Genomic DNA, 57671 nt, shown 5'->3' with positions numbered 1-57671 from the left:
CTGATGGTGCCAGATACTTGGCAAGACAAACGTTTATTGTTACATTTCGGCGCTGTCGATTACCATTGCTGGGTCTACATCAACCATCAGTTAGTAGGGGAACACATTGGCGGACACACCTCATTTTCTTTTGATGTGACTCACTATTTGACCTTTGACAAAGATCTGCTCACACTAAAGGTCTTTGATCCATCAACAGATGAAGAAATACCAAGAGGCAAGCAATATTGGCAGGAACATTCTGCTGCTATCTGGTATACCCGAACAACGGGTATCTGGCAGACGGTGTGGTTGGAGGCAGTTGACAAAAACGGTTATTTAGAAAAGGTCTTTTATACCAGTGAGTTTGATCGAGGATCCGTAGAGATCGCCTATCATTATGCTGGTGATTTGACGGATAAAGAATTGTGTACCAGAATTTATTACGGCGAAGAGCTGATCGTTTCTGATCGCCAGCAGTTGACAGAGCACCAGTTCACACGCTCTTACAGTCTATTCAATCAAAAGATCGACCGCAGTGACTTTCACGGTCGCGGATGGACTTGGACTCCAGAGACCCCGAATCTCTTTGATGTCGTCTTTGATGTTTGGTCACAAGGAAAGTGTATCGATACCGTTAAAAGCTATTTTGGCATGCGAAAAATTCATATTCAAGATGGCATGGTCCACTTAAATAACCGCCCGTATTATCAGAAACTAGTGTTGGATCAGGGCTACTGGCCCACAAGTCTCATGACAGCTCCTACAGATGAAGATTACAAGAAAGATATCGAATTAGCCAAAGCAATGGGCTTCAACGGCTGTCGCAAACATCAAAAAGTAGAGGACCCCCGTTTTTTGTTTTGGGCAGATCAGTTAGGATTCATTGTTTGGGGAGAATGTGCCTCACCGAGTGTTTATACACGAACTAGCGGGGGGAAAGTGATGGCTGAATGGCAAGAGATCATCGACCGTGACTACAATCATCCTTGTATCACAACTTGGGTACCGATCAATGAAAGCTGGGGGGTACCGAACATTAGTGTCGATCGTCAGCAACAGCATTTTTCGCAGGCGATTTATCACTTGATCCATTCTTTAGATCCTACTCGATTGGTTATCTCAAATGATGGCTGGGAGATGACAGAAAGTGATATTTGTGGGATTCACAGCTATGTTCATGGAACGAAAGAAGAACTGGAGAAATACGACCATTTTGTGGCGAGTTTGCGAACAAAAGATACGATTTTAACTTCTGAACCCAATCGCAGAAAAATTTATTGTCCAGGATTTCAACATCAAGATGTTCCTATCTTGTTAACAGAATTTGGCGGGATCGGCTATGATACAGGGGCTCAAGGCTGGGGATATACCAATGCAGCTAATGAAGCAGAGTTTATTCAGGACTATCAGCGGGTGATTGATGCTGTCTATCAGTCAGAAATTCTTCACGGCTTTTGTTATACGCAGTTGACGGATGTGGAACAGGAAAAAAACGGTTTGTTAACAGCTGATCGACAACCAAAGTGTCCGCTTGATACAATCAAACAAATCAATGTTCGTTGGCATCCGACGATTATTAATAAAATACAATTATCTGATTAAAAGAGCAAATTTTTGCTCTTTTTTTGTTATTAAATTTACTGCTCAAAGGAGATAAGTTGGTAGAGTTATGCATAATCTGTATAAAAATAAAATTCAGAAAATTCAGAAAAAGTGTTGAAAAGAAAAAAACGGAATGATATAGTCAGTTTTAAGTTAGAGGGGGGAATGAAGATGAAAATTGAACGTGTGGAAATTGCTGCAAATAAAATGATGCTGCGCAAGCCATTTAAAATTGCATTAGGCGTTATTACTGAGGTCAGCAATTTGACCATTAAAGTGATCACTGACACAGGGGACTTTGGGATCGGTGAGGCAACACCTGAACCCTTAGTGACAGGGGAGACACTTGAAGGCTGTGAAGCTGCTCTAAAGTTATTGGCTGATGCATTAACTGGAGAAGATCCACGGCAATTAAGCCGGATCCATAGCATCATGAACCAGTGCATGAAAGGCAATGGGTCTGCCAAAGCAGCTCTCGATATGGCTTGCTATGATCTATTGGGAAAAAGTACAGGACTTCCTTTGTATCAGCTTTTAGGCGGTCAGGATAACCAAGTAGAGACAGATATGACGATTTCCATCGATACTCCAGAAGTGATGGCAGAGAATGCTCAATTGTTTGTGGAACAAGGATTTACTGCACTGAAGATCAAAGTCGGATTGGATGAGAAAGACGATATTGAACGAGTAAAACAAATTCGGGCAGCTGTCGGTCCAGCCATCGAATTGAGAATTGATGCCAACCAAGGTTGGCGGGCAAAGCAGGCAATAAAAATGATTGAACAGTTGCAGAAATATGATATCGCTTTTTTTGAGCAACCAACACCTGCTAGTGACATTGATGGATTAGCCTTTATCAGAACTCAAGTCAACCAACAGATCATGGCAGATGAAGCGGCATTTGTACCTCAAGATGCGTTATCATTGATCAAAAAAGATGCAGTAGATGCTGTCAATATCAAATTGATGAAATGTGGCGGCATCTATCCAGCGTTACAGATCAATAGTATTTGCGAAGCTGCGAATATCCCTTGTATGGTAGGTTGTATGGCAGGGGAGACCAATATTAGTATCGCAGCGGCAGCTCACTTTGTTGCTGCACAAAAAAATGTTCGTTTCGCTGACCTCGACGCGACGTTTGATTTAGCAGTTCTTGCGTATGAAGGGGTTGTTGGTACAGAAAAAACACCGGTGATTCAACTTAATGAAGCGGCTGGATTAGGCGTTAAACAAAAAGAGGAGGTGGCGCAGTGAGTATGGATCCTAATGATCTATCCAATCTAGTGGTTCCTTTGCCAGAAGACATTCAACGAGCCAAAGATTTTGGTGATTTTTCTTTAACACGTAGACTCATTCATCAGAAGTTGAACAATGCCCGTATCAGTGAAGTCTTAAAAGATCGTTTGCACACGGAATTAAAGGTTTTGACTGTTTTTGAAGCAAAGCAATATCCCTATGAAGAAACCAAAGCTCTGGAGATGATGCAACAGTCCTTTGTCGATTTTCAGCGAGAAGAACTGGATCGCTTAGTGGAAGCAGGAGAGGTTGAATGGATCTACTTGAACGGCAAAAAAGTTTTCCATGAACGCTTTATTGCTAATCTCGTTAAGACGCGCTCAGACTATTATACGCGCTATTTATTTGAGGAAGAAAACGGAATTGACAGTGCCCGACAAGTAGAACTGGATGAGAATGTAGAAAAAATGAAACAACTCGGACAAAGGACTGCTCGAATCGTTTTGAAACAATCACTTAGACCACTAACAACGCTTAATAAAGAAGACGGTCCTTTCTTGACGCACATTCCTTTGCCTCGAGACACTGGAAAGGTAGCAAATGCCAAGATTCTTCAGACAAAAGGAGAGGTCAAGCAGATTGATCCCTTCGCTGCACCACAGCGAACGATCGCATTTGAAACCAACGACCCTTCCTCAATTGAAGCGACTGTGGAACACAGCTATGAATTGACGGCTGTTTATACGGATTTATTCCAGTTGTTGGATGAGCAAACCATGATTCGTGAGTTGACTGAGTCGGAAAAAACCGCATTTGCATCAGCGCTCAATGAATTCGCTCCCCATATTCAATTTACGCCTTTTCTACAGCAATTATTGCAGGAAATTTTGCCGGAAGCAAAAAATCCCTTGGAACGTGCGTATGCGATTTATCATTTTGTGACCACCAAAGTGATCTATTCATTTATGCGAGAATATTATGCGATTCCGAATATCAGTGAGTACTGTGCAGTCAATCAGAAAGGAGACTGCGGGGTTCAAGCACTTTTATTTATCACTTTGTGTCGTATGGCGAATATCCCAGCTGAATGGGAGTCGGGTTTATATGTTTCAGAATTTTTTGTGGGCCCTCATGACTGGGCGCGCTTCTATCTACCAGAGTACGGTTGGCTTTATGTAGATGTTTCGTTTGGGGGCAGCGCATTTCGAGGGGGAAATGAAGAGCGCTGGCGTTATTATTTTGGAAACCTAGATATTTTTCGCTTACCTGCTAATAACTGTATTCAAGGGGGATTTACCGTAGCGAAGCAATTCTTACGAGCAGACCCCATCGACAATCAGCGGGGAGAATTTGAGTCTGCTAAGAAAGGCTACCGATATGATGAGCTGGATTGGCAAGCTGAATTGATTGAGATGACGATTTTAGAAAAAGCGCTTCGATAAGTGTTGGGACGCATGTAAAAAGGAGGACGTAAATGAGGAATAAAGGAAAAAAAAGAATGATGTTTTTGTTGGTTGTTGCTAGCGTCATTGGTTTTTCAGGTTGTAGTTATCAGAAAGAATCTAAAGCGACTGCCCAAGCGAGCAGTGTGGTCAATTTGATGGAACAAAGCGAAATCGGATCAATGGATACACTCTCTACACAAGATACGGCAAGTATCAATGCCCAAGTCAATGTCTTTGATGGATTGTATCAAATCGATGACACCAATAAGGTCGCACCGGCTATCGCCAAAGATTTCCCCAACATATCCGACGATGGTCTGACTTACACGATCACGTTGAGAGAAGATGCTACTTGGAGTAACGGGGAGCCAGTGACGGCTAAAGATTTTATTTATGCTTGGCAACGGCTAGCCACGCCAGCCAATCAAGCAAACTACATGTTTTTATTGGACGGTACATTTAAAAATGGCACCGAAATCATCAATGGGGAAAAAGACCCTTCTGAACTAGGTGCGAAAGCTACGGATGAGTACACGATCGAGATCCAATTGGAACAGCCAGTTCCTTATTTGACTTCGATATTGGCCTTTACTCCATTTTTTCCACAAAATGAAGCTTTTGTCACCGAAAAAGGGGATGCTTATGGCACATCAAGTGAAAATATTTTAACTAATGGCCCCTTTTTGATGAAAAATTGGGATCAAGCTTCCTCTACATGGGATCTGGAAAAAAATGAAGACTACTACAATCGTGATGCCATCAAACTGGAGAATATCCATTATGAAGTGATCAAAGAAGCTGTTACAGGATATAATCTTTTCAACGAAGGACAGTTGGATATGGCGGATATTTATGGGGAATACGTGAAGCAAAATGCCGCTAACGAAGAACTACAGACGGTGCTGACCTCTTATATCCACTATTTCAAGATGAATCAGAAAAGAGATGGTAAAGATACGATCTTTGCCAATGAAAATGTCCGAAAAGCCGTTTATTATGCGATTGATAAAGAAGCTTTAGTCAAAGATGTCTTATCGGATGGATCAGAAGCAATCAATGGGTTTATTCCGAATAACTTTGTCTTCAATCCGGAAACTGGCAAAGATTTTCGAGAAGATGCGCCTCTCGAAGGACCGGATAAAGCCACTGCACTCGCTTACTGGCAAAAAGCCACTGCTGATATTGGGGATAAGATCTCCATCGAGATGTTAACCAAAGACACTGATGCAGATAAAAAAGTGGCTGAATTCATCCAGGATCAGTTACAGACAGTCTTACCGGGCTTGACCGTTGAAATCAAGTCTGTCCCATTGAATAATTCGATTGAATTGACACGAAAAAGCGATTACGAGTTAGCTATCGGAACATGGGGACCAGATTATCAAGACCCGATGACGTACCTTTACAATCTCGTTTCACCGAATAACACGAATTATGAAAATAAAGACTATGACCAGTTGATTGCTGATAGCAATACGACCTATGCCAATGATTTAGCGACACGTTGGGATACGATGATCAAAGCAGAAAAACTATTAGTAGAAGAAACCGCCGGGATTGTCCCAATCTACCAAAGAGCTCGTAGTATTATGGTCAATCCTTCCCTGAAAGGTGTGTACTATCCAACTTTCGGACCGTCAACGATCATCAAGTATGCATATATGGAAGAATAAGCCGTTCAGAGCAATGAATGACTGGTTTTTAAACTTTAAAAGACCTGGAAGCGATCCTTCCAGGTCTTTTTTAGGCAGCTGCCTCATGGGTCTCTTTGTACTTTTCAAAAAGAATCATAATTTGCGTGCGTTTTTTTATCTCAAGTTTGATAAAAATGTTATGAACATGGGTTTTGACCGTTCCCAATGAAAGAAAGAGCTGATCGGCGATTTCCTGATTGGTTTGATGGGACAACAGCAACGCAAAGATTTCCGTTTCTCGTTGGGTAAACTGATGAATACGGCAAAAGTTTTGAATCAAGAGAGAGGCGTCTTGCTCTTGCGGTTTTTCTTCCTGTGGTTGGCGTTCTTTGATAAAGAAGTGCAGTAATAATATACAAACAACAATCGAAAAGATATCCTCTGAAATACTGCGATTATAAATCTTTGTCGCTAACGAGCTGTACTGGTCGACATTGAAAATCACGAAGCTATCTTCAATTATGATCAAAATACTAAAGAAGAGATTGATGATCATCAACTGTTTTAAATAGTGTTTGTTCAGTAGAGGGAGCTTCTTTTTGGTCCCTTGCCAACAATAAATTCCTAGATAAAAAAGGAAGAGTTGATTACCAAGATAATAGAGCCAAACTTTAAATGCTGAGTTTTCCATCAGTGGGGTCGTAATCATCCAAATGGCCAAAACGATCAATAGCGTATAATGGAGGGGAGAGAGTTTTTCTTTGCGTAGTTCGGCAAGAATAGAAATGGAGAAAAAGGCATTTCCCATAAATATAATAGTTTTAACTGCTGGTGCACTCATAAATGCCTGATCATAACTTTGGGCAAAGGAATTGAGAAATTCCGTCATATAAATAATTGTATTGTCAAAAATAAAGAATGCCAGATACAAACTAATCCAAAGAAATAATTTGTTTTTTTCTTTTAAGTAAGAATAAATAGCAAAAGTCATCGTGATTGAATATAGAATGATCAATAAAATATTGTATATAAAAATAGCTATCATATTGAATCCCCTTTCAATTTTTCTTACACCAATTTTCTTATCCTAATTATAACACCATTTGTTTTTTCTTTACTTTTAATTCCGCTAAACTTTCCTCTAAACTTTTGTAAACCCTTGGAAAATAACTGGTTTATATCCAAAAATAAACTTGTCCTCAGCAAGTATAGAATAAGTGTGATAACGTTTACAACTAATAGCTTATCGTAAACTCCGCCTTTTTTACCTAAAGTGAAGATGCAAAAGCAAACAAATCACTTAGGAGGTTTCATTATGGGAAAAAGAGATTTTATTACAACGGAAAATTACACGAAGGAGGAGATCCAACAAATCGTTGACCTGTCATTGAAAATCAAAGCGGCCATCAAAAATGGTTATTACCCCCCTTTACTAAAGAACAAAGTATTAGGGATGATTTTCCAACAATCATCTACCAGAACGCGGGTTTCTTTTGAAACAGCAATGACACAATTAGGAGGGCATGCAGAATATCTCGCACCAGGACAAATTCAATTGGGTGGTCATGAAACGATAGAAGACACAAGCCGTGTTCTTTCTCGTTTAGTTGACATTTTGATGGCTCGCGTGGAACGGCATCATAGTGTGTATGACTTAGCAACGAATGCCACGATCCCAGTTATTAATGGTATGTCTGACTTCAACCATCCAACGCAGGAACTTGGCGATCTTTGCACCATGATCGAACATCTTCCAGCAGGCAAAAAAATCGAAGACTGCAAGATTTCCTTTATTGGTGATGCCACACAAGTCTGTTTCTCTTTAGGATTGATTGCAACAAAAATGGGGATGGAATTCGTTCAATTTGGTCCAGAAGGGTTCCAGTTAAACGAAGACCATCGCGCACGATTAGACGCGATTTGTAAAGATTCTGGCGGTTCCTATACGATATCAGATCAAATCGATGTGATCGAAGGTTCGGATTTTGTTTATACAGATGTTTGGTATGGACTGTATGAAGCAGAATTATCAGAAGAGGAACGCATGCGTATTTTTTACCCTAAATACCAAGTGAACGCTGACTTGATGAAACGCGCTGGTGAACAAGCGAAATTTATGCACTGCTTACCTGCCACTCGTGGAGAAGAAGTCACGGATGAGGTCATGGATGGACCAAACTCGATCTGTTTTGATGAAGCAGAAAACCGGTTAACGTCGATTCGCGGTCTCTTAGTGTACTTGATGCGGGATTATGCGGATAAAAATCCAATCGACGAGACCAAAAAAGCAGCGGCTGAAAAAGACTTGGAAGTTTTGTTAGATGAAACTAGACGCAAGAGATGAGGAAAGGAAATAGTCTGCGTATCAAGGGGATGCGTGAAGACTGTTTTGGTTCTTGAGGAGGGGCCAACGAACTGCGAATAGATTCTTTTGAGCGGAAGCTCGTTCTAATAATGTCGCAGCTTATGTGCTGAACTGGGATTCACAAGAGAGAAATCCGCTAGTTGCAAGAATCCTTCAATCGTTGGTCAACCCTTATTCCCTTGTACCGGAAAGGAAGAAAACAATGGGAGAAAAGAAAAAATTTAGTTTGATGAGTGCCATCTTATCGGTTATTTGTGTTGTATTTGTGGCAGAAGCGGCTGCACCGGTAGCAGCAATCGGAAATTCACAGTTTTTTTGGTGGATCTTTCTATTGGTTGCGTTCCTTTTGCCCTATGGGTTAATCTCATCAGAATTAGGAACAACGTATATTGGTGATGGCGGTATTTATGATTGGGTGACACAAGCTTTCGGTCATCGCTGGGGTTCTCGGGTTTCTTGGTACTACTGGATCAATTATCCATTATGGTTAGCCTCTCTAGCCGTAGTCTGTCCTGACTTGTTGACGACTATCACAGGTCGTGAATTTTCCACGGTGGCTGCTATCGTGATCGAACTGATTTTTATATGGGTCATCGTTTGGATCAGTTTTTATCCGGTCAGTGACAGTGTGTGGATTTTGAATGGGGCAGCAGTGATCAAGATGCTGTTAGCAATCTTGATTGGTGGCTTAGGTCTCTATACGGCCCTTACCAAAGGTGTTGCGAATGAGTTCACTCTTTCTTCGATGCTGCCAAGCTTCAATTTGAATAGTTTGTCTTTTATCTCGGTAATCATTTTTAACTTATTAGGATTCGAAGTGATTTGTACATTTGCAAGTGACATGGAAAACCCTAAGAAGCAAATTCCTCAATCGATCATTGCCGGTGGACTGGTGATTGCCGCCATTTACATTTTTTCTGCTTTCGGGATCGGTGTAGCGATTCCTACGGATCAAATCAGTACCGGCAGTGGATTGATGGATAGTTTTAAATTATTGACAGGATCAACAGGCGGCTGGTTCATTATTTCGATGGCCTTTTTGTTCTTGCTGACATTGTTTGGCAACATGATTTCTTGGTCGTTAGGGGTCAATAATACTGCTTGCTATGCGGCCGAAAATGGCGATATGCCGAAAGTATTTGCCAAACGCAGCAAAAAAAATGGCATGCCTACTGGTGCGGCAATTATGAATGGTATCGTTGCTTCTATCGTCGTCGTCATCGCCCCAATTTTACCAAATCAAGATTTATTCTGGGCATTTTTCTCACTGAACCTAGTAATGTTCCTACTATCGTATGTCCCTGTGTTTCCTGCGTTTTATAAATTACGTAAAATTGATCCAGACACACCTCGACCTTTCAAGGTGAGCGGCAGCGATTTGTTCTTGAAGGTATTAGTCGCACTACCGATGATCATGATCGTGATCTCATTGATTTTCACAGCGCTTCCTTTGCAATTTGACGCTGAGTCACTGAGTCAGCAATTACCAATCACGATTGGAGCAATTGTATTTGCCCTCGTTGGTGAAGCCATTATCTGGATCAAAAAAATCAAAAAAGAAGGAGTGCTGTATCATGGCGAAACGAATCGAAAAGACCACACCGAAACAAGACGGGTTTAGAATGCCCGGAGAGTTTGAACCACAAGAGAAAGTATGGATGATTTGGCCAGAGCGCCCGGATAACTGGCGTGATGGGGGCAAACCAGCTCAAGAAGCATTTGCTGAAGTCGCAAAAGCGATCAGCAAATTCACGCCAATGAATGTGGTCGTGTCGCAACAACAATATCAAAATTGCCGTCGTCAATTGCCTGCAGACATCACTGTCTATGAAATGTCCAATAACGATGCATGGATTCGTGACTGTGGTCCTAGCTTTGTCATCAACGACAAAGGCGAATTACGAGGCAATGACTGGGGATTTAATGCTTGGGGCGGATTAGTCGATGGCTTGTATTTTCCTTGGGATCAAGATGATTTAGTTGCTCAAAAGATCTGTGAGATCGAGCATGTGGATTCTTATCGGACGGAAGGGTTTATTTTAGAAGGGGGATCCTTCCATGTCGATGGGGAAGGCACTGTGTTAACGACGGAGATGTGTTTGTTGAGTGATGGCCGGAACCCCCATATGACAAAAGCAGAAATCGAACAAAAATTATGCGACTACTTGAACTGTGAGAAGGTCCTTTGGTTAGCTGACGGGATCGATCCGGAAGAAACCAATGGACATGTGGATGACGTGGCATGTTTTGTACGTCCTGGAGAAGTGGCTTGTATCTATACTGAAGATAAAAACAGCCCATTTTATGAAGCGGCTCAAGCTGCATACAAGCGTTTGAATGAAATGACCGATGCCAAAGGCCGCAAATTAAAAGTTCATAAGCTTTGCTGCCCAGTAGAAAATGTCACGATCAATGGGGATTTCAAGATTGATTACGTAGAAGGAACCATGCCGCGAGAAGATGGCGACATTTGTATTGCTTCTTATATGAACTTTCTAATTACAAACAATGGTGTGATCGTTCCTCAATACGGAGACGAAAATGATGCGCGGGCACTTGAAGAAATAGCAGAGATTTTCCCAGATAAAGAAGTTGTGGGCGTAAATACAGTTGAGATCGTATACGGTGGCGGGAATATTCACTGTATCACGCAACAACAACCGCAAAGATAGGAGGAGACGTATGTCAAAAATTGTCATCGCTTTAGGCGGAAATGCTTTAGGCGACTCTGCGCACGAACAATTGACCAAAGCCCAAGTGGCAGCAAAATCGATTGCTGATCTAATCAGTGACGGCCATCACGTGGTGATTGCTCACGGGAATGGTCCTCAAGTTGGCAAAATTCGCTTAGCATTTGAGGAAACCAGCAAAACGCAAGAAGACGTCATGCCATTTCCTGAATGCACAGCTATGAGTCAAGGGTACATCGGTTACCATTTGCAACAAGCGATTGATGAAGAGCTTGTTTCTCGCGGGTTGGAAAATATTCCGGTCGTTTCCATGTTGACGCAAGTGGTGGTCGATCCAGCTGATCCAGCTTTTACGAATCCAACGAAACCAATCGGTGGCTACTATAGTGAAGCTAAGGCTCAGCAATTAATGACTGAAAGCGGCGACACTTATATAGAAGATGCAGGCCGAGGTTGGCGTCGGGTCGTTCCTTCTCCTAAACCAGTGGACATTTATGAAAAAATCAGTCTAAAAACATTAGTAGATGCAGGTCAAGTGGTGATTGCATGTGGCGGAGGCGGCATACCAGTGGTTTATGAAGGCACTCGCTATAAAGGAGTTGACGCGGTGATTGACAAAGACTTTGCTGCAGCCAAGATGGCGGCACTGATCGATGCGGATATCTTTATTATCTTAACCGCTGTTGACCAAGTCTTTGTCAACTATGGTCAACCAGATCAACGAGGATTGACAACAGCCACTGTCGCTGAAATGCAAACGTACATTGACCAAAATCAATTTGCACCTGGTAGTATGTTGCCAAAAGTGGAAGCAGCGATCGCATTTGCTGCTTCCAAGGATGGGCGTCAAGCAGTGATCGCTTCATTGGAAAAAGCGGCGGAAACTTTAGCTGGCAATAGTGGTACGACAATTCAGCTTTAAGTGAAGGAAAGACATTTGGTGAACACACCAAATGTCTTTTTTTGCCTTAAAAACGAACATTAGATTCTTTTTGTCAGGATTAATGTACGGTTTTTATTGAAAAAAATCCGAATGAATGTAAAATAAAACCATTGATGCTTATTTTAATGAAAACTGCTAATGTCAAAGCAGCAGTCTGATGCAGTTTGTTAAAGGAGAAAACTTATGTCAATAACAAAATATTTTAAAGGTTCTGTATTTCATACACCCACAGATGGCGTGCTGGAATACTTAGAGGATGTCCTCATTTGCGTGGATGCTGAAGGGATGATCGAAAGGGTGGTCACAACAGAACAATCAGACTATCCAGAAATGCTGGCAGCTGCCAAACAAGGAATGCTAGTTGAATTGCAGAAGGGACAGTATTTTTTACCGGGATTCGTCGACTTGCACGTTCATGCACCCCAATGGCCGCAAGCAGGAGTTGCATTGGATGAGCCGTTGAATGTATGGCTAGATGAGTGTACCTTCCCGTTGGAAGCAAAATACGCGGACTCAAGTTTTGCTTCAGAAGTGTACCAAGATTTAGTTGCGCAACTACTGGCTCGAGGAACAACGACGGTTCTTTATTTTGCGACCGTTCATTTGGAAGCAAGTTTACAATTAGCCAAGATTTGTGCTGAGAAGGGTCAACGAGGGCTAGTGGGGAAAGTAGTCATGGATGATCCCGACGCGAACCCAGATTTTTATCGAGATGCCTCAACTGCTACGGCACTAGCAGAGACCGAAACCTTCATTAAAGAAGTCCAAAAGTTGGCAAAAACGACACGTCAAGGAGTCTATCCAGTAGTGACACCACGATTCGTCCCAAGCTGCACGGATGAAGGTCTGGCTGGGTTAGGACAACTCGCACAAAAATACGATGTCCATGTACAATCCCATTGCAGTGAAGGCCAATGGGAACACGATCACGTCTTGGAACGATTTGGTAAAACCGACACAGAAGTCTTGCGGGATTTTGGCTTACTGGGAGAAAAAGCTGTGATGGCTCATTGTAATTTTATCGATGAAAAAGATGGTGAGATCTTTGTGGAAACAGGGACTGCTGTTGCTCACTGCCCGATTTCCAATGCGTACTTTGCCAATGGTGTGATCCCTATCAATCGGCTTAAAGAACAAGGCGTAACGATTGGACTAGGCACAGATATCTCTGGCGGCTTTTCTCCAAGTTTGTATGACAATATCAAGCAAGCTGTTATGTCTTCCCGCATGTTAGAAGACGGTGTGGATGTTACATTGCCCCAAACGAATCGAGGTGTTGCGAATGCGCGTATCTCAGTCATCGACGCTTTTTCATTGGCGACAAAAGGAGGGGGCGAAGCGCTACGACTACCGATTGGTCTTATCAAGGAAGGCTACGCTTGCGACCTTCAAGTGATCGATACTTGTTATTCTGGTAATCCATTGCCAGCTTTTGGTGTACTGAACCAACCGAAAGAACAATTACAAAAGATTTTGTATCTAGCAACGGCTGAAAACATTCGTCAGGTCTGGGTGCAAGGAAAAAAAGTACATGAAAAATGAGGAGATTGATACTGTGGAAACCAGAAGTAATCGTTTAACGATCGGAATGAATGAAGATATACCTTTAGGACAAGCCATTGTTCTTGGCTTACAACACGTGTTGGCAATGGATGTGTATGTCCCACCCTTTATTATTGCAACTGCTGTTGCCATGAGCTCGTCGGATGCAGCCGGGCTGATCCAATCCACCTTTTTAGGTGCTGGGATTGCTTCGCTGATCCAAGTTCTCTTTTTCTTGAAATTGCCCGTCTGTCAAGGGCCGTCCTTTGTACCAGTAGGCGCAATCATTGGTATCTATTTTGGAGCGCAAGGTATGGATACTGTCTTAGGAGCTAGTATTGTCGGGGCATTGGCTGTTATTCTTTTAGGGATGACAGGGATCTATAAGTATATTGTCCGCAACTTTATTCCCACGATCGTCAGTGGCACGATCATCATGATCGTTGGACTGACATTGTTACCTACAGCTTTTACCAGCAACATTTATCCAGCTACTGAGACATTATCGGCTAATCAGAACATGTTTTTGGCTGCAGTGACAGCAGCAATTTTGATTTTATTCTCGATGTTAGGTGATTACTTCCCTCGTTTAGGTAAATATTTCCGGATTAGCTCGGTGATTATTGCCTTAATGATCGGGACGCTGATTGCTTGGTTCATGGGCGGCGTAGACTTCCAGTCTGTTGCGGATGCTTCATTTTTCAGTTTGCCAAAACTTATTTTCGTCAATTATGGTCTTCATTTTGATGTTTCAGCTATTTTGACGATGCTGGTGATTTATATGGTATTACTAGCAGAAACAACAGGAACTTGGTATGCCGTCAGCTCTGTCACTGAGGAAGCTGTGACAGATGAACAAATCAATAAAGGAGTCATTGGTGAAGGAATCGGTTGCCTGGTGGCTGCTTTAGTAGGAACGACACCAGTGACGGGGTATTCAACAAATGCCGGTATCATTTCCATTACTGGGGTTGCCAGTAAAAAAGTCTTTGTGATGGCTTCCTGCTGGTTCATCCTCTTGTCATTTGTCGGCAAGTTATCAGCATTGATCCATGCCGTACCTTCAGCGGTAATCGGTGGTGTCTTCGCAGTTGTCTGTGTGATCATTTTGCTTAGCGGCTTTCGAGTGATCAAGAATGAAGAGTTTTCTGAACGTGAACTCTATATTATTGGTGTTCCGCTAATCTTAGCGATCGGTCTTTTGTTCATGCCGGCTGAGATCAAACAAGAAACTCCGCAATTTCTACAATACTTATTGGATTCACCGATTGCGTTAAGTGCGATTGCTGCTATTGTGATGAATAAGTTGATTCCAGTGAAAAAAACGGTTAGATAAAGTGTCAGCGAAAGATGCTGCAGCAAGTGAGCGCCTGCTTCCAGTCGATGCAACAAGCATTCATGGAAACGCGCTGTTCAGCTGCAGCTTTTTTTGTTACGACTGTGTGTAAATTCATCCAATTTGTAACAATTCATAAATAAAAAAGAGGGGATTCACTTTTATTGAAATAAAATAACTAATTTATATTTTTATGTTGATAATCGTTGTTGATTCAAAAGGAATTACGCGACGCTTACGAAACGTAAGGAACTCGACGCATTCGTAATCATCTGTAACGAGATTTTCACCTATGAAATATTCTCTGGTGTTAGACTAGTCTATGCGTTGGAGATTTCTCCTGCGACAGACTATAAACGCTACAAGATGAGGAGAATTATTTTATGAAGTCATTGAAAACTGTTTTGCTTAGTACAGCTGTCCTTGCAGGTCTGGGTGTGTTTCTAGGTGGACAAGATGCGTTTGCTGATGAAGAATACACGGTGCAATCTGGGGATACACTATCTACGATTGCCTATAACTATTTTGGCACCTCAGAAGCCGTTGATAAAATTGTTGAAGCAAACGGCATTACGAACAAAAATTTGATCTATGTTGGTGAAACACTGGTCTTACCAACAGACGATGCCAGCTATACAAATGAACGTTCTTCAGCAGCTGCAGAATCATCAGTCACTTATGAAGAACCAGCTTCACAACCTGCCAGCAGCCAACAAACAAGCCCGAGCTCATCTGCATCAAGCAGTTCTGCAGCAACAAGTTCAGAAGCTTCAGCTAAAGAATGGATCGCGAACAAAGAATCTGGCGGTTCTTATACAGCAACAAATGGCCAATACTATGGACGTTATCAGGTGACTAACTCTTACTTGAATGGGGACTATTCAGCGGCCAATCAAGAAAAAGTAGCCGATAATTATGTTGCTTCACGTTATGGTTCATGGTCTGCAGCAAAAGCATTCTGGGAAGCTAACGGTTGGTATTAATCAAGCCAAACATTCATACGTATCACAGACTCGCTTAGCGGGTCTGTTTTTTTATCTAAATCAACAGTTTGCTTATGAAAGAAACCCTCTAAGATATGGTACACTAAAGAAAAAATCAGTTTCAAACCGGAGGGATGGCAATGAATAATCAGATCCAACAACGAATCGATCGCCTGAAAAGTTACGGTCAGTCATTGGCAGGTGCTAATGTGGCCTATCGTGAGGATTGGGGGACGATTTATTTTGGTCTAATCGGCAAACAGTTTGGTATGATGAGTCCTGAAGCGAATGATGATGCGATCATTACGTTGAAAAATAAACCGGAAGTCAATGAAGAATTACGTGAACAATACCCTAAGGCGATTATTCCCGGATACTATGCCAATAAAACCCACTGGAATTCTATTCGTCTAGCAGCGGATGAGGTAACAGACGAACAAATTGAACAGTTGATTTTGACCTCTTATGAACTGGTTTATCAGAAATTGACGAAAAAACAAAAAGAAGAACTAACAACGCTTTAAAAAACGCAACAAAAACACCAACGAGCCTCGTGCCTTGAAATCGGAAAGCGATTTAAGGAAACTTAGTGAGATTTGTTGGCGTTTTTTTATTTTAGAGAGGTATTTCGCTTGTGTAAGCCAGCCAGATAAATCGCGATACTCTCCAGAAAAACTTGACGTTCGTCGATTTGTTTGCGTTGTTGGATGCCTTCTGCCATCCCTTTTAAATGATTCTCAACAACATAGCTGCGCATAGCAGAGACATGTGCCCGCAATTTTTCATCGCCAGTTACAATTTTTGCTCGTAATTGTTCTTCTTTTTGACGATCGAGTAAGTGTCCCAATAAGAGATGATGCAATGCCTGAACGGTTTGACGGCTTTGGGCAGGAGTGAAGCCGGCTTCGATCAATATAGTGATCATTTGCTCTAAATGCAGCAGTCGGCTAGGATAGGAAGGAATCGTATGAATCTCTAGTTCTGCACCACAGGGATATTGGAGATAGAGATCGTAGTAATTGGCCATAAAGGTTTGCAACTGTTCTTGCCAGCTACCCGCAGGGACATCCGGCAGATCATTTTCCATCGTTTCAGCCATCGCTTGCAACAGCTCTTGTTTGTTCGTGAAATACCAATACAATGCCGGTGCTTGAACAGAAAGTACTTTTGCCAATTTGCGCATGGTTAACTGAGAAAGGTCAGATGTTTCCTTTAGGTAGGCAAAAGCCGCATGAATAATTGATTCTTTTGATAACTTCTGTTCCATAAAAAAATCATCCTTTGTTCGCTTGCAACATTTTTCTAAAAATGGTAAATTATTGTCCGGCTTTATTTTACAGTGTTAAATAATGCCTGTCAAACTGTAAAGGAGTGTGTTTTAAGATGGATCTTGTTTTACGCCATGTAAAGAAATACAAAGGCGCTGTCTTCATTGCGCTGGTTTCTGTAGCTGTCATGGTACTGGCTACGTTATGGCAGCCGAAGCTGCTGCAACAAGTATTGGAAGCAATTATTAAAGAAGACGATAATGAAATGAAATCGATTGGGGTCCAATTGATCGGTCTAGCCGTGTTTGGGCTGGTGGCTGGGGTCATCAATACTATTTTCTCTGCCAAAGTAGCGCAAGGAGTCAGTGCGGATATTCGTGAAGAAGCCTTTCGTAAAATCCAAACTTTCTCGTTTGGTAATATCGAGAAATTCTCAGCAGGAAATCTGGTGGTTCGACTGACCAATGACATCACCCAAATCCAAAATTTAGTGATGATCTCCTTGCAGTCGTTGTTTCGGATTCCTTTCTTATTTATTGGTGCCTTTATCTTAGCCATGACCACGATGCCTCAACTTTGGTGGGTAATCGTCGCATTGATCGTTGCAGTAGTGATCATTACTGGTCTTTCTTTTACACAGATGGGCAAACATTTCATGATCATTCAAAATTTGATCGACAAAATCAATAGTGCAGCAAAAGAAAATCTTTTAGGGATTCGTGTGGTGAAATCATTTGTTCAAGAAAAAAATCAATTGAACAGTTTCACGAAAGTCAGCGACGAACTAACAAAACACAACATCATCGTTGGTACGCTTTTCTCTGTGATGATTCCGTCCTTTATGCTGGCAGCCAACTTAGCGGTCGTAGGCGCGATCTTCTTTGTCAGCGACCTTGCAAAAGACGATCCGACATTGATCGGGGGAATCGCTTCTTTCATGAATTATTTGATGCAGATCATGATGGCGATCATTATCGGCGGTATGATGATGATGATGACTTCTCGGGCAGCGGTCTCTCTCAAACGATTGAAAGAAATTCTGGTTACCGAACCAGACTTGTCCTACAAAGATGTTCCACAGCAAGAATTAGCAGGCAGTGTGGCATTCGAGCACGTTTCTTTCCGTTATCCTGGGGATGAGAAAAATGCTTTGACAGACATCAGTTTTTCAATCGCTCCTGGAGAAATGATTGGGATCGTCGGGGCAACTGGTGCAGGGAAATCGACATTAGCTCAATTGATTCCGCGCTTGTTTGATCCAACAGAAGGAACCGTGCGAGTTGGAGGCGTCGATTTACGAGAAGTAAATGAGCAAAGCTTACGTCAAACCGTTTCCTTTGTTCTACAAAAAGCGATTCTTTTCTCCGGAACCATTGCCCAAAATCTGCGCCACGGCAAAAAGAACGCCACTGTCCCTGAAATGACCCATGCAACAGAAATCGCGCAGGCAAGTGAATTCATTCAAAAATTGACGAACCGTTTTGAAGCACCCGTAGCGGAACGAAGCAGTAATTTTTCTGGTGGTCAAAAGCAACGGCTGTCTATTTCACGAGGTGTCATCGGGGAACCAAAAATCTTGATTCTAGATGATAGTACGAGTGCATTGGATGCTCGTTCGGAAAAACTGGTTCGTGAAGCCTTTGAAAAAGAACTGCAAGCTACCACCACGATCATCATTGCACAGAAAATTGCTTCTGTTGTGAATGCGGACCGCATCCTGGTGTTGGATAAAGGTCGTCTGGTTGGAGTAGGTACCCATCAAGAGTTAGCTGCCAACAATCCAATTTATCAGGAAATTTTTGAGACTCAGAAAGGAGCTGAATAACTATGACGGATTTGATCAAAGCAAGCAAGTTTTTTTATCACTATTTAAAACGATACAAACTCTCTTTCTTTTTCATTTTCATTACCGTGATTGCAGCCACTTATCTGCAAGTCCAAGCACCGGTCTATGTGGGGCAAGCCTTTCAGGAATTAGCGAATTATGTTGGTGGATTGATGCAAGGCGTAGATGACAAGTCAAAATTCGTATCTGTCATCTGGAAGTTACTGCTGTTTTACGTATTGGCAAGTGGAGCAAACTTTATTTATAGTATCTTGTTCACGCAAGTGGTGGGGAAATCCACCAATCGAATGCGAATCGGGTTATTCAATAAATTGGAAAAATTGACGATCAAATTTTTTGATTCCCATCAAGATGGTGAAATTTTGAGTCGTTTTACCAGCGATTTGGATAACATTCAAAACAGCTTGAATCAAGCATTGCTGCAAGTATTGACCAATGTGGTATTGATGATCGGGATTTTGATCATGATGTTCCGACAAAATGTCACATTAGCTTGGGCGACGATTGCGTCTACACCAATTGCCATCCTGATTGCAGTCATTGTGATCCAAAAAGCTCGCAAATATGTCGATCTGCAGCAAGATGAAGTAGGAAAACTAAACGGGTACATTGATGAAAAAATCAGCGGCCAACGGATCATCATCACCAACGGTCTTCAAGAAGAAACGATTGATGGATTTTTGCAGCACAACCAAAGTGTTCGGGAAGCCACTTACAAAGGACAAGTTTACTCAGGATTGCTTTTCCCAATGATGCAAGGAATGTCGCTGGTCAACACGGCGATCGTGATTTTCTTTGGTGGTTGGTTAGCATTGAATGGGGATTTGGAACGTTCAGTTGCTCTAGGCCTTGTGGTGACTTTCGTTCAATATTCTCAACAATACTATCAACCGTTGATGCAGATTTCTTCTGGTTACAGTATGATTCAATTGGCAATCACTGGCGCCCGTCGTTTGAATGAGATGTTTGATGAACCGGATGAAGAAAAACCGGCAAATGGTGAAAAAATCACTGGTATCAAGCAAGAAGTGGCATTGAATCATGTTGATTTCGGTTATGATAGTGATCGTTTAATCCTTAAAGATGTCACCATCCATGTCAAAAAGGGTGAAATGGTGGCATTGGTAGGACCAACTGGTTCTGGAAAGACAACCATCATGAATCTTTTGAATCGCTTCTATGATGTGACGAATGGCTCAGTAACATTTGATGGTCAGGACATTCGACAGTTAGATTTAGATGCATTGCGGGAGCATGTGGGGATCGTGTTGCAAGATTCGGTACTGTTTTCTGGGACGATTCGGGAAAATATTGCTTTTGGTAAGCCGGATGCCAGTGAGGAAGCGATTATTGCAGCAGCAAAACAGGCCAACATCCATGAATTTATCATGACGTTAGAACAAGGGTATGATACACCAATCACGGAAGAAAACAATCTATTCAGTACCGGGCAAAAGCAGTTGATGAGTATCGCTCGCACGATTTTGACCAATCCATCTTTATTGATTTTGGATGAAGCTACCAGTAATGTTGATACGGTGACGGAAGCGAAGATTCAGCAAGCAATGGATGAAGCCATCAAAGGACGGACCAGTTTTGTCATCGCCCATCGTCTAAAGACGATTTTGAATGCCGATCGAATCGTTGTCTTGCGGGAGGGGCAAGTCATCGAAGAAGGTAGCCATCAAGAATTATTGGCAGAAAACGGGTTTTATGCCGAACTTTACCACAATCAATTTGTTTTTGAATAGTTAGCTGACGAGTTTAAACCAAAACCCAATGACTGCTACTTGGATCAAAGTAGCGGTCATTGGGTTTTATTTGGTGTAACGTGTTTTAAACGAGTTCACCTGGCCAAGCAGAAGTGCCGCCTAATACATTGATCGCCTTGAACCCTTGCTGGTCCATATAGTGACAGGCTTGCTCTGACCGAGCACCTGAGTGACAAATCACGTAGTAGTCAAGGTCTTTCTCCAAATTGGCAGTAGTGAAGTGAGATAACGGATTATTTTGCGCATTTGGTACATGGCCGCTGATAAATTCATCGACTTCTCTGACATCAATCAGGTGGAACTTCTGTTGTTTGCTTGCTTGATAAAATTCAGGCATTGTGATCGAGCGATACATGAATGATTTCCTCCGGTCTGACGGTTTGATAAAGCGCAAAAGCCCCGTCTAGATTTTTTGCCTCGTAGCCAGATTGTTTGAGAATCCGTTCGGCTAAATAGCTTCGCAGTCCGCTATGACAGCTGACGATATAAGAAGCAGTCGGATCAAGTTCAGTCAGTCGGTCTCGTAATTCATTCAGCGGAATATGCAGGGCGTTTTTGAAGCGGCCAGTCATTTCCGCTGTATTGCGGACATCTAGTAATTGTTTGCCGGCAGCTAATTCTGCAGAAAGTTCATGCCACTGGATTGATTCACTGATCCCTTCGATTAGATTCAATGCCGCATAGCCGATCAGGTTCACTGGATCTTTGGCGGAACCAAAAGGCGGTGCATAACTCAGTTCCAGTTCTGTTAAATCTGCCGCCGTCAATCCACTTTTGATGGCTGTGGCTAATACATCCATTCGTTTATCGACGCCACTCTGTCCAACGGCCTGAGCACCATAGAGAGTACCTGTCTCTTTATTAAAAATCAATTTCAATAGCAGATCTTTAGCACCAGGGTAATAGCCAGCATGATCTTTTCCGCTGACATGAATCACAGCTGGCTGCAAGCCCGCAGATACTGCTGCTTTCTCGCTTAATCCGGTCATGGCTGCTGTAAGCCCAAAGACTCGCAGGATAGCAGTTCCAATATTGCCACGGTTTTTTCTTGGCAGACCAGCGATCACGTCTGCGACTTGTCGACCTTGCCGGTTAGCTGGTGAGGCTAAAGAAATCAGCGCATCTTCTCCAGTTAATTGTTGTTTCGTGACAATAGCATCTCCGACAGCGTAAATGTCTTTTTGCGACGTTTGGTAGTTTTCGTCTACAAGGATTCCTCCTCGAATACCAGTAGTGATCCCAGCTTCCGCTGCTAATCTTGATTCTGGTTGGACCCCGATAGACAATAATGTCAGGTCTGAGTCCAGTACAGTGTCATCTTCTAACCGAATTTTTTTCCCTTCTTCTTCAAAAGAAACTGCGGATTGGCCCGTAATGACCTTGATTCCCTTCGCTATCAATTCATTTTTGACATAGGCAGCCATTTCTTCATCCATCGAAGGTAAAACCTGCGATGCTTTCTCAACGACGGCGACCTCTAAGCCACGGTTTTTCAGACTTTCTGCCATTTCCAATCCAATAAAGCCGGCACCGACTACGACGGCTTGGCGGGTATGTTGATCGATTTTCTGCAAAATAGCATCCATATCCGGCACGTTTCGTAACTGACGGCAGTTTGTGGCACGGTCTAATCCTGGGATTTTTGGTATGATTGCTTTTGCTCCCGGAGCAAGAATCAACTTGTCATATGATTCTTCATAAGTCTCAGAATCTCGATGGATAGTCACGGTCTTTTGTTCTGGGTGAATAGCCAGTACTTCTTGATTTGGACGAACATCCAAACCAAAACGTGCCTTTAAGGACTCTGGTGTTTGCAGTAGTAATTGATCGCGAGTAGTAATTTCACCTGCGATAAAGTAAGGAAGGCCGCAGTTCGCAAAGGACACATAAGGACCTTTCTCTAGAACAATGATTTCAGCATCTTCCATTAAGCGGCGTAATCGAGTTGCAGCAGACATGCCTCCGGCGACCCCACCGACAATCAGTACTTTCATTTTATTTTCCTCCTTGAATTGGTCCTTGCCATTGATTCATGCCACCGCGAATCGTTGTGGCATCATATCCCATTTTAATCAATAATTTGGCAGCTTGTTTGCTGCGGACGCCTGATTGACAGATCACATATAACGGTTCTTTTTTTCCTGAATAGTGGGCGATTTTATTTAATGGGATATTGGCGGCATTTCGAATATGCCCACCCCGGTATTCAGAGGGCGTCCGGACATCAATAACTTTCGTTTTTGCAGTCAGTGCTGCGGAAAAATCACGAATAGAGATGGAAGGGACAGAACGAAACAATGAAAACATAGACATTCTCCTTTATATACGGTATGGGGTATATTAAACCCCGTTTTTCTATATTTGTCAATGATTTGATTTGATTAACATTGCGGATACGAAAAGAATGTTTGACCGTTATACCATTGTAGGGTATATTCTAATGGGAAAGGAGTGAGACGATGGATAAGACAAGAAGTGATCAAAAAAATGTGCTGAATCGTTTAAAACGTGCCGAAGGGCAGATTCGTGGGGTTCAAAAAATGATCGAAGAAGAGAAGGAATGTATCGATATCATCACTCAGTTAAGTGCGGTACGTTCAAGTATCGATCGTGTGATGGGCATGATTGTTGCAGAGAACTTGAAAGATTGTTTCGAGAATCCAGAAAAAGATCCTCAAGAACAAGCACAGAAGCTGGAACAAGCGATTCAGATGATCATCAAGAAATAGTAGCTCTATTCTTTAGGAAGAGACTGTTTTCATAGGGGACTGACTGATGTAACCAGTAAGCTGAATCATTAAATCTGGAACGCTATCATGACGATCAAAGAAATGATTTGATCTGTGAAGAGTAGTATTGAAAGGAAAATGCTGTTGTATGCAAGAATTACCCTCAAAAAATTAGGACATCAGCTGTAAGCAGTTCGATCTAAAGTCTCAGCTACGGTCGAAGAGTCGTAGCTAAGGTTAGTTGAATGCTTGGACTGATGTCCTAATCTATGAATTGCTTAGTAGTATTCGCCGTGGCGATAGTCCCAGGAATTGAAGTGATCGGACAAAAACAGTTGGATTTTATCTACAGCTAAACCCTTCCGAATCAATACAGGCGCCGGGGTGATCGATCGCTGAGAGCCTTGATGAGGAATCAATTTGCCAGCAGAATCTACGAAAGAAACCATGACTCCTTGTTCGTAGCGGGTCTCTATCGTTTTATCTGGTTGGATCGAAGCGACATAGTCATTGCTTTCAATGATGAGGTCTGCTTCGTTAGCGATTTGTTCACCAATTCCTTCCACCAGACCACGATTGCCTTTACCAGAAGGATTTGCTGAGCTGGCAAACAATAGCTGTTGCTTTTCCTCCCAAAGAGCTTTAGCGATTTGTTCTCCAGGAACGCCGAATTTGATGACGAAACAACTCGTTTCCCTGGTATCCATCATCAATTCTTGCGATCCGTCAGGAATATATGCTTTTCCAGACTCTTTCCATGGTAAGATCGCGCCAAAAAGAACATCGTTGTCCCAACATTTTTGGTAAACTGCCGCAATTTCATCGTTCCATTCCGCTAATTCTTGTAATTGTTCCAATGAGCTGCATAATACAACTCCTGGCTTATTACGTTTGCGATTTTTGGCAGAAAACTTGCGTTCTAGTCCTTTCTTGTCAGAGACGGCAATAATATAGCCTACTTTAGTGGGGCAAACGATGACTTTGCCTTCTTGCTGGAGCAGTTGGATTGCTGCTTCGTTGGGTTCGCCAGACCAAGTGGTTTGTTTGTTTGTCTTCAAATGGTTCATCCTTCCTCATTTTGTTTATTTCGCCTAAAAATTCAGAAAATTCTGATTTAAAATCGTTAACCTTGATAATAAGGGAATCCCTAAAGAGAGTCAAGTGCAAAAAGATGGAAATGCAGCAGCATTCTAGATGATCATTTTCAGAGAAGGCTGAAAAAAATGCTTCTCTTTTCCAACGATTCTGTGAGAAAATGAACGTCAGAACGCAAGTCAAAAGGTTCCTAAACAACCAAGCTTTGAGCAAATTTTTCTTACCTGTACTTGATCCTATAAGAAAAAAAGTTTCAGTCTTCTGAACAGAAATTTTGTCTCAACTCAGAGATGAGGGTATAGTAAAAGCACAAGTTCTCGGAAAAAATGACAGCTTCTATTCGGATGATCAAAGAAAAGAGGAAGACAATGAAGCAATTGATAACTTATAGTAAAATACTCTCTGCACTGGTGATTCTAGCGGTGAGCATCAACATGTTTTTAGGTCCTCATCATATTGCAGCTGGAGGGGTCAGTGGCATTGGAATCTTGATGGAATCTGCTTTGGGCTGGGACCGTGCGCTTGTGATCATGGTTCTGAACAGTGTGATGTTGGTTCTGGCCTATGTTTTTTTGGGGAAAGCGCCTTTCTTCAAGGTGCTGTTCGGCAGCATAGTTTTTCCGTTAGCAATTGCCGTAGTGCCTGAATATATGTTGGCCAGTGATCGTCTGCTGTCTGTTATTTTTGGGAGTGCGATTTTTGCTGCTGGGGTTGCTATTTTATATAAAAATAATTCTTCTAGTGGCGGAACTACGATTCCGCCGCTGATCTTCCAGAAATATTTCCATATCAATCCTTCCATCGGGCTTTTAGCCACAGATGCGGTTGTGGTAACAATGAGTTTACTGGTTTTTGGGTTTGAAGAATTTTTGTTTGCGATTCTTTCGATTGTGATTACTTCGATCGTGATGAATTATATCGAAACCGGGATGGACCGCAAGAAGTCTGTGATGATCATGAGTGAGGAACATCTTGACGAGATTCAAGCGGCCATTGCAACGGCAATTTCTAGAGGGGCAACCTTGTTAGAAGCACAAGGTGTTCATCGAAGAAGTGAGAAACAAGTTTTATTGATCGTTGTCAACGATCAAGAATTTGCTGATATCAAACAATTGATTGAAAGCATTGATCCGCAGGCATTTGTAATTGCCAGCAATGTAGCTGAAGTTTTAGGACGAGGGTTTAGTTACCACCCGATTGAATGAGGCCTGTCCGCATCCGTTTGAAGCGCTGCACGATGTTGTAGGCTGGTTCTACTCTTTCATTTTTAACTGGCTTTTTAGTTACAAAGGCGTTAAACTGCTAATGGATCATTTTATCAAGAGTTTTTTAAGAGACGCTGAAACGAAATCTGCTGTTAACTTGTTTTGTCACTGCTGATTAAAATCACGTTTTAGAAGCAGCTTTGGTAAAATGAACTGGAAATTGTGCCTGAGAGATTTTTCGACGGCTTAGTAAGGATAGAAATAATGAAAGAAAGATACCCTAAAAGAACCATTGGTATGTTTGTGAGTGCTGTGCTGTTATTCATTGTTAGTGCCAGCCTATCACATAACGTAGCCGCTGGTCAGACGAACCAGTCTACAGAACAGACCAAACAGACCATTCCTAAAAAAGCAACGATCCCTACGAAAAAAAATGCAATTACTAAAAAGGAGAGATCAGGAACGTCTAAATCCTCAGAGGATTCTTCTTCGACAGAAGTAGCCGTCGCAGATTGGCGTCATCCATCTGAGAAGAAAGCCTATCCTGTTTTACAAGAAGGTGATTGGGTCGATGTCTCATTGGCAAACCAGCGGGTGAAGATCATGCGGAAGAATCGAGTGCTTTATACGATGGTTTGCTCTACCGGATCAGGAGGAGACCGAAGAACGCCTACAGGAACTTATTCCATTCAAGCTGAAAGAGGAGAAACTTTTTTTAATGAATCTTCTGGCGAGGGAGCGAACTATTGGGTATCTTGGAAAGATCATGGCGTCTACTTGTTTCATTCGGTGCCGATTGACGCTTCGGGAGATTACATTGAAGAAGAAGCAGAAGAACTAGGACAAAAAGCCAATTCTCATGGGTGTATCCGTTTGACTGTTGCAGATGCAAAATGGTTTTATGAACATGCCCTTTATGGCATGCAAGTTATCGTGCATTGAGCGAACAAGCAAATTCGCTAACGATTGAAAGGAGCTGCTTGATAGGTATGAATCCATTTTATGAAGAGGTGTATCGTTTCGTAAAGAAGATTCCGTATGGCAAAGTGGCTTCTTACAGCCAAATAGCTTGGGCTTTAGGTCGCTTGAATGGTGCACGAGCTGTAGGACGCGCCATGAAATATTGCCCAGAGTCATTACCAGCCCATCGGGTAGTACGAGCAGACGGCGAGATTGTGGGCTTTACCGCCGTAGAACGAAAGCAGCGGCTGCTAGCAGAAGGGATCGTCTTTAAAACAAACGGAAAAATCGATATGAAACAATGCAGCTGGCATGGAGAAAAGGAGTCATCCTGAAAAATGCCGCTGCATTTTTTGTGAAAATAGCTTCAAATTGATTGTTTTGTATATCTGGATCGGCCCTTTATAATAAAGGAGCAATGACATGTCGCTCGGGTTTGTCAAAGGAGGAAACAGCATGGGAAAGATGGTTTTTATCAATTTGCCTGTTCAAGATATCAAGCGAGCTACTAGTTTTTATGAAGCGTTGGGCTTTAGCAAGAATGAAGAATTTTCGAATGAAACATCAAGTGGAATGATGTGGAATGAGACGATTTGGGTGATGCTGTCAGAATATGCGTTTTATGAACAGTTTTTAAATGGTAGAAAGATTGCGGATACGCAAAAGACGAATGCTGCCTTGATCGCATTTAGCTTTGATACACCTGAAGGAGCTCGAGACTTTGCTAAAGCGGCTGAAGCCAATGGGGGACAGTCGTTTCAAGTAGAGATGGGGATTCCAGAGGAAGAAATGCTTGGTTTTGAAGTGCTTGATCCGGACGGAAATCAATTAGAATCTGTCTGGATGAAAGGGTACTAAAAAGCAAGATTCGTGGGTGTTCAAAAAAATGGACTTGCCTGATAACTTTTGAAATTGTTGTTAGCGGTTTTCTTTTTAGGAAGTCGAATTAAAAGAATAGGATCACAAGGAAACTGGCGCAAGCTAGTTTCTTTTTCTTTCGAATCGATTCAACTAAAATGTAGGTATACTCGCTTAGACCTAGTCCTACAAGAGGACAAATATAGCTTTTATTGATTAAGTGTTTTTGTGACCGCTACCAGGGTTGATGCTTCTTTTTAGTAATAAGCGATGTATAGATGGAGAAGAGAGTTACAGCCAAAAGGAGGATGTGGGATGAAAAAAAGAATCACCAGAGAAGAAGTCAGTCAACAGCTGGTTTCAGATTTGTTTTTTGAAAAAGGACATTTAAAGTTAACGTTGTGGCAATCATTTTTGACACTGCTTGCGTGGATTGCTGTGATCGTACCATTCGTTTGGGTCGCTTTCCCGGTTTTCTTTCCGCAAACAGCCGCTCAAATACGATTTAGGACCTATGTGGAGGAAGCCACTATTTTTAGATTGTTAGCATTGTTTTTAGGAATTTCCTTCGTTCTTTTAGTTATTCTTTTTGTTCTGTTGACCGTGAGGAACAATCGGCGTTTTCGCCATACATTGCGGAAAGAAGTCTTGCATGATGAAAGAAAACTTGAACAGCGCAAAGAAGTGTTGGAAGAATTTTTTGATGACCGTTTTGGTCCTGAAGAGATGCGGCATTCTGTTTGTTATTATGAAGTGAAACCGGAACAAAATCTAACGGAAACAGAAATAGTAAAGTTGTATAAAGATAAGGGGGTCTCTCTATGATTGAACAAATCGATACGGGATACCCGATAGTGGATTTCTTCCTTTTTCTATTAGTGGCCATTTTATTTACTTATCCAATCTTAGGCGGCTTTGCTTGGTTCATTGGCGTCCTTTGTCATACGTATTTGTTTAAGCATCAACAGATTGAATGGATCCCCATTCCCGAAGCAGTAGAGCCAATGATCACGATCATGGTCCCTGCCCATAATGAAGAAGTGGTCATTGAAGATACCATTCATTACTTAATGAATAAACTGAATTATACCCGTTACGAAGTGTTAGTCACAGATGATGGCTCAACGGATCAAACACCAGAAATCCTTAAGCGGTTGCAGCAAACCTACCCTAATCTACGAGTGGTACGCATCCAAAAAAACCAAGGAAAAGCCCATGCCTTTAATATCGGGATCGGTTTTGCTAATGGAGAACTGATTTTGAGTAACGATGCAGATACTGTACCGGAACCCGATGCACTCTGGAAATATGTCAATTACTTTATTCGCCAAGATGCGGTAAATATTTCAGCGATCACTGCAAACATGGACGTTCAGAATCGGACGACGATTGTCAGTAAGTCACAAACTGTTGAATTTTCAAGTATCGTAGGTATTATCAAGCGGACGCAACAAGGCGTGCTAGGTGTTATCTATGCATACAGCGGTGCCAACACGATGTATCGAAAAAATGCTTTGATCGATGTGGGACTCTTCCGCCAAAATCGTGCCACCGAGGATATCAGTATTGCCTGGGATCACCAATTCCAAGGCTGGTTGTCCTTGTTTGCTCCGCGGATCATGTTTTTCATGGAAGTTCCTGAGACCATGAAGATGCTTTATCGCCAACGGAAACGTTGGGCAAAAGGCGGTACAGAAGTCTGGCTGACAAATTTCAAAAAAGTATTCACTCATCCATTTCAAAATATTGGTCGGTCCGTCATGTTTGTGGATCAAACATTCAGTATTATTTGGTCGATCTTCTTTTGGATCTCTTCAGCACTGTTCATCTTTTCTTTTCTTCGTTTTGCATTCGAAGGAAACATTGAACGAATGTATCATATGGTGACAATGGCCTTCCTATTCGTTTGTTTTGAAATGGTTGCTGGGATCATGCAGTTGTTGACTAGTTTATTGGTGGACGATGCTGGCAGAAAAATCAAGTATTTCATTTTTGCACCATTTTATATGCTGATTTATTGGATGGTCAATGCTTTAACGATCGTAACGACCTTCATACCAGCGGTCAAAACAATTTTGGGACACGGCAGCGGTGTTTGGGTCAGTCCCGAAAGACAAGGCAAAAAGAATTAGAAAAAGGCTGTGCCAAGAACTAAGAGAGTTCTTGGCACAGCCTTCCTGTTTTTATTGAAAGATAGCCGTCAGTTTCTTAGCTGCGTAGACCGCGGCCTTTTTCAATTAATTTCCAACAGATACCGTACAAAACAATTATGAATAAAACTAGAATCAGAACAGAGACTAAAATCGGCACATCAGTTGTGCCCAAAAAGCCATAACGGAATCCAGAGATCATATAGACGATTGGATTCACTTTAGAAATAGCTTGCCAAATTGGTGGCAGCATCGAAATGGAATAGAAGACGCCTCCTAAATAAGTCAGTGGCTGTAGGACAAACGTTGGCACGATCGATACATCGTCAAATGATTGGGCAAAGATACCATTTAGCAAACCAGCTAGTGAGAAAAGAATTGCGGTCATCACTAATGTCAGAATAACCATTACCCAAGAAAAAACATGCAAAGGAACAAAAAAGAGAGAAATCACTGTGACCAGCATACCAACTAAAATACTTCTGCCCAAACCACCGAAAACAAATCCCCAAATAATCACATGAGTAGGTACGGGTGCAACTAAAAGTTCCTCAATATTCTTTTGAAACTTCTGAGAAAAGAAAGAAGACGAAACGTTCGCGTAAGAACTGGTGATCGTTGACATCATGATCAGCCCGGGAACGATAAATTCCATGTAGGAGAAGCCGCCCATTTCGCCAATACGGCCGCCAATCATTTTCCCAAAAATAATAAAGTACAACGAAGTCGTTATCACTGGTGGTACGAGTGTTTGGACCCAAATCCGTAAATAGCGGTTGGTTTCTTTGACCGCTAGACTTTTTAATGCTGTAAAATAAAGACTAAACATTTTTTTCCCCCGCTTCATGCTTTTCTTCGGTTAATTTCAAAAAGAGTTCCTCTAAACGATTCGATTTGTTGCGCATGGAAAGAACTTTGATTCCTTGCTTAGTAAATTGCTCAAACAAATCATTAACGCCTTGATTGCGCTCAATCTCGACTGCTAACGTTTGATCATCTTCAAAAGCACTTTTATAGCCGGAGATCACAGGTGGTTTCACATAGGTATCTAAGTCAAAGAGGAATGTCTCAAACTGTAATTTGGACAAAAGGGTCTTCATGCTGGTATCTTCGATCAATTCACCGGATTGAATGATTCCGATGTTGCGGCAGAGCATTTCTGCTTCCTCTAAATAGTGAGTGGTTAGAATAATCGTCGTACCATTTTTATTTAATTTTTGCAAGAAGGCCCACATTTCTCGGCGCAGTTCGATATCTACGCCAGCTGTTGGTTCATCGAGGATTAAGAGTCGCGGCTCGTGCATCAGAGCCCGTGCAATCATCAAACGGCGCTTCATTCCTCCCGAAAGCATTCTGGCCCGAACATCGCGTTTCTCCCATAAATTGGATTGCTTTAGGTATTTTTCGCTACGAGCGATCGCTTCTTTGCGAGGAACGCCGTAGTAGCCCGCTTGATTGACGACGATTTGCTGTACTGTTTCGAAAGGATTGAAATTGAATTCTTGTGGAACTAAGCCGATTTGTTGCTTGACTTGAACCAATTCTTTGTCCAAATCATAACCGAAAACTTTGACACTGCCAGAAGATTTGTTTACTAGTGAAGTAATGATCCCGATGGTTGTTGATTTGCCAGCACCGTTCGGCCCTAAAAGCGCATAGAAGTCACCTTCTTCAACTGTCAAGTTGATACCGCGTAATGCTTCGACGCCGGTCGCATAGACTTTTTTTAGATCTTTTATTTCAAGTGCATAGGTCATTGATTTGTTTTCTCCTTATCAATTGATGATTTGTTGTGGGGATTGGCAGCAGCTGCTGCCTATATGAATAAAACACGCTCGATTAGACATGCTTCTCTGAATAGAGGTTATGACACTTTCATGATACCCAAGAAACAAGTAGTCATTATACCACGGGAGAGACTCTCGTTTAAAGGGGGTATCGTTGGATCGGTCATGTGAGCTTTTCTGTTAGAAAGAAGTTGATTTCTTGTGCTTCCGTTAAGAATTATAACACCTGAAGCGCGGCTTTAGGTGATTTTTGTTTGTTAGTGTATGATGAAAATAAGAGGTTGAGAAAGCAACTAAATCTATGACAACTAATCATTAAAGGTGGTTTTTATGAAATTAAAGAGAAACACTCCCAAAAATAAAAAATCTCAAAAAGAGATTTTGCTGCAACAAGTGGATGAACCTGTGAAAGAATCGGCAGAACAAGAAGAGTTTCAGTCATTCTTTGCAGAAGTTTTAACCAAACTACCAAACAAAACGGCAGGGATCATTCGTCGATCTTTTGAGAAGTCAAAACATACGGCAGAAAAGATCCAAGCAAAAAGCCGTACCCAATTTGATGCCGTCTTCTCTGAATTTTTAATGGGTGTGGATGATGCGACGAAGAAGAAAGCGCATCGAATCATCCATGCCGCTTCTCTGACGGCGGCCATCATTGGCTGTTCACCTATTCCGTTTTCAGATGCGATACTCCTTGTACCTGTTCAAATGACGATGATGGCTAGACTACACAAGTTGTTTGGTCAATCGTGGGTCGAGGGAATCGCAAAAAGCATTTCTAAAGAATTAGTTGTTGTTAGTTTAGGTAGAAGCGCTGTGGGGAATATTATCAAGTTCGTACCGGGGGTCGGTACGATCGCCGGCGCGTCCATTAACGCGGGGGTAGCCAGTGCTATTACTGAATCTTTAGGTTGGGTTACTGTTAAGATGCTGAATGACGGTGAAGATATTTTTGAACAAGCCATGTCCTTTAAAGGCCAATATCACACCTTATTTAAAGCATTAAAAAAAACACGAAGCAAATCATCTTAAAACATATACCGCTCGCTAGAACGTTCGTATAGGATGAGTCCAGAAACATCAACAATAATTTTTTCAAGAGACCTTTGTCTATTCTCGAAGGTCTCTTTTGCTTGTGTAAGATAAAATAGGGGGATTTGTTTTTCCTGAAAAAGTATAAAAGCATTACATGGATAATTATCGTCAGTAAATGGCTAACCGAAAGCAGCGATAAAAAGGTCTTTATTAACAATAATTTTCCTGCATTTATAGGAGTTCCTGCCAAAACATTTCTAGTGACAATGTAAAAAAAAGTGAGTTCATTTTCCCGAATTGGGTTTCTCAAGATACAGATTAACTTTATAATTTTTAGTTAGTGGAGTTAAATTCTCATTAAAAATTGATGGCTGAAAGGAAGCACTTAAGTAGTAGGGAGGATCAATTACAGAATTAAGGTCAGAGAAGGCAGTCAGATGCCTTTTTTTATAACAGTAAAAAGTTGAGCGTTCTTCCTTTGTTGAGGCGCACTACATAGAACAGATGAAGAATGAGCGACTTATTCGACAAATGTTTAAAATTAGCTTAAAAATTAATATATATATTTAATCGTTTTATCAGTTTATATGAGTATGAAAGAAAGCAACTTATGAACGAACTTCTATTTAATGCAGGAGGAAGACATGATTATTCAGGATCTTTTTGAAAAGCGAACCCAATTAATGGTCAATTGCTTGCGTTATATTTATCAGTCAAATAGTTTTGTAACAATCGTTAATTTATCAGAAAGACTGAATGTGAATCGAAAAACAACGGATAGTATTCTTAATGAATTGCAAAAAATCAATCCGCAAGCAATCAAAATCAAAAAAGCGTTAGGGTGCTCTTTTAGTGGCAATAAAAACATTTATTTTGATGTACAACATGAAATTTATAATCAGTCAGTCATATATCAAGTGATCGAGAACTGTCTATTGTCAAAAAGAATTAAGATTGAAGAGTTTTGTGAATTGAATTACATAAGCCTTTCAAACCTAAGAAAAAAATTTCATTGCATCAACCGTAGTCTGCAACGCTTTGAATTAAAGATAGGCACCAAAAATAGACGGATCGTGATTGAAGGGTCCGAAAGCCAAATTCGTTACTTTGGTCATTCCTTTTTTTGGACGATTTGTAAAGGCGGTCAGTGGCCCTACCCCGAATTGAATTATGCTCATATCAGAGAATTATTCGTTCAGCGAATCTTACCTAATTTTGATTTTCAACTGAAGCAATCGATCGTGGATAAATGGTGCTACTTGATTGCGATCAACATCCTCAGAGATAAAAAAGGCAACCGCTTGAAAATGGAGGAAATGCCTCAATGGTCGATCAATATGACTCAAGATCTATTTGAAAAAGAGTTTCAAAATATCAAAGATTCTTTCTTTCAGTATAGCTTTTTTAGAGATGAAAGCATTTATTTTCTATTTTTGATGATGCAAACTTCCACGCAGTTTTACGCTAAAAAGGCGACCTATAAGCAAATCATCGATTTTTGGGAAAGAGAAAAAGCAGAGGTGTATTTAGAAGCAGTCAGTCTCTCAGAAAAATTGACATTGCCGTTAAATGGCGGAAATGAGAAAAATGTCTTCGGCATTTTATTGGCGGCGCATTCTTTTTATGACGCTTTTGAAGGATTCCTGGAAGTAGGTTCCGATTCAGATATCATCCGCTATTACAGACACTACTACCCAGTGCTTGTGAATAAAATACGTACCATTTGTTTTGGCAGCACAACAGGGCAACTTACAGAAAAACAGGAGTTTCTGCTCTTACGATATGTTCTTGCCTACACGTCTCTGATCACACCTACTTTATTTGAGAAAAAGATTGTTGTTTCGGTAGAAACAGATTTTCCTTTCTCATTTGAACAGTTCTTCATTATGCAGCTGAAAAAGATCTTCTCCGCTCTTTATAATATTGATTTTATTGCTGCGGAATCACTAGTTGAAGAGCCAGACATCATTATCTCAAACACCTACCAGAATCGTTCGGCAATCTACATGAGTGGAGCGATCGACAGTTTAGAGATTGAACGTCTGACAAAGAAAATCGAATCCATCAGAAGAGAACACATCTTGCAGGAGAATGTGATTGTTTTTTCTCAACAAGTAGTCAGTGCCGTTTTCGAAAATCATGAAAGCGCTAAGGATATTTCTGTGTAATAAAGATGTAGAAAATTATCGTTCCAAAAAAGCAACTAGCAGTTGGCAAGTAAAGAATAGAAGCAATCAAATAAATTTTGACCAGAAGCAATCAAAGAAAAATTCCTAAGGTTTTGCCTGCGGTGTGTATATATTTCTATGTATGCACCGCTGATCAATGGGGACATATACACAGTAAATGAAATTTCGATTAGAACAACTAATGAAAAATTACACAAAATATAAGCGTGATTTTATTATTTTCTATTTTTATTATGTTTATATAAATATGTTGGGTTTGTTTTTTAGATGATAACGCTGATTTTAAAGCAATTGAAATTGTTAATAGTCAAAATATTTTTTTATTCTTGTTTGTTAATAAAGTAACAATCAATAGTGCTAGAGCGCTGCTTTTTCAGTGGAAGAATCAAAGAACAATCAAACAAAAGAAAGAAAGTTGGGGGAAAAAAGTGAAAACAAGTGGATTAAAGAAATTGGTCATTGGCGCTGCAAGTTTATTATTGCTCAGTGCTTGTGGTAGTAATGGGGCGACAAAAGATAGTGAAACAGCAAAAAGTTCAGCATCATCAAGCGAAACAGAAGTGGCTTCAGGTGCATCTGAACAAGAATATACCGATCCTTCTGAACTAAAAGATCAATATGACATTGTCATTGTTGGTGCTGGTGGTGCCGGAATGGCAGCTGCTTTATCTGCCAAAGAAGCTGGGATGAATCCAGTCATCTTGGAAAAAATGCCGATCGCAGGCGGAAACACATTGAAATCTTCTGGTGGGATGAATGCTTCTGAAACAAAATTCCAAAAAGAACAAGGAATCGAAGACAGCAACCAACAGTTCTTTGATGACACACTAAAAGGTGGTAAAGGTACGAATGACCAAGAACTTTTACACTACTTAGTCGATAACTCAGCTTCAGCCATTGACTGGTTAGACGGCATGGGAATCACATTAGACAACATCAGCTACAGTGGTGGTGCAAGTGTCAAACGTATCCACCGTCCACATGACGGCTCTGCTGTCGGAACCTACTTGGTAGATGGACTATTGAGAAATATCCATGAAAAGGAAATTCCTTTGTTTGTGAATGCTGATGTGAAGAAAATCAACGAAAAAGACGGAAAAGTCACTGGCGTTTCTGTAAAAATCGGTGATGAAGAAAAAACGATCAATGGGAATGCAGTTGTCGTTACCACTGGTGGCTTTGGCTCAAACAAAGAAATGATTGAAAAATATCGTCCGGATTTAAAAGGCTATGTCAGCACAACATCTGAAGGCAGTACAGGTGACGGCATCAAGATGATTGAATCTCTTGGCGGTGCAACAGTCGATATGGATCAAATTCAAGTTCACCCAACAGTTGTTCAAGATACAGGGATGTTAGTCAGTGAAACAGTCCGTGGAGAAGGTGCGATTTTAGTCAACCAACAAGGTGAACGTTTCTACAACGAATTAGAAACCCGCGACAATGTTTCTGCGGCGATTACCGCTCTTCCAGAAAGCTATGCTTACTTGATCTTTGACGATGCATTAGCAGGTCGAGCAAAACAAGTTGATTTCTACAAAGAACAAGGTGTAGTCGTTGAAGCAGATACGATCGAAGCCTTAGCGAAGAAAATCGACATGGACGCTGATACATTGGCAAAAACACTAGATACATGGAATCAATCTGTTAAAGATAAAAAAGACGAAGCATTTGGTCGAGAAACAGCAATGGATTATGACTTAACAACTGGTCCTTACTATGCAATCAAAATCGCACCAGGAATCCACCACACAATGGGTGGTGTAAAAATCAATACCAATACACAAGTCTTGAAAAAAGACGGTTCTGTTATTGATGGTTTATACGCTGCTGGAGAAGTAACTGGTGGTATTCACGGACAAAACCGTATCGGCGGAAATGCAGTTGCTGATATCATGGTCTTTGGTCGTCAAGCAGGGGTCCAAGCTTCAGAATACGCTAAAAAATAAATAAACATCACTATTCATAATAGATAGTACGCAAAAAACGTCCAGCTGTAATAAGAGCTGGACGTTTTTTTGATACTCCTGTTGCTAAAATTTAGCTGGATTGATGAGAAACAGTGAAAAAGCCTTTTGGATTCGGTTCGTAATAAGTGCTGCGCCAGACAATCAGTGTTTCCTCTATAGATGAAAACAAAGCGAGCAGGAATGTCACGACCCAAATATATCCTGATACGTCACCAAAAGTAAATGCCACGAAACACAGGAGAAACAAGGCAAGACCTGTTATCTTGTTGCTCAATGTGTGCAGCATCCCCCACTGAGCAAACTTAACTTTAGTCAAAATCAAATTAAGAAATCGAATGCTAGCGACTAAGACAATGCCATAAATGATCCAATCTGGATAGATCTTAGTTTTAATGTAAAGAAATAGGACAATGGACCAAAAAACAAAATCACCTAAACTATCTAGTTTTGAGCCCAAGGTCGTTTGCAATCGATAGGTTCGTGCAATAAATCCGTCTAAAACATCCGTCAATCCGCAAATGATGTAGCAGACTGAAAACAAAGGCTGCTGATTGATCAATAGAAGACCAGCTAACGCGATCCGTGCAATGGACAAGAGATTGGGCAGGTAGTTGATGGTGATCCCTTCTTTCTTTTTTTGGCCCAAGAATAATCAAAAAACGACAAGCTTGCTAGAGGGGGAAAAGCAATCCCGAGAGCTCAACTAAATCAGCGAAAGAGATTAAGAGAAGATCGTGGGTGAATAAAGTACTACTAGGATTGTCGTAAGACAATCTAGCCCACTCATACCTTACGACAGGTTTTCACTGATTGGTTTACATTACCTGTTTTTTTCTGCCCCCGATAGCTTGAGAAACACTTGCTTATGATTGCGTATCAGCTTGTTAACCTACCACTGGAAACAAGCCAATGATGATTCCCATAATGACTAACTCGATTGCACCATTCAATAAATGCAGACCAATCAGTTTTTTGCTTTGTCCAGCATAGGCTGCATTTACGAAAGTTGCCACAGCAAATACGCCCAGCCATAGCAAAAAGGCCACTTGCAAGCTCGTCATCATCCAACCGTCATGGTCAAACTTATTGAACCAATAGGTGACTTGTCCTAGTGTAAATGCCAATAATAGTCCGCCAACAGCTGTCCCGCCAAAAGTAAAAACGACATCGCCGGCAGACATATGATGCCTTTCTTTATTTAGCATGCCAGATTCTTTTGCCCAAAAGCGCCCCCAAGCATGGATTGGATTATAAAGTAAGCTCCCGCTGATCATAAAAGCAAGTGTTGCCAAAAGAATAGCAATAAGATTGAAATGTGTAAGCATATAGGTACTCCTTTTTTAATTATTGTAATCTTTTTTGCCTTTGTTGCCTAGCTGGATAAGCAGTATTAAGCAAATATCAATAAGTTGTAGAAGTTTTCTTACGGCAACCTTTCAATTTTGTTATTTTGGATTGGGACCTAAGGCCGATTTCCCCTGTTTTTATTTTGCTAAGATAGAAAGAGAGACGAAAGGAGAATATGATGAAAAAAATCGTACGAGCAATCTTATCCATTGGTTTGTTTTTCTTACTTCTGTGCGGGGGAATCATGTTGTACACTAACCGAGCATCGGGAGAGGTGGCAGGAATTTTAGATCAATTGAATCCACTTGTTCCAAAAAGCGAAATGTATGTAAAAACGCAAGCGCCTGAATCGGTCAACGGCTATGGCACTGCTCATTACAAACAAGTAGCTGCCACGGCAGATGGCCAGACTCGAATGATAGAATTTGAAGGCTTACAAGTGTTGAAGACAGAGCGCTTTTTGAAATTGACGAATAAAGGGGCACATGTTGAGACGTATGAAGAAATTGCCAAAGAAGACGTGCCGTCAGCAGCACTGAAAGAGATCGATGGATAGCACGAGAATGACGAATAACAGAAATAAGTTTAGCAGCAAGGCAAAAAATTTTTTGCGAAGGTCTGCTGGAAAATGAGGATGAGTTAAGATACCAGCCCAACATTTATCTGTGAAAAGGATACTTGTTGGGCCGTTTTATTCGTAAAACAGCGTGTCAAAGACCGAGTTATGCACATATTAACAGTTTTATCCACAATATATAGGGGGAACTTGTTTTCGCCTACGACATCTTGAGGTTGTATTGTCTTTGTGGATTGAGAAAGGGTTTATCCTCTTAACGAAAACATTCTTTTTATTTATAATAGTCCGCTTTGCACATGCTTATGCAGCCATTGTGAGAGTTGCTCGAACAAAAATCGGGAAACGAGATAAGTCAGCAGCACTGCAAGAAAGTAGCCAAGTAAATCAACTTGCAAGTGAGCGATCTTTTCAAAGGAAAAGAGTGCCCAATGACTTTCAAGAGGTTCATTGATACTCCTATACCAGATGAATCTTAGCGGGAAGCCAAAAGCATATTCGTACAAGGGACCAAATTGTTGGCTAGATACTGGACCGAAAAAAACACTAAAAAGCGGCAGACTAAAACTGAATAATAGGATTTTATTTTGCCTTTTCATTCTGACACCTCCCCACAGATCGTACTTTTCCATTATTACAGTAATTGTTATAGAAAAGAAGCAACCTTTTGTTTACAATGAAAGGGAAATGAAGGATGTAAACCAATGGTTTCCCCCTGTAAACCTATAGTTTCTCCTTATATTTCAAGAAAAGCGATAAAGTGAAGACAAATAAGAGAGGAGTGTTTTTATGAAGAAATTAGTTATTTTAGTAGCCTGTTTTTTAGGTTTTTTGGGGGTGTCTGTCACAGCTGCAGCGGATGAAAAGAATACAGATGAGCTTGTTTATGAAATGACCGCTGGCGTCGGTTCTCAAGAGATATCTTATATTGATGAAGCGGGTGATGAAGTCGTACTATCTGTTGAATATATTCAACCCTTTGCACGAATTGCTCAAGGAACTTATAAAGTGTCTAAGACAGTCAAAGGAAGTTGGACTGCTTCTTATAATGTAAAGATCAACTCAAAAGAACAGATCACAGCGGCGACAAATTTGAGCATCAAAGCATTGAAAGGAAGTATTCTTTCGAGTTCATTAACCCATACGACGACTAAGGCTACTTGCAGCTTTAAACAAAAAGCTGGAACGATTACAACAAATGCAAGCGTGACCGCAACCATTTCTAATGGTAAACTAGTTGTAAAGTAATAGGTGTAGGAGATGAAATTAGTGGCCTTAGCGGAACAACTAAAATTATATCGTGAGAAAAGCGGATTGTCGCAAGCTTCCGTAGCAGAAGAATTAAAGATTTCTCGTCAGTCGATCTCTAAGTGGGAGAATGGGCGTGGCTATCCAGATATTGATAATTTAGTTTTACTAAGCAAACTTTATCAAGTATCGATTGATGAATTGCTGCAGGAAAATGAACAATTGAAAGAACAAATTCAAAAGAATAATGTGGAAATTGAAGATAAAAAGAAGAAGTTGAGTTTTATCACCCAACAAATGTCTTCTGATAAAGATGAAGGATTGATTTTGCTGCTTTTAGCCGGCGTATCCTCATTCATCTTTCCTTTAGGCATCCTCCTAAGCGGTTTTGCCATTTGGCGTAACAAGAAGACAAATTCTTTTTATCGACTTGTTTATATTGTCTGTGCAATCGCTTTGCTGTTAAATCTTTATGATGGGTATGTCCATGTTGCAAATGTCATGAACTGGGGGACAACGACTATCGAACAAGTGGACTAGTTGCCTGCAATTATAGCAATAGCTAAGGCCCTAGTGAAAAAATTGAGTTCTGCTTTGTATGAGAAGATTCAAGCGAAAAAAGATATCCCGCCTGAGAGTAGCTAGCCAATACTCGCGATAAAATCGTGAAGACGGGCTAACTATTTCTCAGTGTTGGGATATCTTTTATTTGAGTGAGTATTCGTTCACTTATTTAATCTTAGTAAAAATAAAAAACATCTGATTGATCGTTGAATCATCGCTCTTTTGTTACAAGATTCGACTGGAGTACAACGGGACATCGTCACCGATGGGATATCCGTTTGTCGAAGATCTTATGGCATAGACTCTATTTCTTTTTGCTTTGAAAAAGCAAATAAAGGATGATAGCAATCGTTGAAAGAGCTAGTCCTAAAAGATTGTACATCAAATCAGACGTGGGTTCATAATGATGATGATCAAAAACATTTAGTAAAAAAAACAAAAATGGTATCAAAAGAAAGAGTAGTACAACGACATTCTTTCGCCATGTAATAAATATCGATCCGATAATAAGAAACAATAAAACAGGAATCCAAAAAATCAATCCACCAATTACCTCTATATCCCTTCACCTCCATCTAATTCAGTAGAATACTTCTTTCATCTGAAAAAATTCCAAGAAAACAAAGAAATCTCTATGAAGAGGCAGTGAGGAAAAAATAACGTTTTTAAAGTAAGCCTTTTTTGCTCATGCTGATTGCTAAGTGATTACTCGTCGAAAATAGTTGTTGATGGACGGTATCTTCCTGATGGTATCTTCCTGATGGCATCTTCCTAAAGAGGAAAAGTATCTTAAAATCGAATGATTGTTTTAGCCATCGATTCGGTAGCGAGCCTGGATCGTCTCTGCCTTGGTGATGATATAAAACCCATTGTCTTGGGACCACTCTACATAAATAAGATTTTTGAAAGAAGAATAGCCTTGTTTCTGTAATTCTTCTCGTAGCCAAGTTTCGCTCAAATGATGGGATTGCAGTACAGGATATTGAATATTTCCTTGGTCAACCAGCATGATTGCCAATGTTTGCTCATCCTCTGAATGTGTTAAAACACTGATTTGCCCCGCGTTTTCCAGTACAACATACTTGGCATTTGCAAGGGAGAAACATTGTTGTTGCCGTAACATGGTTCGCAACTGCTCCATTTCGATATGATTGCGGGTAATCTCTTGTATATTGAGCTGACCATTGTGAATCAAGACTGCCGGTTCGCCTTTCAACCAGCGATTGATTGTCTCATTTTTTTGAACAAATTCTTCAATAAAGTAAATCAACAGTGCCCACAAAGCGATAGCGAAAAGGACATGGAAGACCGAAACGTTGTCATCGTAGATCGACTCTTCTAAGATTCCGCCTAAAACGAGAGTATAAATCAAGTCGAAAGGTGTGATTTCCGACAGTGTCTTTTTCCCTAACAGTCTTGCCACCAACAATAAGCCAAATAACCCAAAGAATAATTTTAGAATAATCGTAAAAACCATCTGCTCACCTCCTGTATGTTAGCACTACTATATCATTTTCTCATTTTAATCTCATTGTTCTGCACTTCTTTCATATTTTGTTTCCATTCATCATGGCTCAAATTTATTCATTTTTATCAACAGAAATTCAATTATTTGGTTTTTTTTCATCTGATATCTATAATAAAAGCAAGGTGCAATCGCTTTCTATTGCACCTTTGCTGGGATTTTAGGAAAAGCAAATAGGAGGAGAGAAAAATGAAAAAAAGGTTGATTTTTCTATATAGTATATTGAGCTTTGCGTTGCTTGTTGGTTGTTCCAGTAATAATGAGAGTAGTGAATCAGGAGATTTTGCTAGTTCAGATGAGCAGACATTGACTGTCTGGGCTTGGGATACGAATTTCAATATTCCAATTATGGAAAAAGCAGGGGAGTACTACCGTAAGGATGGGCATGATGAGATTAAAGTGAATGTCATCGAAATGTCGAATGAGGACACAAAGCAAAAAATGGTTTCTGGATTCACGTCGGGGGTATCAGAAGGATTGCCTGATATCGTTTTGATGGATGATTATGATGTACAAAGTTATCTTACGAATTATGAAGGGAAATTTGCGGAGTTATCTGATACCATCGACTTTGCTGATTTTGCCGAATACAAAGTAGAGAATGCTACCTATAAGGAGGGAATCTATGCAGTCCCATTTGATTCTGGTTCTGCCGGATTATATTATCGCACCGATTATTTAAGTGAGGCAGGCTACAGTGAAGAAGATATGAAAGATTTGACTTGGTCCCAATTTGTCACTATCGGTGAAGATGTGAAAGAAAAGACCGGTAAATGGTTTGTCGCATTCATTCCCAACCGTGGGACCCATTATCTGCAGATGGCGATGCAGTCTGCCGGACTGTGGTATTTCGATGAAGAGGGCAAAATTTTCTTGAAAGACAATCCAGCGATCCGCGAAATGATGCCGATCCTAAAAGAGATTGACCAGAAAGAGTTAGCAAAACCGGTAGATTATTTTGCTCCTGAGGGAATCGGAGCAGTTACGAGTGGTGAAGTCGCGGCGGTTAATTCTGCCATTTGGTTTTCAGCAACGATTCGTTCCGCGGAGGATCAAAAAGGCAAGTGGGCTTATACACATTTGCCACAATTAGAGACAGTTGATGGGGCGACCCCCTATTCAAACCTAGGCGGATCAAGCTGGTTAGTTTTGAACGATTCGCCAAATAAAGAACTGGCAATGGATTTCTTGAAGACAGAATTTGCAGGTAATGATGAATTTTATCAAGAGATATTGGTCGAGAATGGGGCAGTGGGAACGTATTTACCATCTCAAAAAGGGGATGCGTATCAATACAAAGACCCATTTTTCAATGATGCGCCAATCTATAAAGATTTTTCGAGTTGGATGGCTGAAATCCCTGGTGTCGACTATGGCAACAATACGCAAGCAGCGGTTGATGCTCTTCGAGGAGTTATGCAGAGTTATTTTGATGATGCATTGAGTTTGGACGAAATGCTAGAAGAAGCCGAAAATAATTATACAATGCAAGTCGGCGAGTAGCCGATTTGCATTAGCAGGGAGTGAATAAGATGGATCCTTCGAGAAAAAGGCGAGAAGTATGGAAATTTATTAGTTTTGCAATGATCTTAAGCAGTATTTTCATGATCTATCCAATTCTTTATTCAATTTATTTATCTCTTCATACGATGCAAGGATTGCAATCCGTTTTTGTTGGTTTAGGCAATTACGTTCGGATGTTTCAAGATACCATTTTCCACAAAGCATTATTCAACAATTTTGTTTTCTTGATTTTTCAAGTGCCAATCATGGTGTTTTTAGGACTTTTACTAGCTTTTGTGTTGAATACACCAAAACTAGTTGGACGAACTTTTTTTAAGCTTGCCTTATTTCTGCCAAGTGTCACCTCTCTGGTTTCTTATGCGGTTTTGTTTAAGATGATGTTCCAGATCGGTGGGATCATTAATCGGGGCTTGCTGGCAATTGGAATTATCCAACAACCGTTAGACTGGTTAAATAGCCCTTTTTGGGCGAAAGTGACGGTGATCATTGCCTTATGCTGGCGCTGGACAGGGTATAACATGATTTTTTATTTAGCAGGATTACAAAATATTTCAGATGATACGTTGGAGGCTGCGGATATAGATGGCGCAAACAGCTTTCAGAAGTTCTTTAGGATCATTATTCCTCAATTGAAGCCAGTGATTGTTTTTACCACAATCACATCGACGATCGGAACGATTCAGCTCTTTGATGAAGTGGTGAATTTAACAGGCGGTGGCCCTTCAAATGCGACATTGACTGCAGCACAACTGATCTACAATCATTCATTTGTCTATACCTCAAATTTTGGTTATTCAGCAACATTGTCGTGGGCGTTGGTAGTGATCATTGCGGTCTTATCCTATGCGCAGTTCAAATTAGCAAAAGACGACCGACAATAAGCAGAAAGGAGCAGCGATGAAGCGAAATGTGAATACACTGATAAAATATCTTTTTTTGATCGTAGCGGCATTCGTCTCTATCTTTCCTTTCTATTGGATGATCGCGGGAGCGACGAATACATCGAATCAGATTGCTGCTGGAAAACTCACACTAGGAAATCAGCTGATCACAAACCTTCAGCAACTATTTTCTAACTATAATGTTTCCTTGATCATGTGGAATTCGATCAAGATTTCTGTAATTACTGTTCTATTTAGTTTACTGATCACATCATTGGCGGCATTTGGTTTTGAGAAATTTCGAACCCGCAGCAGTGAAATGATTTACTCGCTTTTTTTACTGTGCATGATGATTCCACTGGCTGCATTAGTCATCCCATTGTTTAAGATGATGTCAGGCCTGCATCTTGTAAATCAGCATATCGCCGTTATTTTGCCGCTAGTCAATAATCTCTTCCTGATTTTTTTCTTTCGTCAAAATTTCAAGTCCTTTCCCGACGGCATTTTAGATGCCAGCAGGATCGAAGGAGCAAGTGAGTATACGATTTTCTTTCGGATCGTTTTTCCAATGATGCGCTCAACTTATGCAGCAGCGGCTATCTATGCTTTTATGAACTCATGGAATAGCTATTTGCTCCCACTGATCTTTTTGCAGACAGAAGATCGTCAAACGATGACGTTGCTGATATCGAACTTATCTTCGGCTTCTTATGTTGCGAACTATGGCGTGCAGATGACAGCAATTGTCATTGCAACGATCCCTACATTAGTCCTTTTTCTCTTTATGCAACGAGGGTTTGTCAAAGGAATGACGGGATCTTTAAAGCTTTAACGACACAAAAAATACCTGATTATTTAGCCGAACCGAGAGTCTACTCGGATCGGTTGAATAGTCAGGCATGTTTTTCAAGCTACAAAGCAGCCTAAAGTAAATGTCGCAGGCAGATAAGGGTCATCGTTTGTCTTTAGCGGCGGATTTTTTGTCTTTTTTTTGTACAGAAGCAAGGGCTTTTTTGAAAATTTCCTCTTTTTCTTGCTTATAACTATGCTGACGCTCGGCATAAACTTTTTCTTTCGATTTCGTTTTCATTTTAAGTCACCTCTTCCTTTTTTTTACTATAGCATAATTTCACAAAGAATTAAAACGGTTTCTCTTTTGTTTTTAAAGCTTTAACGCTTTTTAAAATAGTATTTGTGAAGAAAAAGGGACTAGATTGCAAATAAATGTCGAGTAGATGGAAGGATTATTGAAGAAAATTGGCCTACCTTGTTTATTTGATAGGAGCTACTCTAGTTTCCAAAAAAACAGTCGGGTTCATTCGTTTTGATAGCGTTCTATATTTTTTTCATTTAAAATAGAATTGTATTTGTATCGTTTGTATAGGTAAAACGTGGTTTTAGAAAGAAAATTTTTCGGAGCCAAGGAATAAACCTACATTAAATAAATGTTACAGACAGAAAAAAGATGTTAAAAATCAATCGATTTTGATAGAATGAAAAGGAGGGGGTGTTTCATTGGAATCTCGAAAAGCAATCCGTAAGCGTTTAGTGAAACAAAAACGATCACTTTTTATTCAAAAAAGTATAGGGGTTACAACGGTGTTAGCTTCTACATCAGGTGTATTCACAACTTTGGTCAACGCACCAGAGGCCAACGCTACAGGAGTAAATGAAACAGAAGTAGCAAAGTCAACTAAATCAACTGCAACGACAACTCTTGCTCGATCGTCAGAAACAACGATCAATCGACAATTTAAAACGACCGCTTCACTGAATGTGCGTTCAGACGCTTCAACCAGTGCGAGAATTATCAACGGTGTGGGGAACAATACCACGATCAAAGCTGTTGCTCAAAAATCAGGAACTTCCGTCAATGGGAACACGACGTGGTACAAGTTGTCATCTGGGGGTTGGATTTCTGGCGCTTATGTAACAACCGCCAGCAACAGCAACTCTTCCAACAACAGTACTAGCGGAGAAACAGCTGTCAATAAGACCGTCAAAACAACAGCAGCACTGAATGTACGGTCTAGTGCATCAACCAGTGCGAGTGTCGTTCGGGGATTGAGCAGCAATGCCACGGTCACTGTGGTTGCTCAAAAATCAGGAACTTCTGTGAATGGTACAACAACATGGTACAAATTGTCTAATGGTGGCTGGATTACCGCAGCTTATGTTCAGGCTGTGTCTAGCGGTTCAACGACAAGCAATCCTGGAAACACATCAACCACAGAACAAGCAATCAGCAAAAATGTCAAGACCACCGCTTCATTGAATGTACGTTCCAGTGCATCAACAAGTGGTAGTGTTGTGGGAAGTCTGAGCAATAGCACGACCGTTAAAGTTGTCGCTCAAAAATCAGGTTCATCCGTCAACGGCAATAAGACATGGTACAAATTATCTACAGGTGGTTGGATCACGGCAGCTTATGTCAAAGATGCGAGCAATACGAGCAATCCATCGACCGGTGGATCAAGCAGCAATAATTCTAATTCATCAAATAATTCTGCCGAACAAGCAATCAGTAAAAATCTACAGACTACGACTGGGATGAATGTTCGTTCGAACGCTTCAACTACTGCCAGTATTGTCAGCAGTTTGAGCAGCAACGCTGTAGTGAAAGCAGTGGCGCAGAAAAAAGGGACTTCTGTCAATGGTAATACGACGTGGTATAAGTTATCTAGCGGTGGCTGGATCACGGCAGCTTACGTAAAAGAAGTCAGTGGAAATACCACAACAAATCCTGGCAATTCTGGCAACAATACTATCGGTACGAATATTAACGGTGCTGCTATTGTAGCTGAAGCCCGTAAATATATCGGGACACCCTACCAATGGGGAGGGAAAGGGCCAGATGTCTTTGACTGTTCCGGTTTCACTCGTTATGTCTTTTTACAAGTAACAGGGAAAAATATTGGCGATTGGACCGTTCCGCAAGAAAGTGCCGGTACGATCATCCCTGTATCTCAAGCCCAAGCAGGAGATCTTCTATTCTGGGGTGAAAAAGGCAATACGTATCATGTTGCAATTGCAACAGGTAACGGCAGCTTCATTCATGCACCAAGCACTGGGTACACGGTTACCGAAGCAAGTTCAGGTTTTTCAACAGCCAGCTTTGCGCTTCGTGTAAAATAAGAAGAACAATGACGACAAAACTACCTGCAACATGTTTGTTGGAGGTAGTTTTTTTAAGATCGTTTGCATCTTTTTGCATTGTTTAGCAATTTTTTGCATTGTATTTTTTAGTGGAAAGGAATGACAGAGAGATGTTTGTGGAACAGCGCCTAGCTAAAATCCAAGAAGTGCTAGCAGTTGAGCAAAGTGCTTCGATTGAACGATTGTCCAAGTTGTTATCCGTATCAAAAGATACGATTCGTCGTGATCTGATTCAATTAGAAAAACGGCACGTACTTAAACGAACCCACGGAGGGGCGGTTTCGACGAACCCTGCAGCCGTGATTTATGATTATCAAACTCGCGCCGGGCAATTTTATGACATAAAAGCAAAAATTGCTAAAGCAGCTATTCATTGGATCAAACAGCCAGCTGCGATTATTTTTGATGCATCGACAACTGTAGAAGCGGTGATCAATGAACTGTCAGATTATCCTCTTCAAGCGATTACTAATTCATTGACTCATGCCCAACGATTGGCAGCGCTAAAACAGAGTACGATTACGGTTTTGCCTGGAAGATTAGACAAAGAACAATTATTTTTATATGGTGCGGATACTGTTGCCAAACTTGCCCAATTTCAGGCAGATTACACACTGTTAGGAGTATTTGCCCTTTCTACAGAAGGCGTATTTATCCATACGGAAGAAGAAGGCATGGTCAAGCGTCAGATGGTGAAACAAGGAGAGTATGTCATTGCAGTAGCTGACCATACAAAGTTAGCAACGACTGGTTTTTTTAAAGTCTGTGATCTGCCGGAGATCGATCTTTTAATCACCGATCAACAACCAGACATCGAGTTACAAGCAGCACTTGCCGCAGCGAATGTGACCATTTATGTAACAGAGTAAATCAGAAGGAGTCTTAATCATGAAAAAAGCGATTGAATTAGCCATTTTACCAGAACCACCTATTTTTGAAGAGGTCGCTCCAGTTTTTTTAAGTGATGCGACCATGAGTCAGCGCAAACAAAGTGTCTTAGAGCGAATGGCTGCTGAAGAGTTTGACACGTTGGTGATCTATGCAGACAAAGAACATGGCAGCAACTTTGAATATCTGACAGGATTCCTGCCAAGATTCGAGGAAGGACTATTGGTTCTAGATAAAACTGGCGCCGCAACACTCATTTTGGGAAATGAAAATTTAAAGCTGCAGGCTCATTCCCGCATAGCGGCAGAGCTAGTCCATTACCCGCAGTTTTCGCTGCCGAATCAGCCTATGACAGGAGAAAAATCACTATCCTCTGTTTTTTCTTCTTTAAGGTTTAAAGAGAAGAAAAAAATTGGCATCATTGGGTGGAAGATGTTCACGACGCATCACGAAGATCCAGCCACACTCTTTGATGTTCCTTATTTTATCGTAGATGCAGTCAAACGGGCAGTCACAAGGACATGTCATGTGGTAAATGCTGCTTATTTGCTGATTGGTGAAAAAGGAAGCCGTAGTCACAACAATGCCAATGAGATCGCTCATTATGAATATGGGGCTAACCTTTCTTCTCGTTGTATTTTGAGTGCGATGAATGCGATTGAAGTTGGCAAAAAAGAAGCCGAAATTGGGGCATATTTGTTGGCAGAGGGACAAATGCCTTCTGTGGTGCCAATCGCTGCTAGCGGTAAACGATTTGAATTTGCCAATCTTTATCCAACGCACAAACGAATTGCTTTGGGTGATCCTTTCTCAATGACGATTGGTTATAAAGGGGGACTCTCCAGCCGCACGGGATTTGTCGTCTCAGAAGCAAGTCAATTGCCGGCTGAACAACAAGATTACCTTGAACGTGTCGTGAAACCGTATTACCAGGCGATCACCACTTGGTTGGAAGCAATTCGAATCAACCAAACGGGTGGCGAGATGTATCGATTGATTGAAGAAGTTCTGCCAAAAAAGAGTTATCACTGGCATTTGAATCCTGGACATCTGGTTTCGGATGATGAGTGGATGTCTTCACCAATCTACGCGGACTCTCTTACACCTTTAGAAAGCGGCATGATGTTCCAAGTAGATATCATTCCATCTGTTCCTGAGTATACTGGTGTCAGTGCGGAAGAATGTATTGCATTAGCTGATCAAGAACTGCGACAAGAATTAAAAGCCGATTATCCAGAATTGTGGGAACGTATCACGAAACGCAAAGAATATCTCGAAAACTGCTTGAACATCCAACTATCTCCCGATGTTCTACTTTTATCAAACACAGTCGCTTATTTGCGTCCATTTTATTTAGCGAAGAATCAAGCATTACGAATCAAAAAATCACGCTAATTGGATTCATCCTTAGGCGAATTTGAGGATGAAGATAGTCGAATGAAAGTCATAGCTAAAGTTAGGAGGCACAAATGAATACGAGAGAAATCAAATTAATCGTAAGCGACATTGATGGAACGATTTTAGATGATACCCATCAGATTGACCCAAACTTACAACAGGTGCTGCAACGATTAAAAGAAAGTAAAATTCCTTTTGTCTTAGCATCTGCACGATCACCAAAAGGGATGCAGCACTTAGCTGAAGCGTTAGGAATCAGCGAGTATCCTTTGGCTTGTTACAATGGCGCGTTAGTTCTGGCAAACGGAAATCTTTCTGCTCCGCCTATCTCAAGTCATGAAGTTGCAATCAAAGAAGTTGTGCGAATCATCAGCGAGACAAGAACACACTTCTCACAAGTTTCTATCAATCTTTATTCAGATACAGTTTGGTATGTGGATCGTCTTGATGAATGGGTAAAAAAAGAAGCCGCAATCACGCAGGAGGTACCGCAGGAGGCAGATTTATTGGCCTTAGTACAGTCCTTGCAAATACCCGTTCATAAATTACTTTTGATCGGTACGTCTGCTGAGATCCAAAAAGTAAAAGGATACTGGGAAAAGCAATCTTTGAAGACGAGCGCTCTTTACCTTTCAAAAGATAATTACTTAGAAGTCACGCATCGAGAAGTTTCAAAAGAAAAAGCATTGATGGAACTGGCTTCTTATTACAACGTGCCTCTAGCGCAAACGTTGGCAATAGGAGATAACTTCAATGATTTACCTATGATACTAAAAGCTGGAGTAGGGGTCGCAATGGCCAATGCACCACGAAGAGTCAGGGAACAGGCGGATGCCGTTACACTTTCAAATAAAGACAGTGGAGTTGCAGCTGCTCTTCAGAAATTTGTCTTATCGATCACTTCCTGAAGGCCAGCAGATGGTAATATCGGGAATCGCTTAAAGAAAACAAATCGTGTTACAAAATACACAAACGTATCTTTTGACACGATTTTAGCCTCTATTTTACACTCAAAGTTATAACGTTTGTTATAATCTATCGTTTATAAGGAGGACAAATGAATAAGAAGCTCGTAAAAACATTATCTAGTTTTGCGGAGACGTTGGGGTTGTCGGTAGATCCAAAAATGGGTGTGATTTACGGTACGTATCGTTCGTATAAAGTTATATTGACACAATTGAATAATAATAGTTATTCTTTCGCAGCAACTTTTTCGATCAGCAAAAACCAAGAACTACCTAGCTCAGAGCAAGTGAGACAAGTAGTGACTGATTCCAAAGACATATTGGACTGCTCTGTACAAGGTTACCAAGTCACTTATACATTCCGAGGGGCAATGACTGTTGCCAAAACCAAAGAAAAATTGGTTGCTGGTCTAGATACAGTCACTGATTTTCTTAAAGAAAATCACTATCAAACTGTCTGTCAGTTTTGCGGAACATCGGAAGCGCCAATAGATACCTACAGCATAGGTGGGCTGCCAGTGATCGCTTGCAGTGCTTGTTTCAAAAAGCAAAATGAAGCGATGCTTGCTAGCCTGCATGAGCAGAATCAGAAGAAAGAAAACTGGCTGGCTGGGATAGTTGGTGCATTTATAGGTTCACTGATTGGGGTCGGTGTCATTATTTTACTTGGCCAATTAGGTTATGTAGCGGCATTATCAGGTATTGCAATGGCTGTCTGTGCTTTAAAAGGGTATGAACTTCTTGGCGGAAAGCTGAGCAACAAAGGCATCATCGGTAGTGTTTTGATTATGGTCATCATGGTTTATCTAGGCAATCGGATTGATTGGTCTATCAGTGTAGCCAATTATTATACCGATGTTGATTATTTCTATGCATTTCGGATATTGCCTGACTTGCTAAGAGAAGGTTATTTGGAAGCTAGTCAATACTATGGGAACCTAGCTCTTGTCTATCTGTTTACTGCAATTGGTGCGATCCCTACGATTCTTAGTGTGATAAGAGATCGTAAGAATAGTAGAGAAAGCTACAAAATGGAAGCTTGATAATTGTTTGACTGTGATACGTAAGGAGCTGATAGGATGCTCTTGCGTATCACAGTTTTTTCTTGTTTGAAAGAGAACATAAAGGTTGTAGATTAATTATTTATGAAAAAAAGAAATTTTTTTTAATCTTTTTTGAAAAAAACGAGGGAAAAACTCTTGCAATTATCATAATTATTGATTAAAATCAAATTCAACTTCAGAAAATTCTGAAAATTATGAACTTAAGGGGAAGAGGAAAATGAAAAAGTGGGCCTTTGGATTGGTAGCAGTGTGTGGTGTCTTATTAGCCGGATGTACGACAGGAGGCACGAGTAACACAGGAGAAAGTACTTCCTCGAATGGAACAGCAGCAGCGGAACAGATCTTCAATGTTGTCGTCCAGCAAGAAATGCCTAGTGCAGATCTTTCTCTTGCAACTGATACGATCAGCTTCAGTGCATTGAATAATGTCTATGAAGGATTGTATCGTTTGGATGCTGACAGTAAGCCGCAACCTGCTGGAGCTGCTGAACTCGCAGAAGTGAGTGAAGATGGATTGATCTACCGATTGAAATTGCGAGAAGATGCTAAGTGGTCGAATGGTGATCCTGTAACAGCTGCGGATTATGTTTACGGCTGGCAACGGACAGTAAAAGCCGAAACAGGCTCAGAATACGCTTATTTGTTTGCCCCAGTCAAGAATGCTGAATCGATCACTGCAGGAAAAACAGATCCTAGCGAGTTAGGGATCAAAGCAGTCAGTGAGTACGAATTAGAGATTACTTTAGAAAAAGCAACCCCCTATTTTGATTATTTACTCGCTTTCCCATCTTTCTTCCCGCAAAATCAAGGAATTGTTGAAGAAAAAGGCGATCAATATGCAACGACCAGTGATAATTCTGTGTACAATGGCCCATTTGTTTTGACAGGATTTGATGGACCGGGTACAGATACGGAATGGTCCTACGAAAAGAATGATCAGTACTGGGACCAAGAAAATGTTAAATTACAAACCATCAATGTCAGTGTTGTCAAAGAATCTGCGACTTCGTTGAATCTATTCCAAGATGGTCAAGCAGACGATGTGATCTTAACAGGAGAATTGGCGCAGCAAATGGCAAATGAGGAAGCTTTTGTTTCAGAGCCTTTGGCCCGGACCTCTTATATCGAATTGAATCAGCGAGAAGAAAATTCTCCATTCCGTAATGAAGATTTGCGAAAAGCAATTTCTTATGCAATCGATCGTGGTGCACTTGTATCCTCCATTCTGGGGGACGGATCTCTAGCTTCGACAGGATTGATTCCAGAAGGTATGACTTTCAGCCCGACGGATAACAAAGATTTTGTTGAAGATGCTGGCAGTGTGATCGAATACAATGAAGACAAAGCGAAAGAACACTGGGAAAAAGCCAAAGCAGCTTTAGGAATCGATTCATTAGATTTTGAAATCTTGGCTTCTGATACCGACTCGACTAAAAAAGCGATCGAGTATGTCCAAAGTGCAATCGAAAGTACATTGGATGGTGTGAAAGTCAGCTTGAGTCCGGTACCTTTTTCTGTTCGGCTAGATCGTTCCAACAACGGCGACTTTGATGTTGTAATGGGCGGATGGTGGGCCGACTATGCAGATGCCAGCAGCTTTACAGATCTGTTTGTTACTGGAAATTCCTATAACCGTGGTCGTTGGAGTAATCCAGATTATGATGCAGCAGTGAATGCCGCTGCTTCAACCCATGCGGGAGATCCTGAAGCTCGTTGGCAAGATCTACTAGAAGCAGAAAAAATCATTATGGCAGAACAAGGTGTCATCCCTGTTTACCAAAACGTGGAAGCCCATTTGCGGGCGCCAAAAGTCAAAGGAGTCGTTTCTCATGGTGCAGGTGCGCAATATGATTACAAATGGGCTTCTATTGAAGAGTGAGTAGCATTGAATTAAGCAGTTAATCGGCAAGAAGTAAAAAATCCTCTTATCGTCAAACATTCTTGGCGAGTGTGCTTCAGAGTGAAAAACGATGGGAGGAATTTTTTAGATTATCAGAAAATCTTTGTAGCTACTTACACAAAGTTAGTGGAAACAACGATAAAACAGAGAATAAAAAAACACAGAAAAAACCATGGAGATGAATAAAATCAAATCCAAGGTTCCTTTTTCGAAAGTGTTTTTCACAAAGAAAACAGTAAAAAATTATTCGCTGACTTTCACGTCACCTGTAACAGATGCGCCTTCTTTATCAAGTGTTGCTGAATCTTGAATTTCTTTAGAAGCGAACGTGATGTTTCCTTCAACTTTAGTGCCGTTCAATACGAAGCCTTTTGCATTTACTTCGATGTCGCCTTTCACTACACCGTTAACGATGTTGAAGTTTTCTGAGTTAACAACTAATTTAGGAACAGTTACAGTGTATTCAGCAGTTACTGTACGGTTTTCATCTTGAGAGTACAATGCAAATTTACGGTAGATATCATTTGCAGCGTCCCCTTTGTCATGGAATTCGCCGTCAACTGTCAAATCTTTGTCGAAAGTCATGTTGTCTGTAACAGCAACGATCCAGTTACCGTCTGCGCTCAATGCTTTTTCAATGACTGAAGTTTGGTCACTTACTGAAGCTGTTGAAACAACATCATCTGTTGATGCAGTTGTTGCAGTTGAAGCAGCAGTTGATGAACTTGCAGTTGTATTGTTATCAGAACTACATGCAGCTAGAAGAGTTCCTCCCATTAGCAATGAAGCAGCGATTAAAGTGATTTTTGTTTTTTTCATGTTACCTTCTCCTTTGTATGCCCATAGTTTTCTTAAAAACAAAATGATTATACCATAGAGGGGTTTAGTTTGTGAAACAAAAAACATAAATGAGGAGAAATTTAATAAATATCAAGCAATTCTTACTGAAAATATCATAATCCAGTTTCAAGAAAGAAAAATTTATGAGAAAGGCAGCTTTAATGGAAATTATCTTTACAGGGATGAGAAGGACATCTATGAATCAATTTACGTTTCAGCGAGTCATTGGGGATTTTCTCTACTAACTTTTAAATAATTTTACTTTTAAATAGAACTAGAATAAAAAGAAGGCTAAAAATTTCCTTAAAGTTTCCAGAGACAAGTTTGATAAAATAAAAGAATTGTTCGGTGCATGTTTCTGCAAGAGGCAAGTATCGATTGGCGTTGAATCTTGTACTTGAAACCATAGCCTAGATAGTACTGTCTTAGAATTCGCTATTTTACATGTTCTTATGTACGCAAAAGCGTCGCGTGTTCTACAAATATTCTACAAAGCGCAAAGGATATGTGAAAGGAATAAGGTGGTAAAAGAGCTATAGACAGGATTAGAAAAGCTGTTGCCAAGGAAAACTTAAGGTTTTACGAGTATCGAAAAAGAAAAGCGGCATTATCATTGCTATTTTTCTTCTGGCATGGTATTCTATAAAAGTAAAGTTCTGATATGTTAATACTTGTTTATCTTTTGATACGCACTTCAATTACACATCATTTTCTATTACAAAAATAAACACACACGATGTGTAATATGGAGGTATACGTTTATGAATAACGGTACAGTAAAATGGTTTAATGCAGATAAAGGTTTTGGATTTATTACAGGTGAAGATGGCAATGATGTATTTGCACACTTTTCAGCTATCCAAGGCGACGGCTTCAAAACTTTAGATGAAGGTCAAGCAGTGACTTTCGACGTTGAAGAAGGCCAACGTGGCTTACAAGCAACAAACATCGTTAAAGCATAATAACAACTTTTAAAAGAAGACCGGCAATGGTCTTCTTTTTTTGCTTTAAAGTAAAAAATTCATTTCCGGAAATTATTTTCTTGACCTGGTGATCTCCAAGGAAAAATGAAGGAATGAGTCAATGAATCTCAAAAAAAGACTGCGTCTGTATACTAGACGCAGTCTTTTTTATTGGCGATGGCCTTCGCTTTTTGATCTCTAGATGAAACGTGACAAAAATTCTAATCAATTTCTGGCAAACTGACTATTGTAGAGTTGGGCGTATAATGAAGGTTTTGCTAACAGTTCCTCATGTTTGCCTTGCTCAATGATTTGTCCTGCTTCCATCACAAGGATCAAATCAGCATTCTTGATCGTGGAGAGGCGATGGGCAATGACAAAGCTTGTTCGATTTTTCGTCAATGTGTCCATTGCTGTTTGGATCATTTGTTCGGTTCGGGTATCAACACTGGAAGTCGCTTCGTCCAGAATCAAAATAGCTGGATCTGCCAAAATTGCACGAGCAATCGTCAAAAGTTGTTGCTGACCTTGTGATAGTTCGGTTTCGGATCCTATGATCGTCTCGTAGCCCTTCGGCAGTGTCCGAATAAAATGATCGCATTGTGCTGCTTTTGCGGCGGCAATGATTGCGTCTTTTGTTGCATCTTTTTTGCCGTAAGCAATATTCTCTGCAATCGTTCCTTCAAACAACCATGTGTCTTGTAAAACCATCCCAAATTTTTTGCGAATGTCTGTGGCTGAGAAATCCGTCATATCGTAGCGATCGATCCGGATCTTGCCTCCATTCAGTGGATAGAAGCGCATCAGCAAGTTGATCAAAGTTGTCTTGCCGGCCCCAGTAGGCCCCACGATGGCTACAGTCTGTCTAGGTGCAACTTGTAGGTTCACATGTTGCATCAATAATTTATCTGGAGAATAACCGAAAGAAACATCTTCAAAATCGATTCTCCCCGACAATTCTTCTGGGACTGCAAGAGGGTGTTGGGTTTCTTTTTCTTCTGGATAATCCAAAATCTCAAAGATCCGTTCCAATGACGCTAATGCACTTTGTAACGTATTAATAATATAAGAAGCTTGTGTGATCGGTTCGGAAACTTGATTGGTATATTGCAAGTAGGCTTGGATCAACCCGATGGATAACTGTCCATTGATTACCATCATTCCACCAATCACAGCACTTACGACAAACCCGATTTGGTTGATAAAGCGAATGAACGGATTGATCGCATAGCTAGCAAATTGTGCTTTACGAAAAGCATGAAATTGCTTTTCACTTAATTCGTGCATTTCTGAAGCGACAGCAGATTGCTGATTGTAGGATTTGATCAATAAATGTGCAGTATAAAACTCTTCTGCCCGGCTACCGACTGCTCCCAATGTTGTCTGATTTTCTGAAAAGTAAACCAAATTTCGCTGAGCCAGTCGATGGGTAGCGAAAGCACTTATCAGTAGGATAATGATAATCCCTACAGTTAATAATGGACTGAGCCAAAACATCACACCAAGACCAAATAAGATACTGAGAGTGGCTGTAATGAGTTGCATCAATCCGACTTGAAGGACTTCAGAGACTTTATCCAGGTCTAGAATTGCTCGGCTTAAAATATCGCCTGTCTGATGCGTATCGTAAAATCGTACCGGCAACCGATTAAACTTGTGCGTCAATTCTTTTCTGAGGGTTAAGGTCAATGTTTCGCTGACACTTGCCATTGTGTATTCTTGTAAAAATGAAAATAGACTAATCATCAGCCAGGAGATCCCTAGAAGGAGCAGTGGCCATTTGATGACTTGCAAGAATTCACTAGGTTGCCAGCCTCCTTGCTGAAGCAAAGTGATGAGATTATCCAATCCTTGACCCAACAGTAATGGCGCGATTGTCATAAGTGTCGCGTAGCAGAGAGCAGAAATCAAAATCAGTCCGAAGCGGCTTTTTTGCTGGAATAATAATTGTAAGAGCCGCATGCTCGTATGTTTTAAATTTTTTGGTGCATCAGTTATTTTTTTGCTCATTTTTTTCTCCTCCTATTCCTTGCGAAGCCGCAAATTCTTGATAGGTGCTGCAGGTTTCCATCAGTTCTGAATGGGTCCCTTTTCCGACGATTTTTCCTTCATCAAGAACGATGATTTGATCAGCATCCATGACAGTTGCAACACGCTGAGCCACGATCACTACGGCTGAATCACGGACATAAGATTTTAATGCTCGCCGTAAA

The 57671-nt window shown here is 40.9% G+C and carries 53 protein-coding genes (2 of these 53 only partly in view); 37 read left to right on the top strand and 16 right to left on the bottom strand.

The window, feature by feature from the left end; translation table 11 throughout:
- The 4 genes from IGJ45_RS12675 to IGJ45_RS12660 form a co-directional block, all read left to right on the top strand.
- Window positions 1-1584 carry the 3' portion of a glycoside hydrolase family 2 protein gene (locus tag IGJ45_RS12675; RefSeq protein WP_113849344.1) on the top strand. It extends 210 nt beyond the left edge of the window, so 1584 of the gene's 1794 nt are visible here — the last part of the coding sequence; the start codon falls outside the window, past its left edge; the stop codon is at window positions 1582-1584.
- Window positions 1585-1755: 171 nt separating this feature from the next.
- Entirely contained in the window at window positions 1756-2838 is a 1083-nt protein-coding gene (locus tag IGJ45_RS12670; RefSeq protein ID WP_003125621.1) for a dipeptide epimerase, read from the top strand.
- Window positions 2839-2840: 2 nt separating this feature from the next.
- Window positions 2841-4262, top strand: coding sequence for a transglutaminase-like domain-containing protein (locus IGJ45_RS12665; RefSeq protein ID WP_349703689.1), 1422 nt, complete (start codon window positions 2841-2843; stop codon window positions 4260-4262).
- 32 nt (window positions 4263-4294) lie between these two features.
- Window positions 4295-5938 carry a peptide ABC transporter substrate-binding protein gene (locus IGJ45_RS12660; protein WP_003125623.1) on the top strand — a complete coding sequence of 548 codons (1644 nt, stop codon included), beginning with the start codon at window positions 4295-4297 and terminating at the stop codon, window positions 5936-5938.
- Between the two features lie 70 nt (window positions 5939-6008).
- Here the strand turns inward: IGJ45_RS12660 and IGJ45_RS12655 are convergent, their stop codons facing one another.
- A complete protein-coding gene (locus IGJ45_RS12655) occupies window positions 6009-6944 on the bottom strand; it encodes a response regulator transcription factor (RefSeq protein WP_155853053.1) in 936 nt (311 codons plus the stop codon).
- Between the two features lie 270 nt (window positions 6945-7214).
- On the opposite strand from IGJ45_RS12655, the gene ptcA reads away from it, so the two are divergent.
- The 8 genes from ptcA to IGJ45_RS12615 all read left to right on the top strand — a co-directional run bounded on the left by ptcA (window position 7215) and on the right by IGJ45_RS12615 (window position 16282).
- A complete protein-coding gene (ptcA, locus tag IGJ45_RS12650) occupies window positions 7215-8243 on the top strand; it encodes a putrescine carbamoyltransferase (protein WP_176332949.1) in 1029 nt (342 codons plus the stop codon).
- Between the two features lie 223 nt (window positions 8244-8466).
- The gene (locus IGJ45_RS12645; RefSeq protein WP_029486475.1) at window positions 8467-9885 is read left to right on the top strand and encodes an APC family permease; all 1419 of its coding nucleotides are present in this window, start codon (window positions 8467-8469) and stop codon (window positions 9883-9885) included.
- Complete coding sequence (aguA, locus tag IGJ45_RS12640; RefSeq protein ID WP_081132132.1) at window positions 9839-10936, top strand: agmatine deiminase; 1098 nt, start codon at window positions 9839-9841, stop codon at window positions 10934-10936. The genes IGJ45_RS12645 and aguA overlap by 47 nt, the downstream gene beginning before the upstream one ends.
- 10 nt (window positions 10937-10946) lie before the next feature.
- A complete protein-coding gene (arcC, locus tag IGJ45_RS12635) occupies window positions 10947-11876 on the top strand; it encodes a carbamate kinase (protein WP_103300242.1) in 930 nt (309 codons plus the stop codon).
- A gap of 204 nt (window positions 11877-12080) precedes the next feature.
- A complete protein-coding gene (gene guaD / locus IGJ45_RS12630) occupies window positions 12081-13439 on the top strand; it encodes a guanine deaminase (RefSeq protein WP_081132130.1) in 1359 nt (452 codons plus the stop codon).
- Between the two features lie 46 nt (window positions 13440-13485).
- Window positions 13486-14775, top strand: a complete 1290-nt coding sequence (locus IGJ45_RS12625) for a uracil-xanthine permease family protein (RefSeq protein WP_172461439.1) — start codon at window positions 13486-13488, stop codon at window positions 14773-14775.
- Window positions 14776-15158: 383 nt separating this feature from the next.
- Entirely contained in the window at window positions 15159-15758 is a 600-nt protein-coding gene (locus IGJ45_RS12620; RefSeq protein WP_349703639.1) for a LysM peptidoglycan-binding domain-containing protein, read from the top strand.
- 140 nt (window positions 15759-15898) lie between these two features.
- A complete protein-coding gene (locus tag IGJ45_RS12615) occupies window positions 15899-16282 on the top strand; it encodes an MmcQ/YjbR family DNA-binding protein (protein WP_103300244.1) in 384 nt (127 codons plus the stop codon).
- An 86-nt stretch (window positions 16283-16368) separates the two neighbouring features.
- Here IGJ45_RS12615 and IGJ45_RS12610 read toward each other — a convergent pair whose 3' ends face one another.
- Entirely contained in the window at window positions 16369-17025 is a 657-nt protein-coding gene (locus IGJ45_RS12610) for a TetR/AcrR family transcriptional regulator C-terminal domain-containing protein (protein ID WP_103300245.1), read from the bottom strand.
- Window positions 17026-17141: 116 nt separating this feature from the next.
- Here IGJ45_RS12610 and IGJ45_RS12605 point away from each other — a divergent pair, with 116 nt between their 5' ends.
- Both IGJ45_RS12605 and IGJ45_RS12600 read left to right on the top strand, forming a co-directional pair.
- Window positions 17142-18851 (top strand): ABC transporter ATP-binding protein, encoded by a 1710-nt coding sequence (locus IGJ45_RS12605; RefSeq protein WP_005470568.1) that lies wholly within the window; start codon window positions 17142-17144, stop codon window positions 18849-18851.
- A 2-nt stretch (window positions 18852-18853) separates the two neighbouring features.
- Entirely contained in the window at window positions 18854-20623 is a 1770-nt protein-coding gene (locus IGJ45_RS12600; protein WP_003125639.1) for an ABC transporter ATP-binding protein, read from the top strand.
- An 85-nt stretch (window positions 20624-20708) separates the two neighbouring features.
- Here the strand turns inward: IGJ45_RS12600 and IGJ45_RS12595 are convergent, their stop codons facing one another.
- From IGJ45_RS12595 to IGJ45_RS12585, 3 genes are read right to left on the bottom strand one after another with little or no spacing between them, the layout of a single operon-like run.
- Complete coding sequence (locus IGJ45_RS12595) at window positions 20709-20999, bottom strand: rhodanese-like domain-containing protein (protein WP_003125640.1); 291 nt, start codon at window positions 20997-20999, stop codon at window positions 20709-20711.
- Window positions 20974-22638: an FAD-dependent oxidoreductase gene (locus tag IGJ45_RS12590; protein WP_409531697.1), complete on the bottom strand. Its 1665-nt coding sequence runs from the start codon at window positions 22636-22638 to the stop codon at window positions 20974-20976. Before IGJ45_RS12590 ends, IGJ45_RS12595 begins: the two co-directional genes overlap by 26 nt.
- A gap of 1 nt (window position 22639) precedes the next feature.
- On the bottom strand, window positions 22640-22951 hold the full coding sequence (locus tag IGJ45_RS12585; protein ID WP_171917265.1) for a rhodanese-like domain-containing protein: 312 nt from the start codon (window positions 22949-22951) through the stop codon (window positions 22640-22642).
- A gap of 152 nt (window positions 22952-23103) precedes the next feature.
- Here IGJ45_RS12585 and IGJ45_RS12580 point away from each other — a divergent pair, with 152 nt between their 5' ends.
- Window positions 23104-23373 (top strand): metal-sensitive transcriptional regulator, encoded by a 270-nt coding sequence (locus tag IGJ45_RS12580; protein ID WP_003125645.1) that lies wholly within the window; start codon window positions 23104-23106, stop codon window positions 23371-23373.
- 278 nt (window positions 23374-23651) lie between these two features.
- Here the strand turns inward: IGJ45_RS12580 and IGJ45_RS12575 are convergent, their stop codons facing one another.
- Entirely contained in the window at window positions 23652-24440 is a 789-nt protein-coding gene (locus IGJ45_RS12575) for an L-threonylcarbamoyladenylate synthase (RefSeq protein WP_003125646.1), read from the bottom strand.
- A 396-nt stretch (window positions 24441-24836) separates the two neighbouring features.
- Between IGJ45_RS12575 and IGJ45_RS12570 the strand changes: the two genes are divergently transcribed.
- The 6 genes from IGJ45_RS12570 to IGJ45_RS12545 all read left to right on the top strand — a co-directional run bounded on the left by IGJ45_RS12570 (window position 24837) and on the right by IGJ45_RS12545 (window position 29623).
- Window positions 24837-25673, top strand: a complete 837-nt coding sequence (locus IGJ45_RS12570; protein WP_029486479.1) for a YitT family protein — start codon at window positions 24837-24839, stop codon at window positions 25671-25673.
- Window positions 25674-25937: 264 nt separating this feature from the next.
- Window positions 25938-26615, top strand: a complete 678-nt coding sequence (locus tag IGJ45_RS12565) for a L,D-transpeptidase (RefSeq protein ID WP_050762645.1) — start codon at window positions 25938-25940, stop codon at window positions 26613-26615.
- A 47-nt stretch (window positions 26616-26662) separates the two neighbouring features.
- Window positions 26663-26968: an MGMT family protein gene (locus tag IGJ45_RS12560; RefSeq protein ID WP_003125650.1), complete on the top strand. Its 306-nt coding sequence runs from the start codon at window positions 26663-26665 to the stop codon at window positions 26966-26968.
- A gap of 121 nt (window positions 26969-27089) precedes the next feature.
- Window positions 27090-27491 carry a VOC family protein gene (locus IGJ45_RS12555; protein ID WP_003125651.1) on the top strand — a complete coding sequence of 134 codons (402 nt, stop codon included), beginning with the start codon at window positions 27090-27092 and terminating at the stop codon, window positions 27489-27491.
- Window positions 27492-27806: 315 nt separating this feature from the next.
- Window positions 27807-28316, top strand: coding sequence for a hypothetical protein (locus IGJ45_RS12550; RefSeq protein WP_005470580.1), 510 nt, complete (start codon window positions 27807-27809; stop codon window positions 28314-28316).
- Window positions 28313-29623, top strand: coding sequence for a glycosyltransferase family 2 protein (locus tag IGJ45_RS12545; RefSeq protein WP_349703637.1), 1311 nt, complete (start codon window positions 28313-28315; stop codon window positions 29621-29623). Before IGJ45_RS12550 ends, IGJ45_RS12545 begins: the two co-directional genes overlap by 4 nt.
- Window positions 29624-29699: 76 nt before the next feature.
- On the opposite strand, the gene IGJ45_RS12540 is transcribed toward IGJ45_RS12545, so the two are convergent.
- Together IGJ45_RS12540 and IGJ45_RS12535 are read right to left on the bottom strand one after the other, a co-directional pair.
- Window positions 29700-30470: an ABC transporter permease gene (locus IGJ45_RS12540; protein ID WP_003125655.1), complete on the bottom strand. Its 771-nt coding sequence runs from the start codon at window positions 30468-30470 to the stop codon at window positions 29700-29702.
- Window positions 30463-31398 (bottom strand): ABC transporter ATP-binding protein, encoded by a 936-nt coding sequence (locus tag IGJ45_RS12535; RefSeq protein WP_003125657.1) that lies wholly within the window; start codon window positions 31396-31398, stop codon window positions 30463-30465. The genes IGJ45_RS12540 and IGJ45_RS12535 overlap by 8 nt, the downstream gene beginning before the upstream one ends.
- Window positions 31399-31758: 360 nt before the next feature.
- On the opposite strand from IGJ45_RS12535, the gene IGJ45_RS12530 reads away from it, so the two are divergent.
- From IGJ45_RS12530 to IGJ45_RS12520, 3 genes are all read left to right on the top strand, one after another.
- A complete protein-coding gene (locus IGJ45_RS12530) occupies window positions 31759-32460 on the top strand; it encodes a YcjF family protein (RefSeq protein ID WP_034704047.1) in 702 nt (233 codons plus the stop codon).
- Window positions 32461-33107: 647 nt separating this feature from the next.
- Window positions 33108-34631, top strand: a complete 1524-nt coding sequence (locus tag IGJ45_RS12525; RefSeq protein WP_230322301.1) for a helix-turn-helix domain-containing protein — start codon at window positions 33108-33110, stop codon at window positions 34629-34631.
- Between the two features lie 449 nt (window positions 34632-35080).
- Window positions 35081-36601: a flavocytochrome c gene (locus IGJ45_RS12520; RefSeq protein WP_005470590.1), complete on the top strand. Its 1521-nt coding sequence runs from the start codon at window positions 35081-35083 to the stop codon at window positions 36599-36601.
- A gap of 91 nt (window positions 36602-36692) precedes the next feature.
- On the opposite strand, the gene IGJ45_RS12515 is transcribed toward IGJ45_RS12520, so the two are convergent.
- Entirely contained in the window at window positions 36693-37268 is a 576-nt protein-coding gene (locus IGJ45_RS12515; RefSeq protein ID WP_103300253.1) for a CDP-alcohol phosphatidyltransferase family protein, read from the bottom strand.
- A 238-nt stretch (window positions 37269-37506) separates the two neighbouring features.
- Window positions 37507-37947: a DUF1761 domain-containing protein gene (locus tag IGJ45_RS12510; RefSeq protein ID WP_103300254.1), complete on the bottom strand. Its 441-nt coding sequence runs from the start codon at window positions 37945-37947 to the stop codon at window positions 37507-37509.
- A 266-nt stretch (window positions 37948-38213) separates the two neighbouring features.
- Here IGJ45_RS12510 and IGJ45_RS12505 point away from each other — a divergent pair, with 266 nt between their 5' ends.
- Entirely contained in the window at window positions 38214-38525 is a 312-nt protein-coding gene (locus tag IGJ45_RS12505; protein WP_369914311.1) for a YxeA family protein, read from the top strand.
- Window positions 38526-38821: 296 nt separating this feature from the next.
- Here the strand turns inward: IGJ45_RS12505 and IGJ45_RS12500 are convergent, their stop codons facing one another.
- A complete protein-coding gene (locus IGJ45_RS12500) occupies window positions 38822-39142 on the bottom strand; it encodes a hypothetical protein (RefSeq protein WP_003125664.1) in 321 nt (106 codons plus the stop codon).
- A gap of 190 nt (window positions 39143-39332) precedes the next feature.
- Here IGJ45_RS12500 and IGJ45_RS12495 point away from each other — a divergent pair, with 190 nt between their 5' ends.
- Both IGJ45_RS12495 and IGJ45_RS12490 read left to right on the top strand, forming a co-directional pair.
- Entirely contained in the window at window positions 39333-39791 is a 459-nt protein-coding gene (locus tag IGJ45_RS12495) for a DUF5626 family protein (protein ID WP_003125665.1), read from the top strand.
- 21 nt (window positions 39792-39812) lie between these two features.
- A complete protein-coding gene (locus IGJ45_RS12490; protein WP_003125666.1) occupies window positions 39813-40331 on the top strand; it encodes a helix-turn-helix domain-containing protein in 519 nt (172 codons plus the stop codon).
- Window positions 40332-41163: 832 nt separating this feature from the next.
- On the opposite strand, the gene IGJ45_RS12485 is transcribed toward IGJ45_RS12490, so the two are convergent.
- Entirely contained in the window at window positions 41164-41832 is a 669-nt protein-coding gene (locus tag IGJ45_RS12485; protein ID WP_103300255.1) for a DUF421 domain-containing protein, read from the bottom strand.
- A gap of 237 nt (window positions 41833-42069) precedes the next feature.
- Here IGJ45_RS12485 and IGJ45_RS12480 point away from each other — a divergent pair, with 237 nt between their 5' ends.
- The 3 genes from IGJ45_RS12480 to IGJ45_RS12470 are packed head-to-tail and all read left to right on the top strand — an operon-like array spanning window position 42070 to window position 45117.
- A complete protein-coding gene (locus IGJ45_RS12480; protein ID WP_005470601.1) occupies window positions 42070-43383 on the top strand; it encodes an ABC transporter substrate-binding protein in 1314 nt (437 codons plus the stop codon).
- 29 nt (window positions 43384-43412) lie between these two features.
- Window positions 43413-44285: a carbohydrate ABC transporter permease gene (locus tag IGJ45_RS12475; protein WP_156247681.1), complete on the top strand. Its 873-nt coding sequence runs from the start codon at window positions 43413-43415 to the stop codon at window positions 44283-44285.
- Between the two features lie 16 nt (window positions 44286-44301).
- Window positions 44302-45117 carry a carbohydrate ABC transporter permease gene (locus IGJ45_RS12470; protein ID WP_003125672.1) on the top strand — a complete coding sequence of 272 codons (816 nt, stop codon included), beginning with the start codon at window positions 44302-44304 and terminating at the stop codon, window positions 45115-45117.
- Between the two features lie 120 nt (window positions 45118-45237).
- Here IGJ45_RS12470 and IGJ45_RS12465 read toward each other — a convergent pair whose 3' ends face one another.
- The gene (locus tag IGJ45_RS12465) at window positions 45238-45375 is read right to left on the bottom strand and encodes a hypothetical protein (protein WP_349703636.1); all 138 of its coding nucleotides are present in this window, start codon (window positions 45373-45375) and stop codon (window positions 45238-45240) included.
- Between the two features lie 425 nt (window positions 45376-45800).
- Between IGJ45_RS12465 and IGJ45_RS12460 the strand changes: the two genes are divergently transcribed.
- From IGJ45_RS12460 to IGJ45_RS12435, 6 genes are all read left to right on the top strand, one after another.
- Window positions 45801-47420, top strand: coding sequence for an SH3 domain-containing protein (locus IGJ45_RS12460; protein ID WP_171917258.1), 1620 nt, complete (start codon window positions 45801-45803; stop codon window positions 47418-47420).
- A gap of 131 nt (window positions 47421-47551) precedes the next feature.
- Window positions 47552-48310 carry a DeoR/GlpR family DNA-binding transcription regulator gene (locus IGJ45_RS12455; RefSeq protein WP_223132481.1) on the top strand — a complete coding sequence of 253 codons (759 nt, stop codon included), beginning with the start codon at window positions 47552-47554 and terminating at the stop codon, window positions 48308-48310.
- A 19-nt stretch (window positions 48311-48329) separates the two neighbouring features.
- Window positions 48330-49724, top strand: a complete 1395-nt coding sequence (locus tag IGJ45_RS12450) for a M24 family metallopeptidase (protein ID WP_081132118.1) — start codon at window positions 48330-48332, stop codon at window positions 49722-49724.
- 74 nt (window positions 49725-49798) lie between these two features.
- Entirely contained in the window at window positions 49799-50635 is an 837-nt protein-coding gene (locus IGJ45_RS12445) for a Cof-type HAD-IIB family hydrolase (protein ID WP_081132117.1), read from the top strand.
- Between the two features lie 149 nt (window positions 50636-50784).
- Window positions 50785-51735, top strand: a complete 951-nt coding sequence (locus tag IGJ45_RS12440; RefSeq protein WP_003125678.1) for a hypothetical protein — start codon at window positions 50785-50787, stop codon at window positions 51733-51735.
- A 238-nt stretch (window positions 51736-51973) separates the two neighbouring features.
- Window positions 51974-53635 carry a peptide ABC transporter substrate-binding protein gene (locus IGJ45_RS12435; protein ID WP_438768687.1) on the top strand — a complete coding sequence of 554 codons (1662 nt, stop codon included), beginning with the start codon at window positions 51974-51976 and terminating at the stop codon, window positions 53633-53635.
- Window positions 53636-53899: 264 nt separating this feature from the next.
- On the opposite strand, the gene IGJ45_RS12430 is transcribed toward IGJ45_RS12435, so the two are convergent.
- Complete coding sequence (locus tag IGJ45_RS12430; protein WP_005470607.1) at window positions 53900-54475, bottom strand: polymer-forming cytoskeletal protein; 576 nt, start codon at window positions 54473-54475, stop codon at window positions 53900-53902.
- Between the two features lie 782 nt (window positions 54476-55257).
- On the opposite strand from IGJ45_RS12430, the gene IGJ45_RS12425 reads away from it, so the two are divergent.
- Window positions 55258-55458: a cold-shock protein gene (locus IGJ45_RS12425; protein WP_003125681.1), complete on the top strand. Its 201-nt coding sequence runs from the start codon at window positions 55258-55260 to the stop codon at window positions 55456-55458.
- 225 nt (window positions 55459-55683) lie between these two features.
- On the opposite strand, the gene IGJ45_RS12420 is transcribed toward IGJ45_RS12425, so the two are convergent.
- On the bottom strand, window positions 55684-57468 hold the full coding sequence (locus tag IGJ45_RS12420) for an ABC transporter ATP-binding protein (protein WP_349703635.1): 1785 nt from the start codon (window positions 57466-57468) through the stop codon (window positions 55684-55686).
- Window positions 57449-57671, bottom strand: partial view of an ABC transporter ATP-binding protein gene (locus tag IGJ45_RS12415; protein WP_349703634.1) — the 3' end only. 1520 nt of this gene lie beyond the right edge of the window; only the last 223 of its 1743 coding nucleotides appear in the window; the start codon falls outside the window, past its right edge; it ends in the stop codon at window positions 57449-57451. The genes IGJ45_RS12420 and IGJ45_RS12415 overlap by 20 nt, the downstream gene beginning before the upstream one ends.

The sequence above is a fragment of the Enterococcus sp. DIV0574 genome, from assembly GCF_051711125.1.
Lineage (GTDB): Bacteria > Bacillota > Bacilli > Lactobacillales > Enterococcaceae > Enterococcus_D > Enterococcus_D gallinarum.
This window is presented reverse-complemented; position numbering and strand designations above follow the sequence as displayed.

Excerpts from the sequence above, each read along its gene's own strand:
- IGJ45_RS12670 (WP_003125621.1), top strand. The coding sequence starts at position 1,756 with ATGAAAATTGAACGTGTGGAAATTGCTGCAAATAAAATGATGCTGCGC.
- IGJ45_RS12665 (WP_349703689.1), top strand. The coding sequence starts at position 2,841 with ATGGATCCTAATGATCTATCCAATCTAGTGGTTCCTTTGCCAGAAGAC.
- IGJ45_RS12660 (WP_003125623.1), top strand. The coding sequence starts at position 4,295 with ATGAGGAATAAAGGAAAAAAAAGAATGATGTTTTTGTTGGTTGTTGCT.
- IGJ45_RS12655 (WP_155853053.1), bottom strand. The coding sequence starts at position 6,944 with ATGATAGCTATTTTTATATACAATATTTTATTGATCATTCTATATTCA.
- ptcA (WP_176332949.1), top strand. The coding sequence starts at position 7,215 with ATGGGAAAAAGAGATTTTATTACAACGGAAAATTACACGAAGGAGGAG.
- IGJ45_RS12645 (WP_029486475.1), top strand. The coding sequence starts at position 8,467 with ATGGGAGAAAAGAAAAAATTTAGTTTGATGAGTGCCATCTTATCGGTT.
- aguA (WP_081132132.1), top strand. The coding sequence starts at position 9,839 with ATGGCGAAACGAATCGAAAAGACCACACCGAAACAAGACGGGTTTAGA.
- arcC (WP_103300242.1), top strand. The coding sequence starts at position 10,947 with ATGTCAAAAATTGTCATCGCTTTAGGCGGAAATGCTTTAGGCGACTCT.
- guaD (WP_081132130.1), top strand. The coding sequence starts at position 12,081 with ATGTCAATAACAAAATATTTTAAAGGTTCTGTATTTCATACACCCACA.
- IGJ45_RS12625 (WP_172461439.1), top strand. The coding sequence starts at position 13,486 with ATGAATGAAGATATACCTTTAGGACAAGCCATTGTTCTTGGCTTACAA.
- IGJ45_RS12620 (WP_349703639.1), top strand. The coding sequence starts at position 15,159 with ATGAAGTCATTGAAAACTGTTTTGCTTAGTACAGCTGTCCTTGCAGGT.
- IGJ45_RS12615 (WP_103300244.1), top strand. The coding sequence starts at position 15,899 with ATGAATAATCAGATCCAACAACGAATCGATCGCCTGAAAAGTTACGGT.
- IGJ45_RS12610 (WP_103300245.1), bottom strand. The coding sequence starts at position 17,025 with ATGGAACAGAAGTTATCAAAAGAATCAATTATTCATGCGGCTTTTGCC.
- IGJ45_RS12605 (WP_005470568.1), top strand. The coding sequence starts at position 17,142 with ATGGATCTTGTTTTACGCCATGTAAAGAAATACAAAGGCGCTGTCTTC.
- IGJ45_RS12600 (WP_003125639.1), top strand. The coding sequence starts at position 18,854 with ATGACGGATTTGATCAAAGCAAGCAAGTTTTTTTATCACTATTTAAAA.
- IGJ45_RS12595 (WP_003125640.1), bottom strand. The coding sequence starts at position 20,999 with ATGTATCGCTCGATCACAATGCCTGAATTTTATCAAGCAAGCAAACAA.
- IGJ45_RS12590 (WP_409531697.1), bottom strand. The coding sequence starts at position 22,638 with ATGAAAGTACTGATTGTCGGTGGGGTCGCCGGAGGCATGTCTGCTGCA.
- IGJ45_RS12585 (WP_171917265.1), bottom strand. The coding sequence starts at position 22,951 with ATGTTTTCATTGTTTCGTTCTGTCCCTTCCATCTCTATTCGTGATTTT.
- IGJ45_RS12580 (WP_003125645.1), top strand. The coding sequence starts at position 23,104 with ATGGATAAGACAAGAAGTGATCAAAAAAATGTGCTGAATCGTTTAAAA.
- IGJ45_RS12575 (WP_003125646.1), bottom strand. The coding sequence starts at position 24,440 with ATGAACCATTTGAAGACAAACAAACAAACCACTTGGTCTGGCGAACCC.
- IGJ45_RS12570 (WP_029486479.1), top strand. The coding sequence starts at position 24,837 with ATGAAGCAATTGATAACTTATAGTAAAATACTCTCTGCACTGGTGATT.
- IGJ45_RS12565 (WP_050762645.1), top strand. The coding sequence starts at position 25,938 with ATGAAAGAAAGATACCCTAAAAGAACCATTGGTATGTTTGTGAGTGCT.
- IGJ45_RS12560 (WP_003125650.1), top strand. The coding sequence starts at position 26,663 with ATGAATCCATTTTATGAAGAGGTGTATCGTTTCGTAAAGAAGATTCCG.
- IGJ45_RS12555 (WP_003125651.1), top strand. The coding sequence starts at position 27,090 with ATGGGAAAGATGGTTTTTATCAATTTGCCTGTTCAAGATATCAAGCGA.
- IGJ45_RS12550 (WP_005470580.1), top strand. The coding sequence starts at position 27,807 with ATGAAAAAAAGAATCACCAGAGAAGAAGTCAGTCAACAGCTGGTTTCA.
- IGJ45_RS12545 (WP_349703637.1), top strand. The coding sequence starts at position 28,313 with ATGATTGAACAAATCGATACGGGATACCCGATAGTGGATTTCTTCCTT.
- IGJ45_RS12540 (WP_003125655.1), bottom strand. The coding sequence starts at position 30,470 with ATGTTTAGTCTTTATTTTACAGCATTAAAAAGTCTAGCGGTCAAAGAA.
- IGJ45_RS12535 (WP_003125657.1), bottom strand. The coding sequence starts at position 31,398 with ATGACCTATGCACTTGAAATAAAAGATCTAAAAAAAGTCTATGCGACC.
- IGJ45_RS12530 (WP_034704047.1), top strand. The coding sequence starts at position 31,759 with ATGAAATTAAAGAGAAACACTCCCAAAAATAAAAAATCTCAAAAAGAG.
- IGJ45_RS12525 (WP_230322301.1), top strand. The coding sequence starts at position 33,108 with ATGATTATTCAGGATCTTTTTGAAAAGCGAACCCAATTAATGGTCAAT.
- IGJ45_RS12510 (WP_103300254.1), bottom strand. The coding sequence starts at position 37,947 with ATGCTTACACATTTCAATCTTATTGCTATTCTTTTGGCAACACTTGCT.
- IGJ45_RS12505 (WP_369914311.1), top strand. The coding sequence starts at position 38,214 with ATGTTGTACACTAACCGAGCATCGGGAGAGGTGGCAGGAATTTTAGAT.
- IGJ45_RS12500 (WP_003125664.1), bottom strand. The coding sequence starts at position 39,142 with ATGAAAAGGCAAAATAAAATCCTATTATTCAGTTTTAGTCTGCCGCTT.
- IGJ45_RS12495 (WP_003125665.1), top strand. The coding sequence starts at position 39,333 with ATGAAGAAATTAGTTATTTTAGTAGCCTGTTTTTTAGGTTTTTTGGGG.
- IGJ45_RS12485 (WP_103300255.1), bottom strand. The coding sequence starts at position 41,832 with ATGGTTTTTACGATTATTCTAAAATTATTCTTTGGGTTATTTGGCTTA.
- IGJ45_RS12480 (WP_005470601.1), top strand. The coding sequence starts at position 42,070 with ATGAAAAAAAGGTTGATTTTTCTATATAGTATATTGAGCTTTGCGTTG.
- IGJ45_RS12475 (WP_156247681.1), top strand. The coding sequence starts at position 43,413 with ATGGATCCTTCGAGAAAAAGGCGAGAAGTATGGAAATTTATTAGTTTT.
- IGJ45_RS12470 (WP_003125672.1), top strand. The coding sequence starts at position 44,302 with ATGAAGCGAAATGTGAATACACTGATAAAATATCTTTTTTTGATCGTA.
- IGJ45_RS12465 (WP_349703636.1), bottom strand. The coding sequence starts at position 45,375 with ATGAAAACGAAATCGAAAGAAAAAGTTTATGCCGAGCGTCAGCATAGT.
- IGJ45_RS12455 (WP_223132481.1), top strand. The coding sequence starts at position 47,552 with ATGTTTGTGGAACAGCGCCTAGCTAAAATCCAAGAAGTGCTAGCAGTT.
- IGJ45_RS12450 (WP_081132118.1), top strand. The coding sequence starts at position 48,330 with ATGAAAAAAGCGATTGAATTAGCCATTTTACCAGAACCACCTATTTTT.
- IGJ45_RS12445 (WP_081132117.1), top strand. The coding sequence starts at position 49,799 with ATGAATACGAGAGAAATCAAATTAATCGTAAGCGACATTGATGGAACG.
- IGJ45_RS12440 (WP_003125678.1), top strand. The coding sequence starts at position 50,785 with ATGAATAAGAAGCTCGTAAAAACATTATCTAGTTTTGCGGAGACGTTG.
- IGJ45_RS12435 (WP_438768687.1), top strand. The coding sequence starts at position 51,974 with ATGAAAAAGTGGGCCTTTGGATTGGTAGCAGTGTGTGGTGTCTTATTA.
- IGJ45_RS12430 (WP_005470607.1), bottom strand. The coding sequence starts at position 54,475 with ATGAAAAAAACAAAAATCACTTTAATCGCTGCTTCATTGCTAATGGGA.
- IGJ45_RS12425 (WP_003125681.1), top strand. The coding sequence starts at position 55,258 with ATGAATAACGGTACAGTAAAATGGTTTAATGCAGATAAAGGTTTTGGA.
- IGJ45_RS12420 (WP_349703635.1), bottom strand. The coding sequence starts at position 57,468 with ATGAGCAAAAAAATAACTGATGCACCAAAAAATTTAAAACATACGAGC.